The organism is Streptomyces sp. NPDC041796 (assembly GCF_055590785.1).
Genome location: NZ_JBVJAH010000011.1, coordinates 232498 through 289904, shown reverse-complemented (window position 1 = coordinate 289904; position 57407 = coordinate 232498). Strand labels below are relative to the sequence as shown.

At 71.9% G+C, this 57407-nt stretch carries 48 protein-coding genes and 1 tRNA gene (1 of these 49 running past the window's edge); 17 read left to right on the top strand and 32 right to left on the bottom strand.

Annotated features, from left to right (window positions below):
- Nucleotides 1-337: the 3' portion of a hypothetical protein gene (locus ACZ6C1_RS23950; protein ID WP_469243067.1), read on the top strand. The gene continues 188 nt to the left of window position 1, outside the view; the window shows 337 of its 525 coding nt (coding positions 189-525); its start codon lies beyond the left edge, outside the window; its stop codon occupies nucleotides 335-337.
- A 164-nt stretch (nucleotides 338-501) separates the two neighbouring features.
- Nucleotides 502-777, top strand: a complete 276-nt coding sequence (locus tag ACZ6C1_RS23945; protein ID WP_469243068.1) for a chaplin — start codon at nucleotides 502-504, stop codon at nucleotides 775-777.
- A 73-nt stretch (nucleotides 778-850) separates the two neighbouring features.
- Here ACZ6C1_RS23945 and ACZ6C1_RS23940 read toward each other — a convergent pair whose 3' ends face one another.
- Nucleotides 851-1717, bottom strand: a complete 867-nt coding sequence (locus ACZ6C1_RS23940) for a tyrosinase family protein (RefSeq protein WP_469243069.1) — start codon at nucleotides 1715-1717, stop codon at nucleotides 851-853.
- Entirely contained in the window at nucleotides 1701-2096 is a 396-nt protein-coding gene (locus ACZ6C1_RS23935; RefSeq protein ID WP_469243070.1) for a tyrosinase family oxidase copper chaperone, read from the bottom strand. The genes ACZ6C1_RS23940 and ACZ6C1_RS23935 overlap by 17 nt, the downstream gene beginning before the upstream one ends.
- A 241-nt stretch (nucleotides 2097-2337) precedes the next feature.
- Between ACZ6C1_RS23935 and ACZ6C1_RS23930 the strand changes: the two genes are divergently transcribed.
- On the top strand, nucleotides 2338-2850 hold the full coding sequence (locus tag ACZ6C1_RS23930) for a DUF5949 family protein (protein WP_469243071.1): 513 nt from the start codon (nucleotides 2338-2340) through the stop codon (nucleotides 2848-2850).
- Nucleotides 2851-2978: 128 nt separating this feature from the next.
- Nucleotides 2979-3614 (top strand): vitamin K epoxide reductase family protein, encoded by a 636-nt coding sequence (locus ACZ6C1_RS23925; RefSeq protein ID WP_469243197.1) that lies wholly within the window; start codon nucleotides 2979-2981, stop codon nucleotides 3612-3614.
- A gap of 144 nt (nucleotides 3615-3758) precedes the next feature.
- On the opposite strand, the gene ACZ6C1_RS23920 is transcribed toward ACZ6C1_RS23925, so the two are convergent.
- The 11 genes from ACZ6C1_RS23920 to ACZ6C1_RS23870 form a co-directional block, all read right to left on the bottom strand.
- Nucleotides 3759-3832 (bottom strand) — tRNA-Thr (locus tag ACZ6C1_RS23920).
- 74 nt (nucleotides 3833-3906) lie between these two features.
- Nucleotides 3907-5445: an alpha/beta hydrolase gene (locus ACZ6C1_RS23915; RefSeq protein WP_469243072.1), complete on the bottom strand. Its 1539-nt coding sequence runs from the start codon at nucleotides 5443-5445 to the stop codon at nucleotides 3907-3909.
- A gap of 53 nt (nucleotides 5446-5498) precedes the next feature.
- The gene (locus tag ACZ6C1_RS23910; protein ID WP_469243073.1) at nucleotides 5499-6704 is read right to left on the bottom strand and encodes a DNA polymerase III subunit delta'; all 1206 of its coding nucleotides are present in this window, start codon (nucleotides 6702-6704) and stop codon (nucleotides 5499-5501) included.
- Nucleotides 6705-6858: 154 nt separating this feature from the next.
- The gene (gene tmk, locus ACZ6C1_RS23905) at nucleotides 6859-10005 is read right to left on the bottom strand and encodes a dTMP kinase (protein ID WP_469243074.1); all 3147 of its coding nucleotides are present in this window, start codon (nucleotides 10003-10005) and stop codon (nucleotides 6859-6861) included.
- A 119-nt stretch (nucleotides 10006-10124) separates the two neighbouring features.
- The gene (gene topA, locus ACZ6C1_RS23900; RefSeq protein ID WP_469243075.1) at nucleotides 10125-13010 is read right to left on the bottom strand and encodes a type I DNA topoisomerase; all 2886 of its coding nucleotides are present in this window, start codon (nucleotides 13008-13010) and stop codon (nucleotides 10125-10127) included.
- Nucleotides 13011-13286: 276 nt separating this feature from the next.
- Nucleotides 13287-13484 (bottom strand): hypothetical protein, encoded by a 198-nt coding sequence (locus ACZ6C1_RS23895; RefSeq protein WP_469243076.1) that lies wholly within the window; start codon nucleotides 13482-13484, stop codon nucleotides 13287-13289.
- Nucleotides 13485-14296: 812 nt separating this feature from the next.
- The gene (locus tag ACZ6C1_RS23890; RefSeq protein ID WP_469243077.1) at nucleotides 14297-15835 is read right to left on the bottom strand and encodes a DUF7059 domain-containing protein; all 1539 of its coding nucleotides are present in this window, start codon (nucleotides 15833-15835) and stop codon (nucleotides 14297-14299) included.
- 76 nt (nucleotides 15836-15911) lie between these two features.
- Nucleotides 15912-16577 (bottom strand): small secreted protein, encoded by a 666-nt coding sequence (locus ACZ6C1_RS23885; RefSeq protein ID WP_469243078.1) that lies wholly within the window; start codon nucleotides 16575-16577, stop codon nucleotides 15912-15914.
- Nucleotides 16578-16767: 190 nt separating this feature from the next.
- Nucleotides 16768-19158 (bottom strand): sodium-translocating pyrophosphatase, encoded by a 2391-nt coding sequence (locus ACZ6C1_RS23880; protein ID WP_469243079.1) that lies wholly within the window; start codon nucleotides 19156-19158, stop codon nucleotides 16768-16770.
- A 236-nt stretch (nucleotides 19159-19394) separates the two neighbouring features.
- Nucleotides 19395-19853 carry an ATP-binding protein gene (locus ACZ6C1_RS23875; RefSeq protein WP_469243080.1) on the bottom strand — a complete coding sequence of 153 codons (459 nt, stop codon included), beginning with the start codon at nucleotides 19851-19853 and terminating at the stop codon, nucleotides 19395-19397.
- A gap of 551 nt (nucleotides 19854-20404) precedes the next feature.
- Nucleotides 20405-20758: an STAS domain-containing protein gene (locus ACZ6C1_RS23870; protein ID WP_003967428.1), complete on the bottom strand. Its 354-nt coding sequence runs from the start codon at nucleotides 20756-20758 to the stop codon at nucleotides 20405-20407.
- Between the two features lie 79 nt (nucleotides 20759-20837).
- Between ACZ6C1_RS23870 and ACZ6C1_RS23865 the strand changes: the two genes are divergently transcribed.
- A complete protein-coding gene (locus tag ACZ6C1_RS23865; protein ID WP_469243081.1) occupies nucleotides 20838-23315 on the top strand; it encodes a DEAD/DEAH box helicase in 2478 nt (825 codons plus the stop codon).
- On the opposite strand, the gene ACZ6C1_RS23860 is transcribed toward ACZ6C1_RS23865, so the two are convergent.
- The 8 genes from ACZ6C1_RS23860 to ACZ6C1_RS23825 form a co-directional block, all read right to left on the bottom strand.
- The gene (locus ACZ6C1_RS23860; protein WP_469243192.1) at nucleotides 23257-23589 is read right to left on the bottom strand and encodes an Rv3654c family TadE-like protein; all 333 of its coding nucleotides are present in this window, start codon (nucleotides 23587-23589) and stop codon (nucleotides 23257-23259) included. The genes ACZ6C1_RS23865 and ACZ6C1_RS23860 overlap by 59 nt on opposite strands.
- A gap of 194 nt (nucleotides 23590-23783) precedes the next feature.
- Entirely contained in the window at nucleotides 23784-24149 is a 366-nt protein-coding gene (locus ACZ6C1_RS23855) for a TadE family type IV pilus minor pilin (RefSeq protein WP_469243084.1), read from the bottom strand.
- Nucleotides 24136-24342, bottom strand: a complete 207-nt coding sequence (locus ACZ6C1_RS23850) for a DUF4244 domain-containing protein (RefSeq protein WP_469243086.1) — start codon at nucleotides 24340-24342, stop codon at nucleotides 24136-24138. Before ACZ6C1_RS23850 ends, ACZ6C1_RS23855 begins: the two co-directional genes overlap by 14 nt.
- Before the next feature lie 26 nt (nucleotides 24343-24368).
- On the bottom strand, nucleotides 24369-25130 hold the full coding sequence (locus ACZ6C1_RS23845) for a type II secretion system F family protein (protein ID WP_469243087.1): 762 nt from the start codon (nucleotides 25128-25130) through the stop codon (nucleotides 24369-24371).
- Nucleotides 25127-25957: a type II secretion system F family protein gene (locus tag ACZ6C1_RS23840; protein WP_469243198.1), complete on the bottom strand. Its 831-nt coding sequence runs from the start codon at nucleotides 25955-25957 to the stop codon at nucleotides 25127-25129. Before ACZ6C1_RS23840 ends, ACZ6C1_RS23845 begins: the two co-directional genes overlap by 4 nt.
- A gap of 11 nt (nucleotides 25958-25968) precedes the next feature.
- A complete protein-coding gene (locus ACZ6C1_RS23835; protein WP_469243089.1) occupies nucleotides 25969-27120 on the bottom strand; it encodes a TadA family conjugal transfer-associated ATPase in 1152 nt (383 codons plus the stop codon).
- On the bottom strand, nucleotides 27117-28220 hold the full coding sequence (gene ssd / locus ACZ6C1_RS23830) for a septum site-determining protein Ssd (RefSeq protein WP_469243091.1): 1104 nt from the start codon (nucleotides 28218-28220) through the stop codon (nucleotides 27117-27119). Before ssd ends, ACZ6C1_RS23835 begins: the two co-directional genes overlap by 4 nt.
- Before the next feature lie 21 nt (nucleotides 28221-28241).
- Nucleotides 28242-28514, bottom strand: coding sequence for a hypothetical protein (locus ACZ6C1_RS23825; RefSeq protein ID WP_469243092.1), 273 nt, complete (start codon nucleotides 28512-28514; stop codon nucleotides 28242-28244).
- A gap of 344 nt (nucleotides 28515-28858) precedes the next feature.
- Between ACZ6C1_RS23825 and ACZ6C1_RS23820 the strand changes: the two genes are divergently transcribed.
- Nucleotides 28859-29689 carry an HAD family hydrolase gene (locus ACZ6C1_RS23820; RefSeq protein WP_469243093.1) on the top strand — a complete coding sequence of 277 codons (831 nt, stop codon included), beginning with the start codon at nucleotides 28859-28861 and terminating at the stop codon, nucleotides 29687-29689.
- Between the two features lie 453 nt (nucleotides 29690-30142).
- Here ACZ6C1_RS23820 and ACZ6C1_RS23815 read toward each other — a convergent pair whose 3' ends face one another.
- On the bottom strand, nucleotides 30143-31012 hold the full coding sequence (locus ACZ6C1_RS23815) for a Fic family protein (protein ID WP_469243094.1): 870 nt from the start codon (nucleotides 31010-31012) through the stop codon (nucleotides 30143-30145).
- A 112-nt stretch (nucleotides 31013-31124) separates the two neighbouring features.
- On the opposite strand from ACZ6C1_RS23815, the gene ACZ6C1_RS23810 reads away from it, so the two are divergent.
- Entirely contained in the window at nucleotides 31125-32111 is a 987-nt protein-coding gene (locus tag ACZ6C1_RS23810; RefSeq protein WP_469243095.1) for an ATP-binding protein, read from the top strand.
- On the opposite strand, the gene ACZ6C1_RS23805 is transcribed toward ACZ6C1_RS23810, so the two are convergent.
- Nucleotides 32099-33358 carry a polysaccharide deacetylase family protein gene (locus ACZ6C1_RS23805; protein WP_469243199.1) on the bottom strand — a complete coding sequence of 420 codons (1260 nt, stop codon included), beginning with the start codon at nucleotides 33356-33358 and terminating at the stop codon, nucleotides 32099-32101. The two genes, ACZ6C1_RS23810 and ACZ6C1_RS23805, sit on opposite strands and share 13 nt — an antisense overlap.
- Nucleotides 33359-33925: 567 nt before the next feature.
- Here ACZ6C1_RS23805 and ACZ6C1_RS23800 point away from each other — a divergent pair.
- The 6 genes from ACZ6C1_RS23800 to ACZ6C1_RS23775 all read left to right on the top strand — a co-directional run bounded on the left by ACZ6C1_RS23800 (nucleotide 33926) and on the right by ACZ6C1_RS23775 (nucleotide 42562).
- Nucleotides 33926-36508 (top strand): bifunctional SulP family inorganic anion transporter/carbonic anhydrase, encoded by a 2583-nt coding sequence (locus tag ACZ6C1_RS23800; RefSeq protein WP_469243096.1) that lies wholly within the window; start codon nucleotides 33926-33928, stop codon nucleotides 36506-36508.
- Nucleotides 36509-37066: 558 nt separating this feature from the next.
- Entirely contained in the window at nucleotides 37067-39022 is a 1956-nt protein-coding gene (acs, locus tag ACZ6C1_RS23795) for an acetate--CoA ligase (RefSeq protein ID WP_469243097.1), read from the top strand.
- A gap of 212 nt (nucleotides 39023-39234) precedes the next feature.
- Nucleotides 39235-40770: a Na+/H+ antiporter NhaA gene (gene nhaA / locus ACZ6C1_RS23790; protein ID WP_469243098.1), complete on the top strand. Its 1536-nt coding sequence runs from the start codon at nucleotides 39235-39237 to the stop codon at nucleotides 40768-40770.
- Nucleotides 40771-40809: 39 nt separating this feature from the next.
- Nucleotides 40810-41304, top strand: a complete 495-nt coding sequence (locus tag ACZ6C1_RS23785; protein ID WP_469243100.1) for a phage holin family protein — start codon at nucleotides 40810-40812, stop codon at nucleotides 41302-41304.
- The gene (locus ACZ6C1_RS23780; protein WP_469243102.1) at nucleotides 41301-42233 is read left to right on the top strand and encodes an alpha/beta fold hydrolase; all 933 of its coding nucleotides are present in this window, start codon (nucleotides 41301-41303) and stop codon (nucleotides 42231-42233) included. Before ACZ6C1_RS23785 ends, ACZ6C1_RS23780 begins: the two co-directional genes overlap by 4 nt.
- A 149-nt stretch (nucleotides 42234-42382) precedes the next feature.
- Nucleotides 42383-42562 carry a hypothetical protein gene (locus ACZ6C1_RS23775; protein ID WP_469243104.1) on the top strand — a complete coding sequence of 60 codons (180 nt, stop codon included), beginning with the start codon at nucleotides 42383-42385 and terminating at the stop codon, nucleotides 42560-42562.
- A gap of 127 nt (nucleotides 42563-42689) precedes the next feature.
- Here ACZ6C1_RS23775 and ACZ6C1_RS23770 read toward each other — a convergent pair whose 3' ends face one another.
- The 3 genes from ACZ6C1_RS23770 to nth all read right to left on the bottom strand — a co-directional run bounded on the left by ACZ6C1_RS23770 (nucleotide 42690) and on the right by nth (nucleotide 46289).
- A complete protein-coding gene (locus ACZ6C1_RS23770; RefSeq protein ID WP_469243106.1) occupies nucleotides 42690-43889 on the bottom strand; it encodes a MarP family serine protease in 1200 nt (399 codons plus the stop codon).
- Between the two features lie 74 nt (nucleotides 43890-43963).
- Nucleotides 43964-44632: an NUDIX hydrolase gene (locus ACZ6C1_RS23765; RefSeq protein WP_469243200.1), complete on the bottom strand. Its 669-nt coding sequence runs from the start codon at nucleotides 44630-44632 to the stop codon at nucleotides 43964-43966.
- A gap of 325 nt (nucleotides 44633-44957) precedes the next feature.
- A complete protein-coding gene (gene nth, locus ACZ6C1_RS23760) occupies nucleotides 44958-46289 on the bottom strand; it encodes an endonuclease III (RefSeq protein WP_469243108.1) in 1332 nt (443 codons plus the stop codon).
- A gap of 252 nt (nucleotides 46290-46541) precedes the next feature.
- On the opposite strand from nth, the gene ACZ6C1_RS23755 reads away from it, so the two are divergent.
- Nucleotides 46542-47216, top strand: a complete 675-nt coding sequence (locus ACZ6C1_RS23755; protein ID WP_014046869.1) for a Crp/Fnr family transcriptional regulator — start codon at nucleotides 46542-46544, stop codon at nucleotides 47214-47216.
- A gap of 76 nt (nucleotides 47217-47292) precedes the next feature.
- Here the strand turns inward: ACZ6C1_RS23755 and ACZ6C1_RS23750 are convergent, their stop codons facing one another.
- The 5 genes from ACZ6C1_RS23750 to ACZ6C1_RS23730 all read right to left on the bottom strand — a co-directional run bounded on the left by ACZ6C1_RS23750 (nucleotide 47293) and on the right by ACZ6C1_RS23730 (nucleotide 51244).
- Nucleotides 47293-48177 (bottom strand): prohibitin family protein, encoded by an 885-nt coding sequence (locus ACZ6C1_RS23750; RefSeq protein ID WP_469243110.1) that lies wholly within the window; start codon nucleotides 48175-48177, stop codon nucleotides 47293-47295.
- A 165-nt stretch (nucleotides 48178-48342) separates the two neighbouring features.
- Nucleotides 48343-49173, bottom strand: coding sequence for an MBL fold metallo-hydrolase (locus tag ACZ6C1_RS23745; protein ID WP_469243112.1), 831 nt, complete (start codon nucleotides 49171-49173; stop codon nucleotides 48343-48345).
- Nucleotides 49170-50039, bottom strand: coding sequence for an NUDIX hydrolase (locus ACZ6C1_RS23740; RefSeq protein WP_469243114.1), 870 nt, complete (start codon nucleotides 50037-50039; stop codon nucleotides 49170-49172). Before ACZ6C1_RS23740 ends, ACZ6C1_RS23745 begins: the two co-directional genes overlap by 4 nt.
- 579 nt (nucleotides 50040-50618) lie before the next feature.
- On the bottom strand, nucleotides 50619-51089 hold the full coding sequence (locus ACZ6C1_RS23735) for a RidA family protein (protein WP_469243116.1): 471 nt from the start codon (nucleotides 51087-51089) through the stop codon (nucleotides 50619-50621).
- A complete protein-coding gene (locus tag ACZ6C1_RS23730) occupies nucleotides 51086-51244 on the bottom strand; it encodes a DUF4177 domain-containing protein (protein WP_019992579.1) in 159 nt (52 codons plus the stop codon). The genes ACZ6C1_RS23735 and ACZ6C1_RS23730 overlap by 4 nt, the downstream gene beginning before the upstream one ends.
- A 299-nt stretch (nucleotides 51245-51543) precedes the next feature.
- Here ACZ6C1_RS23730 and bagA point away from each other — a divergent pair, with 299 nt between their 5' ends.
- Nucleotides 51544-52506 (top strand): ATPase BagA, encoded by a 963-nt coding sequence (gene bagA / locus ACZ6C1_RS23725; protein ID WP_469243118.1) that lies wholly within the window; start codon nucleotides 51544-51546, stop codon nucleotides 52504-52506.
- Complete coding sequence (gene bagB, locus ACZ6C1_RS23720) at nucleotides 52503-53795, top strand: ATPase BagB (protein ID WP_469243120.1); 1293 nt, start codon at nucleotides 52503-52505, stop codon at nucleotides 53793-53795. The genes bagA and bagB overlap by 4 nt, the downstream gene beginning before the upstream one ends.
- Nucleotides 53796-54122: 327 nt before the next feature.
- Here the strand turns inward: bagB and ACZ6C1_RS23715 are convergent, their stop codons facing one another.
- Nucleotides 54123-54467: a WhiB family transcriptional regulator gene (locus tag ACZ6C1_RS23715; protein WP_058940833.1), complete on the bottom strand. Its 345-nt coding sequence runs from the start codon at nucleotides 54465-54467 to the stop codon at nucleotides 54123-54125.
- A 566-nt stretch (nucleotides 54468-55033) separates the two neighbouring features.
- On the opposite strand from ACZ6C1_RS23715, the gene ACZ6C1_RS23710 reads away from it, so the two are divergent.
- A complete protein-coding gene (locus ACZ6C1_RS23710; RefSeq protein ID WP_469243122.1) occupies nucleotides 55034-57271 on the top strand; it encodes a transglycosylase domain-containing protein in 2238 nt (745 codons plus the stop codon).
- Nucleotides 57272-57407: the final 136 nt, after the last annotated feature.

The following is a 57407-nucleotide window of genomic DNA, read 5'->3' as shown; positions in this document are numbered from 1 at the left end:
GGGCGCGCCCATGGGGCTCACCGGGCACGGGGAGGGCAAGGTGCAGCCGCTGATGCTGCCGCAGCTCCCGGTCACGGCGGGCGTCCCGGAGACGCTGGTCAGCGCCCCGCTGCCGGACGTCGTCGAGGGTGAGCCGTCGGGCCGGGCCCTGGTCGCGGCCCCCGCCTCCGAGGTGCAGGCGACCACCCCGGGCGCGATCCTGGGCTCCCCCGTCACCCTGCCGCGCGCCGAGTCGCTCGGCCTGCCGGGCGTCGAACTGCCGCAGGCCGGTTTCCTGGCACCGACCGTCACCGGAGCGCTCGACTCGTCGCTGGGCCTGGCACAGCCGAAGAACTGACCGCACCCTCGCCCTTCCCCCCGCTCCCCGCGTCCGAATGAGGGAACCCTGTGCCGCGACCGGCTGTTGGAGTGGCGCGGCCGTTACCCGGCCTGACGAGCGGCGTTGTAGGGGAGTGACGACCGCAGGTCCGCGGTCCGATTTCCACGTACAAGGAGATTTTGATGTCTCGCATCGCGAAGGCTGCCGCCGTCATCGTCGGCACGGGCGCTGTCGCCCTCAGCGGAACCGGCCTGGCCGTCGCCGACGCACGGTCCGACGCCGCTGCCGTCGAGTCCCCCGGTGTCATCTCCGGCAACGCGGTCCAGGTCCCGATCCACATCCCGATCAACCTGTGCGGCAACACCATCGACATCATCGGTCTGCTGAACCCCGCGTTCGGCAACCAGTGCGCGAACGTCGACGGCCACAAGAAGGACCACAAGGGCTACGGCCACTGAACCACCGCGCGTACCCCCGCGTCCGGCCCCCCGGCTCACCGCCGGGGGGCCGTTCCGCTTGCCGGGCGCGCCGTTACGCGTAGCGGTAGACGCGGTGGTGGTCGGCTACGTCGGCGGGGGTGACCTCGAACGGCGGCATCGGCTCGTCCCGGGCGACGACCCGCCGGTACTGGGCGGAGCCCGGCGGGGGCGGGGTGGCGGGCAGGTAGGCGGCCCGGGGGTTCTTCCGCTGCCAGCGCGACCAGATCAGGTCGATGAAGGAGTGGTGCAGCCAGAAGACCGGGTCGTTGACCGACGCGCCGCCGAGCATCAGGCCGCCGACCCATCGGTGGACACGGTTGTGGTTGCGCCAGCGGCCGTTGCCGCTCGCACGGGTCCACCCTTCGAGGGCGTTGCGGAAGCCGGTTCGGCTGGTGGAGTCCCAAGGGGCGGAGTCGTAGACGCTTTCCGCGGTCGCGCGGGCGAGCTCCCGCTCGGTCGGCAGGCCGATGGGGTTGGCCGGGTTGCCGAAGTCACGGGTGAGGAAGGGACTTTCGGTCACGCCGACCGTGATCGGCCAGTCCCCCCTGGCGTACGCGAAGGGCCCGGTCATCACCTGGTGGTCGCCGCGCCGGCCGTTGCCGCCCATGAAGTCCTCGCCCCACAGGGACGCGGCCGGGGTGTTGTCTCGGGTCCAGTCCCAGTAGGGGACGGTCACCGTCGGGTCGACGCGCCTGAGGGCACGCTCGAAGTCCAGCAGGTACTGGCGGTGCCACGGCAGGAAGGACGGCGCCATGTGCGCGACCCGCAGGTCGTCCTCGCCGTCCGCGTTGTAGTACTCGATGTGTGTACGGACGAAGTCGTCGTACCGGCCGCTCCTTTTGAGTGCCAGTACCGCGCTGACGAACTTCTTCCGCTCGGCGGAGGTCAGGTCGCGCTGGTTCTTACGGACGTACACCATGGTGTCCTCCTGGGGCCAGTCGGGCGGAGCCCAGCTCGTCCACGGCGGCGCGCGCGGCGGCGAGAGGTGTCGGGTACGACTGGTAGTGGTCGACGGGCGTGAGATAGCCGCCGTCGGCGCACCGCATCAGGTGCAGCGGTCTCCCGTCGATCCGTACGTCGTACCGCGCCCCTGCCACCGGGGGGACGACCCGGATGTGCCGGCCCTTGTACATCTCGTCGGCCCCGTCGGCGTTCTTGTCTCCCGCGCCTTCGGGGCGCGTGGTGGCGACATGGGCGAGCGCGCCGCCGGTGAACGCGGAGACGGTCAGCGTGAACAGCGCCCGCAATACGGCGCGCCGGCGCGGGAGGAGACGGGACAACGACTGTGCGACGCTCATCGATCGGGCTCCCCTGGTCGTCGTGGCTCCCCCGGGCAAACGATCCTGCTCGCGAACCGTTCCGGAGGGTGTGTCCGGGGTGTGTCCGGAGGGTGTGCCCGGGAGGGGTGTATCCGTTGGTGTTCCGGACGGTGTAACCGCATTCCATTACCCGGCCAGGTGAATCACCGCCCGGGCATATCGGCTGAACGGGTGAAAACCAGCCCGAAGGCTCCGTAAGACGGCAGTACCATCCGGCAGCATGACCTCTTCCACGACCGCCGCAACGCCTGGGCAGCAGGAATCCCCTCTGGGCACCCTCACCGTCATCCCCTGGACCAATGAGCCCGAGGCCGACTCCGACTCGCCCGTGACGCCGTTCCTGATGGTGTACTCGCTCGGGGACGGCAGCGACGGTCCCGAGGCCGGGTCGGAGGCACTGCGCGACCAGCTGGAGAAGATCGGCCTGTCGATCGGCGACAAGGTGACGGACCTCTCCCGCGAGACCCGGATCCCGGTCACACTGCTGGTGGAGGCCGAACAGGCGGTGCTCAACCTGCCGTTCATGAGGGTGCAGTGCCCGGTGCCGCCGCAGTGGGAGAAGGCCGCCCACGAGAGCGGCAAGGCCTATCTCATCTGCTCGCTGCGCCCGTGGCCCGAGGCGGTGCAGGGCAAGCCGGTCAGCGAGGAGCAGCTTCGGGCGTTCCTCGCGGACGAGGAGATGGTGGCGCGCAGCGCCCACTGCCTGCTGCCCGTGCGCCGGGTGCGCACCTGACCCATCGACCGAAGGGGCCCCGGCAGCAGGCGTGTTGACCTGGCGCCGGGGCCTTCCCTCGTTTCGGTGGAAGAAAACGGGTAAAACCGCAATGAAAGGATTCCGCGTGTAACGTCGCCGCCATGACGATGACGCGCGTGAAGGACGAGGCTTCCCTCGCCCGGAACGAGGAGCCCGAGCAGGACACGACGGTCGGTGCGGGCCGGGCGTTCGCCTGGACGCTGGTGGTCACGGGCGCGGCGGGACTGCTCGCGGCGTGGGTGATCACGCTCGACAAGTTCAAGCTGCTGGAGGACCCGAACTTCACCCCGGGCTGCAGCCTGAACCCGGTCGTCTCCTGCGGCAACATCATGAAGAGCGACCAGGCCGCCGTCTTCGGCTTCCCCAACCCGATGCTGGGGCTCGTCACCTACGGCATGGTCGTCGCCATCGGCGCCGCGCTTCTGGCGGGGGCGCGGCTGCGGCGCTGGTACTGGCTGGGGCTGAACGCCGGGACGCTGTTCGGGGTCGGCTTCTGCACCTGGCTGATGCACCAGTCGCTCTACGAGATCAACGCGCTCTGCCTGTGGTGCTGTTCCGCATGGATCGCGACGCTGGTCATGTTCTGGTGCGTGACCTCCCACACCGTACGCAACGGCCTCCTGCCGGCCCCGCGCGCGGTGCGCGGCTTCCTGGACGAGTTCGCCTGGGTGCCGCCCGTCCTGCACACCGGGATCATCGGGATGCTGATCCTGACCCGCTGGTGGGACTTCTGGACCGGCTGACCGGCGACACGGGCCGACCGCGACCCGAGCCGGCCACGGGGCTGACCCCGACCGGAGCCGACCGCGGCGCCGCCTCTGCGGCCAGTCGGGAACGGCGCAACAAAAACCCCAGGTCGAGAGTGTCCGACCTGGGGTTTTTCTCTGAGCCGCCTTCGGGATTCGAACCCGAGACCTACGCATTACGAGTGCGTTGCTCTGGCCAACTGAGCTAAGGCGGCATGCCGTGCGATCCCTGTCGGGTGCAGCAGCGGGGACAAGTCTACACAGGTCCGGGGGGTGCTTCGCACACGCGTCAGCGGCAGCGCTTGCCGGGCGGGGGGACCGTGCCGTCGAGGAGGTAGGTGTTGATGGCGGTGTCGATGCAGTCGCTGCCACGGCCGTATGCCGTATGGCCGTCGCCCTCGTAGGTCAGGAGCGTGCCGGAGGAGAGCTGGGCGGCGAGGGACTGGGCCCACTTGTAGGGGGTGGCGGGGTCGCGGGTGGTGCCGACGACGACGATGGGGGCGGCACCGGCGGCCTCGATGCGGTGGGCGGCGCCGGTGGCCTTGGTGGGCCAGTACGCGCAGTTCAGCGATGCCCAGGCCAGTCCCTCGCCGAAGACGGAGGAGGCCTTCTCGAAGGACGGGACGGCGGCGGCGACCTGCTCGGGGCTGGTGAAGGCGGGCGGCTGGTCGAGGCAGTTCACGGCGGCGTTGGCGTACATCAGGTTCGAGTACGTGCCGTCCTCCTCGCGCTCGTAGTAGCTGTCGGCGAGGGCCAGGAGGGCGGATCCCTCGCCGCCCATGGCGCGGGTGAGGGCCTCACGCAGCTGCGGCCAGGCGGACTCGTCGTACATGGCGGCGATCACGCCCGTGGTGGCGAGGGCCTCGCCGAGCTCGCGGCTCTCGCCGGTGGGGATGGGCTGCTCGTCGAGCGCGGCGAAGAACGCCTTGAGGCGGGCGGCCGCGGCGGTGGGCGACCCGGTGCCCAGCGGACAGTCGGACTGCTCGACGCAGTCGGCGGCGAAGGAACGGAAGGCGGTCTCGAAACCGGCCGTCTGGTCGCGGTTGAGCTCGGCGGTCGGCAGGGACGGGTCCATCGCGCCGTCCAGGACGAGCCGCCCGGTGCGGGAGGGGAACAGCTCGGCGTACGTCGCGCCGAGGAACGTGCCGTACGAGGCGCCGACGAAGTTCAGCCGCTTGTCGCCCAGCACCTCGCGGAGGATGTCCATGTCACGGGCGGTCTCGACGGTCGAGACGTGGGGCAGGATCCGGCCGGAGCGCTTCTGGCAGCCGGCCGCGAAGCTCTTGAAGGAGGCGGCGAGGCGTGCGGTCTCGGCCCCGTCGTCCGGGGTCTGGTCCACCTGGGTGTACGCGTCCATCTGCGGGCCGTCGAGGCAGTGGACCGGCTCGCTGCGGGCCACGCCGCGCGGGTCGACGGCGACGATGTCGTAACGGGCCCGGACGGGGGCCGGGTACCCGACGCCCGCGTACCCCTGGAGGTAGCCGACCGCCGAACCGCCCGGGCCGCCCGGGTTGACCAGCAGCGAGCCCAGGCGCTTGCCGGGACCGGTGGCCTTGGCGCGGGACACGGCGAGCTTGATCTGTTCGCCGTCCGGGTCGGCGTAATCGAGCGGGGCCTTCATGGTGGCGCACTCGAAACCGGGGGCGCCGCATGCGTGCCAGGTCAGCCGCTGGCCGTAGTACGCCTTGAGCCGCTCGGCCGAGGCGATCGAGGCCGACGCCTGGGCGGAGGCGGCAGGGGTGGAGCCCCCCTCCGTGCAGCCGGCCAGGAGCAGGCCGAGGAGCGAGGCGGTGACGGCGGACGTGCGGAGCAGACGGCTGGAGTCCATCCCCGGAGAGTATCCGTCTGATCACGCTTTGTGGCCGTGGCCACCCGTACGGGTTACCCCTGGCGGAGGGCCATCGTCATCGCCTCCACCGCGAGCAGGGGAGCCACATTGCGGTCCATGGCCTCGCGGCAGGCGAGGACCGCCTCGATCCGGCGCAGGGTCCGCTCCGGTGTCGACTCGCGGGCGATCCGGTCCAGCGCGTCGCGCACGTCCTCGTTCGCCAGTGCCGTGCCCGCGCCGAGCTGGAGCGCCAGCACGTCACGGTAGAAGCTCGTCAGCTCGCCGAGCGCCAGGTCCAGGCTGTCGCGCTGGGTACGGGTCCGGCGGCGCTTCTGCTTGTCCTCCAGCTCCTTCATCGCACCCGCCGTGCCGCGCGGCATCCGGCCGCCGGGGGTGCCGCCCAGCGCCGCCTTCAGCTCCTCGGTCTCCTTGACGTCGGTTCCCTCGGCGACCTCCTTGGCGTCCTCGGACGCCGCGTCGATCAGCTCCTGGGCCGCCTTGAGGCAGCCGCCGATGTCCGCCACCCGCAGGGGCACCTTGAGGACCGTCGCCCGGCGGGCCCGGGCGCGCTCGTCGGTGGCCAGGCGACGGGCGTGGTCGATGTGGCCCTGGGTGGCGCGGGCGGCGGCGTACGCGGCCTCCGGCTCGATGCCGTCGCGCCGGATCAGGACGTCGGCGACGGCCTCGACCGGCGGCGTGCGCAGGGTGAGGTGACGGCAGCGGGAGCGGATGGTGGGCAGGACGTCCTCGATGGACGGTGCGCACAACAGCCACACCGTGCGCGGAGCCGGCTCCTCCACGGCCTTCAGGACGGCGTTGGCCGACTTCTCGTTCAGCCGCTCGGCGTCCTCGACGAGGATGACCTGCCAGCGCCCGTTCGCGGGTGACGTGAACGACTTGCGGACCGTGTCCCGCATGTCGTCGACCAGGATCTGGGTGCCCACGGCGGCGACCGTCGAGACGTCCGCGTGCGTGCCCACCAGGGCCGTGTGGCAGCCGTCGCAGAACCCGCAGCCCGGTTCGCCGCCGAGCGCCCGGTCGGGGCTGACGCACTGCAGTGCCGCGGCGAAGGCCCGGGCGGCGGTGGTGCGCCCGGAGCCGGGCGGGCCGGTGAACAGCCACGCGTGCGTCATCTTCGACGCGTCGGGCGGTGCGGTGCCGCCCGCGTCGGCGGTGACGAGCGCGTCGGCGTCGCGGGCGGCGGCGCGCAACTGCTCCTGGATCCGGTCCTGGCCGACCAGGTCGTCCCACACGGGCATGGGTCACCGCCTTCCTGCGTACGTGTCTCGGTCCGGCTTCCCGGTGTGGTTCGTGATCCGGCTGCCCGGTGCGGGTTCCATTGTGGGGCAGGGGTCTGACAGCAGAGGTCCGACGGCGGGCGCCGGGCCACCGGGCCGTCAGCACCCGGCTCCGTCAGGACCGGCGGCGGCCGTCCCCGCGTCCGTAGTCCTCGTCGTCGTGCGGGCCGAGCAACTCGTCCGCGAGGGTCGGCAGGTCGTCCAGCGGGGTCTCCTCCGCCCAGTCCGAGCGGCGCCTCGGCCTGCCCTGCTCGTCGACCTGCGGCAGCTCACGGGTCCGCTCGGGGCCCGGCCTGTCGGGCTCCTCGTCCCGGAAGAAGCCCGGCGGCACGCGGTCGGCAGGCCCCCCGTCCCGCACGGGCGGGAGGACGGCCGTCTCCTCGGCGTCCGAGGGCGCGGCCGGGCCGCTGTCGCGCACCGGCCGCAGAACGGTCGTCTCGTCATCGGCCCGCCCGGCGTCCTGGACGTCCCGTACGGGAGGCAGCACGGCCGTCTCGTCGGCGGCAGGGGACGCGGCCTCGTCACGGACGCGCGGGAGGAGGGCCGTCTCGTCGTCGTCCTTGCGCATGTTGACGCGCGGGGCCGGGACTTCCTGGGTCTCCTGGTCCGGGTTCACCACCGGCGTCGGCACCGTGATCTCGGCAGCGGACTCGGTGGCGGACGCGGCAGCCGACGCCGCGGCGGCAGCCTCCGCGAGACGCCGTGCCTCCTCGGCGCGCAGCAGGGCCTCCTCGGCCTTGCGCTGCTTCTCCAGGCGCCGTGCCTCGGCCTCGGCCCGCAGCCGCTCCTGCTCCTCCTTGAGCTTGCGCAACCGCTCCTGCTCCTCGTGGCGGGCCTTCTCCTCGGCCTCGCGGCGCCGCCGCTCCTCCTCGGCGAGACGGCGCGCCTCCTCCGCCCGCCGCCTTGCCTCCTCGGCCTGCCGCTCGGCCTCGCGCTGACGCGCTTCCTCCTCCTCGCGGCGCTTGCGCTCCTCCTCCTCGGCGCGCAGCTTGGCGAGCTGTTCCTGGCGCTCGCGCTCCAGGCGCTCCTCCTCGGCCTTGCGCGCCGCCTCTTCCTCGGCCTTGCGCCGGGCTTCCTCCTCGGCGCGCTTGCGCGCCTCCTCCATGGCCTTCACCTCGGCCTCGGAGAGCGGCAGCATTTGGTCGAGACGGTGGCGTACGACGGTGGTGACCGCCTCCGGCTCCTGGCCGGCGTCCACCACCAGGTACCGGCCCGGGTCCGCCGCCGCGAGGGCGAGGAATCCGGCCCGTACACGCCGGTGGAACTCCGCCGGCTCCGACTCCAGCCGGTCCGGTGCCTCGGTGAACCGCTCCCGCGCGGTCTCCGGCGAGACGTCCAGCAGGACGGTCAGGTGCGGTACGAGACCGCTGGTCGCCCAGCGCGAGATGCGGGCGATCTCGGTCGGCGACAGGTCACGGCCGGCGCCCTGGTAGGCCACGGACGAGTCGATGTACCGGTCGGAGATGACGATCGCGCCGCGCTCCAGGGCCGGGCGGACCAGCGAGTCGACGTGCTCGGCGCGGTCGGCCGCGTACAGCAGGGCCTCCGCGCGGTTGGACAGCCCGGCGCTCGACACATCGAGGAGGATCGAGCGCAGCCGCTTGCCGATCGGTGTGGCGCCCGGCTCGCGCGTGACGACCACCTCGTGGCCCTTGGCCCGGATCCACTCGGCCAGCGCCTCCACCTGCGTGGACTTGCCTGCCCCGTCACCACCCTCCAGTGCGATGAAGAAACCGGTCTTCGACGGGGCCTGCGCCGGGTCCGCGCCGCGCAGCGCGTCGCGCAGGTCGCGGCGCAGCGGCACCCCGGAGCGGTCGTCGGTCTTGGCCAGTACCAGCGCCGCGACGGGCAGCAGCAGGGCGCCGACCAGCATCAGCGTGAAGGCGGCACCGCCGTGGGCGAAGACGAAGTCGCCGCCGGCGAGCCGGTGCGGGCCGATGGCGGCGGCGAGCAGCGGGGCGGCCAGCGCGCCGAGCGCGATGGAGACCCGTACGACGGCGTGGAGGTGCTCGGTGAGACGCGGCCGCCGGTACTCCTCCGTCTCCTGGTCCAGCAGGGTGTGCCCGGTGTTGGCCGCCACACCGGCCGCGAATCCCGCGCCGAGCGCGATGAACAGCACGGTCGCCGTGTCCGGCACCAGGCCCACGGCGAGCAGGGCGACGCCCGTGACGGCGATCGCCAGCGCCAGCAGGCGGCGGCGGGACAGGGCGGGCAGGACGAACGGAGCGCGTCGGATGCCGAGGGCGGTCCCGCCGATCAGCGCCAGCACCAGGAGCGCGAAAGCGACGGGCCCACCGCCGAGGTCGCTGCCGTGCAGCGCCGCGACGGCGGTGGCGGACGCGACGGCTCCGGCGACGGCGGCGCACGCGAGCACCAGCAGCGGTATGGCCCCCGTACGGCCCTTGTCGACGCCGCTTCCGGTCGACGGGCGGCGCAGGCCCTCCAGCGGGGAGCGGGGGCGCGGGGTCTGGGCGTCGGGCAGTTCCAGGAAGTACAGGACGGAGACGGACGCCGCGAACAGGCCGGCCGCGACGTACGAACCGAGGGCCGCCTGGTGGGTGGTGAACCAGTCGATGCCCGTCCCGAGCACATTGCCGACGAGTGTGGCGACGAGGAGCGCGGCCGCCGCGCCGGGGATGGCGGCGAAGCTCGTGCGCAGCGACAGCCGCCGCAGGGCGTCCATGTGGTCCGGCAGCGGCCGTACGGCGGCTCCCTCCGCCGGCGGGGCGGGCAGCAGCGCGGGGGCCGCGCCCTCCTTGGCCACGGTCCAGAAACGCTCGGCGACGCCGGCCAGGAAGGCGGTCCCCAGGAGGAACACGAGGGCCTGGTCGGGCATCCAGTCGATCCACAGCGGCGCGATGACCAGCAGCCCGACGCGTACGCCGTCGGCACCGACCATGGTCCAGCGGCGGTCCAGCGGGCCCTTGGGGGCGGTCAGCGTCGTCAGCGGGCCGAGCAGAACGGCACCGAAGAGGAAGGTGGACAGGATCCGCGCCCCGAACACCGCGGCGACCGCGAAGGCCGCCCCCCGGTACCCGCCGCCGAAGGCTCCCTCGACCACCGCCGCCTGCAGCGCCAGCAGCACCAGCACGAGCAGGGCGAGTGCGTCACCGATCCCGCCGACGAGCTGCGCGCTCCACAACCGCCTCAGCGGCGGGGTGCGCAACAGAGCCCGTACGGCGCGCTCGCGGGAGTCCGCGGCAAGTGCGGCGTCGGAGTCTGAGGTGGGGCTCAAGACCGTTGGCTGCTCGGCTCGCGTCATCCCATCAGCCTATCCGGACGGACCGACACCCAGTCGTCCCCACCCGTACAAACGCCCCGGCCCCGGGAGGGCCGGGGCGCCGTGGCGCGCAGTCGGCGCGCGCCCGGGGCTTCCCGGGATCAGTCGTCCGACGCGGCAGAGGAGGCCGAAGCGGCGGACGAGGCCCTGGACGCCGTGGCCTTTTTCGCCGTTGTCGCCTTCGCCGTCGTCTTCTTCGCCGTCGTCTTCTTCGCCGTGGTCGTCTTCTTCGCGGCCGTCTTCTTGGCCGTCGTCGTCTTCGCTGCGGTCTTCTTCGCCGGGGCCTTCTTGGCCGCCGCCTTCTTGGCGGTCTTCTTCGCCGGGCCCTTCGCCCGCTTCTCCGCCAGCAGCTCGTAACCGCGCTCGGGCGTGATCGTCTCCACGCTGTCGCCGGTCCGCAGCGTCGCGTTCGTCTCGCCGTCCGTGACGTACGGACCGAAGCGGCCGTCCTTCACGACCACCGGGCGCTCGCTGACCGGGTCGGTGCCCAGCTCCTTCAGCGGGGGCTTGGCGGCGGCGCGGCCACGCTGCTTCGGCTGGGCGTAGATCGCCAGGGCCTCGTCCAGCGTGATGCTGAAGAGCTGCTCCTCGTTCTCCAGCGACCGCGAGTCCGTGCCCTTCTTCAGGTACGGGCCGTACCGGCCGTTCTGGGCGGTGATCTCGACGCCCTCCGCGTCGGTGCCCACGACGCGGGGAAGCGACATCAGGCGGAGCGCGTCCTCCAGGGTCACCGTGTCGAGGGTCATCGACTTGAAGAGGGAGGCCGTACGCGGCTTCACCGCGTTCTTGCCGGTCTTCGGGGTGCCCTCGGGAAGGACCTCCGTGACGTACGGGCCGTAACGGCCGTCCTTGGCGACGATCTGGTGCCCGGTCGCCGGGTCCGTACCGAGCTCGAAGTCGCCGCTCGGCTTGGCCAGCAGCTCCTCGGCCAGCTCGACCGACAGCTCGTCGGGCGCCAGGTCCTCCGGCACGTCGGCGCGCTGGTGGCCCTCCGCGTCCTTCTCGCCGCGCTCGATGTACGGGCCGTAGCGGCCGACCCGCAGCACGATGCCGTTGCCGACGGGGAAGGAGGAGATCTCCCGGGCGTCGATCGCGCCCAGGTCGGTGACCAGCTCCTTCAGGCCGCCGAGGTGGTCGCCGTCGCCGTTGCCGGCCTCGGCGGCGCCCCCGGCCGCCGCGCCGTCGCCCTCGCCGAAGTAGAACCGCTTCAGCCACGGCACGGCCTGCGCCTCGCCGCGCGCGATGCGGTCGAGGTCGTCCTCCATCTTCGCGGTGAAGTCGTAGTCGACGAGCCGGCCGAAGTGCTTCTCCAGCAGGTTGACGACGGCGAAGGAGAGGAAGGACGGGACGAGGGCCGTGCCCTTCTTGAAGACGTACCCGCGGTCCAGGATCGTGCCGATGATCGACGCGTACGTCGACGGGCGGCCGATCTCGCGCTCTTCCAGCTCCTTGACCAGCGAGGCCTCGGTGTAGCGGGCCGGCGGCTTGGTGGCGTGGCCGTCCGCCGTGATCTCCTCGGCGGTCAGCGCGTCGCCCCGGGCGACCTGCGGCAGCCGGCGCTCACGGTCGTCGAGCTCGGCGTTCGGGTCGTCGGCGCCTTCGACGTACGCCTTCATGAAGCCGTGGAAGGTGATCGTCTTTCCGGACGCGGAGAACTCGGCGTCCCGGCCGTCGCTCGCCCGGCCGCCGATCTTGACGGTGACGGAGTTTCCGACGGCGTCCTTCATCTGGGAGGCGACCGTCCGCTTCCAGATCAGCTCGTAGAGCTTGAACTGGTCACCGGTCAGGCCGGTCTCCGCGGGCGTGCGGAAACGATCACCCGAAGGGCGAATCGCCTCGTGCGCCTCCTGCGCGTTCTTGACCTTGCCGGCGTACACGCGCGGCGTGTCGGGCAGGTAGTCGGCACCGTACAACTGCGTCACCTGGGCCCGGGCCGCCGCGACGGCGGTCTCGGACAGGGTGGTCGAGTCCGTACGCATGTACGTGATGAAGCCGTTCTCGTACAGCTTCTGCGCGATCTGCATGGTCGCCTTGGCACCGAAGCCGAGCTTGCGGCTGGCCTCCTGCTGGAGGGTGGTGGTGCGGAAGGGCGCGTACGGGGAGCGGCGGTACGGCTTCGACTCGACGGAGCGGACGCTGAACGACGTGTCGGCGAGCGCGGCGGCGAGGGCGCGGGCGTTCGCCTCGTCCAGGTGCAGGACCTGGCCGGAGGACGCCTTCAGCTGTCCGTCGGAGCCGAAGTCGCGGCCCTGCGCGACGCGGCGGCCGTCGACCGTGGCCAGGCGGGCGACGATGTTCGAGGGATCGGACGCGTCACCGGCGCGGCCGGTGGCGAACGTGCCGGTCAGGTCCCAGTACTCGGCGGAGCGGAACGCGATGCGCTCGCGCTCCCGCTCGACGACGAGGCGGGTGGCGACGGACTGCACACGGCCGGCGGACAGCCGGGGCATGACCTTCTTCCACAGGACCGGCGAGACCTCGTAGCCGTAGAGGCGGTCGAGGATACGGCGGGTCTCCTGGGCGTCGACCATGCGCTTGTTCAGCTCGCGCGGGTTGGCGACGGCGGCCTGGATCGCGTCCTTGGTGATCTCGTGGAAGACCATCCGGTGGACCGGGACCTTGGGCTTGAGGACTTCCATGAGGTGCCAGGCGATTGCCTCGCCCTCGCGGTCCTCATCGGTGGCGAGGAAGAGCTCGTCGGACTCGGCCAGCTGCTCCTTGAGCTTCCTGACCTGGGCCTTCTTGTCCGCGTTGACGACGTAGATGGGCTGGAAGTCGTGTTCGACGTCCACGCCCAGACGGCGTACCTCGCCGGTGTACTTCTCGGGCACCTCGGCGGCGCCGTTGGGGAGGTCGCGAATGTGCCCGACGCTCGCCTCGACGACGTAGCCAGGGCCGAGGTAGCCCTTGATCGTCTTCGCCTTGGCAGGCGACTCGACGATGACGAGTCGGCGGCCGCCCTGTGCGGTCTCGCTGGTCGGGGACAACTTCGCTCTTCTCTCCGGTCGACGCTCGGTGGCGCGTGCCGCGCGGTGTGGTCCCACCGCGTGCACTCCTTGCGCACTGCGCACTGCCGTGACGCTGTGCTCTGGCGCTGCTTACGCTGCTGTCGCTGCGGAGTGTGACGGTACAACCCGCCCCCGTGTCAAACGGCAAAAGACCGCAACGGCCACTCGAACGGTAACCCGAGTCCGGGCATTCCTGCCGCCCGGACTCCCTTCAGACCCGTTTCCGGACCCGGAGCCCCCTGTTCCGCCGCACGGTCAGGCGCGGCCGAAACACCACACCCCGAGGATGAGGAAAGCCGCTCCCATCGAGGTCGCGAACGTGATCGCCGCCAGCGGACTTACGCCCAGCGCGACCGGCGCCCGGTGCAGCGCACGTGTCGCGGTCCACAGCAGCAGCCCCGCGCCGAACAGCGTGAACGCCGCGCCGGCGAAGATTGCCGGTCCGCTCTCCATGTCCGTACCCCGTTCCTCGGTGATCCCCTGGTTGCCCCGAGGGGGAGGCTGACACCTCCGGGCATCCTGAGCGCGAATTGCGGGTGAACGGCACGGTGAACGCACCACGCGTTCACCCACGCGGCGCCGCCGCGGGGGGCGGGTCCGGGGCGGGGCGGGTCCGGGGTGGGGCGGGGCGGATCTGGGGGGCGGGTCTGGGGTGGGGCGGGGTGCGTGCGTGGGGGTGTTGCGGGAGCGGGGCGGGCCGGGTGCGGGGCGGGTTCCGGTGGGTGGGCGGTGCGGGACGGGGTCTGGGCGGGTGCGGGACGGGCGGGTGCCGGGGCCGGTACCGGGGGACGCGGTCCGGAGGCGGGGCGGGCACAGGCGCGGGGGGCGGGGCACGGTCCGGGGCGCGGCTCCCGGGCGTACGGGCAGGCGCGGGTTCGGGGCGCCGCTCCCGGGCGTACGGGCGGTCCGGGCAGCGCGCGGTCCGGGGCGGCGCGCGGTCCGGGGCGGATGCGTCTCGGGGTGGGCGCCCGCTCCGGGACCGGGCCGTCCGCGGCAGGCGCCCCCGTGGCCGCCCGCCCCTGGCCGGAAGCGGCCCGGTCGGAGCCGCTCGGGCGCGGCGCTCCGGGCAGGGAGCCGCCCCTCACGCCGCGGCGCGGGGGCCGGGGCGCACGGGTGCGCGGCGTGCGACGGGGCGGTCGCCGTCCCGGTCGGCCACCTCGGAGGGCGGGCGGCCACCGTCGCGGCAGGCCGCCCGGGCGCGAGGCGAAGGTTGGCCGGTTCACGTCCCCTCCCGGGGTCTACCGCGCCGACGGACGTCGCCGTCGTCACATCCCGGTCGCCGGCTCCAGGAACCCTTCCTCCACCAGGAGCCGGATCGCCTGGGGAGTGCGGTCCCGCAGCAGCACCGGGTCCTCGCCCATCAACTGGGCGATGGCGTCCAGGATCCGCCCCGCGCTGAGCGTCCCGTCGCACACACCCGCGAAGCCCGCGCCGACGGCGTCCACCTTGGTGGCGCGGCGCATGCCCCGGTTCTGCCGGAGCACCACGTGCTCCGGATCCTCCGCGCCCGGCAGCCCGACCTGCTCCTGCATCACCTCCGGTACCAGCACGAAGTGGTCGGCGAGCAGATCCGCGTCGTCGCGCGTCCGCAGATAGTCCTGGCGCGCGAAGTGCGCCCGTACCGTCTCACCGAGCGGCTGCTCCACCGGGTGCGGCCACTCCTCGATGACGATGGACGGCTTCTCCGCACCGGACTTGCGGAGCGTGATCCAGCCGAAGCCGATCGCCTTGGTCTTCCGCTGCTCGAACTCGTCCAGCCACGCCTCGTACCGCTCCACGTACCGCTCCGGATCGCCCTGGTGATCCCCCGCGTCCCGCAGCCACAGCTCGGCGTACTGCGTCACGTCCTGCACCTCGCGCTGCACGATCCAGGCGTCGCACCCGCGGGGCACCCAGGAACGCAGCCGCTCCTGCCAGTCCTCGCCCTCCACGTGCTGCCAGTTGGCGAGGAACTGCGCGAACCCCCCTTCGTTCAGCCGCTCTCCCGCCCGCTGGACGAGCGACCGGCACAGATCGTCGCCGCCCATCCCGCCGTCCCGGTAGGTCAGCCGGGCGCCGGTGTCCCCCGTGCCGGAGGCCAGGGGAGAAATGACGAACGGCGGGTTCGACACGATCAGGTCGTACGTCTCCGACGCCACCGGCTCGAACAGCGAACCGGTGCGCAGGTCCGCCTCCGGCGCCCCGGACAGCGCGAGTGTGAGCCGGGCGAACTCCAGCGCCCGCGGGTTCAGGTCCGTCGCCGTCACACGCGTGGCGTGCTGCGCCGCGTGCAGCGCCTGGATGCCCGACCCGGTGCCCAGGTCCAGGGCCGAGGCGACGGGCGTACGGACCGTGATCCCGGCGAGCGTCGTGGACGCGCCGCCCACGCCGAGGACCACGCCCTCGCCCCGGCCGCTCGCACCCGCCGCACCGCCCACGGCGCAGCCCAGGTCGGAGACGATGAACCAGTCCTGTCCCTCCGGCCCGCCGTACGGCCGTACGTCCACCGTGGCGCGGATCCCGCCGTCGTCCTCCACGACCCACCTGTCGGCGAGCGCCTCGTCCAGCGGCAGGACGGCGCCCGCCCGTTCGTGCGGCACGGGCTGCTGGAGGAGGAAGAGCCGGACGAGCGTGGCGAGCGGGCCGTCCGCACGGGTGGCGCGCAGGGCGGGGACCGTCTCGCTGCGGGCGAGCGCGGCGTAGGCGGGTGCGCCGAGCAGCTCGAGCAGGCCGTCGGCGGTGAAGTCGGCGGCGAGCAGGGCGTCGCGGAGGCGGTCGGCGCGGTCGGGCACCGGGAGGCTGGCGGTAAGGCTGGTCGTACTCACCTGCCCATTGTGACCGCCGCCACTGACAATCGACGCGTCGGCCCGGCCCCCGAACACGGGAACCGGGCCGAAGTCCCTACTCGGCGGCGGGGGCGGAGGCGGAGGCCTGGGCCGGCTTGGCGGAGTTGCCCGCCGAAGCGGACGCGGCCGGGCCCGGCTTGGCCGGCGGGATCGTCGGCGAGACCGACGCCTCGGCCTTGCGGCAACCGGGCTGCTTGGCCATCGCCTGGCCGAGCTGGCCGGACTGCAGCTTCGCCAGTGCGTCCTGGTCCATCTTCTCGATCTTCTTCAGGCCCTCGGCGACGCCCTGCAGCCCGTCGGCGAACTTCTGCTGGTTCTTCGGGTCCAGCGCGTCGACCTGCTTCTTGAGGCCCTCGTACGCCGCGGCCGTGGCGTTGAGCTCCTTGACCGCGTCCTGCTGGAGCTTCTCCCCGTTGTCGACGGGCGGTACGCCCGCGTCCTGCACCGCCTTGGCGAGCGCCTTGTCCGCGTCGGCGATGTCCTGGAAGGCCTTCGAGTCGGCGGCCTGGATGTCGGCGGGCTTGCCGTCCGCCGCCGTCGAGATGATGGTCTGCTGGGCGTTGGCCCGCTTCTGGATCTGCGGCTGCGCCTGGTCGCACACCTTCTTGGCCCAGGCGTCCACCTTGTTCTCGCCGTTGCCGCCGTCTTCGTCGCTGCAACCCGACAGTGCGAGCACCATTACCGCACCGCTGGACAGTGCGGCCGCAAGCTTCTTGTTCACCGGTTTGGTCCCTTCCAAGGCTCTCGGCCCCGGAACATACACGCCAAGTGGGGGACATTCGCATGGCGTGCGACCGTTTCGTACGCTTTTACAACCATTTGTATCAAGAGAGAGAAGGCTCACCGCCGGATGAGCCGAACGGGCGGACGGAACGTCACCGCGTTCCGCCCGCCCGCACTCTGACCGGGTGTTACAGAGTCGCCGCCTTGCCGGCCACCCGCCCGGCCGTGCTGTTGTCCTCGTCACCCATGGCGACCGTACGCCGCTTGGACACGTACACCGCGCCGATGATGACGACGATCGCGAACGCCGCCACCACCGCCCGTACGCCCGCGCTGGCGTCGTCGCCGTAGCTGAACTCGACGACCGCGGGCGCGATCAGCAGCGCCACCAGGTTCATCACCTTCAGCAGCGGGTTGATGGCCGGGCCCGCGGTGTCCTTGAAGGGGTCACCGACCGTGTCACCGATCACGGTGGCGGCGTGGGCATCACTGCCCTTGCCTCCGTAGTGGCCGTCCTCGACGAGTTTCTTCGCGTTGTCCCAGGCGCCTCCGGAGTTGGCGAGGAAGACGGCCATCAGGGTGCCGGCGCCGATGGCGCCCGCGAGGAATGACCCGAGGGCACCCACCCCGAACGTGAAGCCGACGGCGATGGGCGCCATGACGGCGAGCAGACCGGGTGTGGCCAGTTCGCGCAGCGCGTCCTTGGTACAGATGTCGACGACACGCCCGTACTCCGGCTTCTCGCTGTAGTCCATGATCCCGGGATGCTCGCGGAACTGCCTGCGCACCTCGTAGACCACCGCTCCGGCCGACCGCGACACCGCGTTGATCGCCAGTCCGGAGAAGAGGAAGACGACCGCGGCGCCGAAAATCAGTCCGACGAGGTTGTTGGGCTGGGAGATGTCCATGGTCAGGTTCATCTCCGTCGCCTTGGCCCCGACGTCGCGCACGGCGGTGGCGATGGCGTCCCGGTACGACCCGAAGAGCGCGGCCGCCGCCAGTACGGCCGTGGCGATGGCGATGCCCTTGGTGATGGCCTTGGTCGTGTTGCCGACGGCGTCGAGGTCGGTGAGGACCTGCGCGCCCTCGCCCTGGACGTCGCCGGACATCTCGGCGATGCCCTGGGCGTTGTCGGATACCGGGCCGAAGGTGTCCATGGCGACGATGACGCCGACCGTGGTGAGCAGTCCGGTGCCGGCCAGGGCGACGGCGAACAGCGCCAGCGTGATCGACGCGCCGCCCAGCAGGAACGCCCCGTACACCGAGAGGCCGATCAGCAGCGCGGTGTAGACGGCGGACTCCAGACCGATGGAGATGCCGGCGAGGACCACGGTCGCCGGGCCGGTCAGGGAGGACTTTCCGATGTCCCTGACCGGGCGGCGGGTGGTCTCGGTGAAATAGCCGGTGAGCTGCTGGATCAGCGCGGCCAGCACGATGCCGATGGCGACCGCCACCAGCGCGAGGATGCGCGGGTCGCCGCCGTGCGCCCTGATGGCGGCCTCGGTGACGCCTTCGAGGGAGGCGTACGAGGACGGGAGGTAGACGTAGACCGCGACGGCCACCAGCGCGAGCGAGATCACGGCGGAGATGAAGAATCCGCGGTTGATCGCGGCCATCCCACTGCGGTCGGCGCGCCGCGGGGCGACCGCGAAGATGCCGATCATCGCGGTGACCACGCCGATCGCCGGCACGATCAGGGGGAAGGCGAGACCGAGGTCTCCGAATGCCGCCTTGCCGAGGATCAACGCGGCGACCAGGGTCACCGCGTACGACTCGAAGAGGTCGGCGGCCATGCCCGCGCAGTCGCCGACGTTGTCCCCGACGTTGTCGGCGATGGTGGCGGCGTTGCGCGGATCGTCCTCGGGGATGCCCTGCTCCACCTTGCCGACGAGGTCGGCGCCGACATCCGCGGCCTTGGTGAAGATGCCGCCGCCGACACGCATGAACATCGCGATGAGCGCGGCGCCCAAGCCGAAACCTTCCAGCACCTTGGGCGCGTCGGCCGCGTAGACGAGAACCACGCAGGAGGCGCCGAGCAGGCCGAGGCCCACCGTGAACATGCCGACCACGCCACCCGTACGGAAAGCGATCTTCATCGCTTTGTGCGAGACGGTCGTCAGGTCCTTTTGCGGCTCTCCGGGGGCGGAAGTCGCCTCACGCGCGGCTGCCGCCACACGCACATTCGCCCGCACGGCAAGACGCATGCCGATGTAACCGGTGGCCGCCGAGAACAGGGCGCCCACCAGGAAGAACAGTGATCGTCCGGCGCGCTGCGACCAGTTGTCCGCGGGCAGCAGCAGGAGCAGGAAGAACACGACAACCGCGAAGATTCCGAGGGTTCGCAGCTGCCGGGCCAGATAGGCGTTCGCGCCTTCCTGGACGGCCGCCGCGATCTTCTTCATGGCGTCGGTGCCCTCACCGGCCGCCAGTACCTGTCGTACGAGCAGCTGGGCGACGATCAGGGCGGCCAGGGCAACCGCCGCGATGACGACCACGATGATCCGGTTTTCATCGGTGAGTACCGCGGCCGCGAGAGAAGTCGGGTGGTCGGACACTTGTGTGGTGAAGAGCCCCGCCATTCGTCCTCCTTGACGTCAGAAGAGCTCAAGACGTGGACGGATTGTAGGGAGCAGAACCTGATCAAAACAGAGCGCCGTAGAACAGAATTGACCTTTGCTTGCCAGTCGGCAAATGCAGGCCGCATGAAATCCACCCGAAAGCAGTAATGACTTTGAACCATTGACGCGGGGCGGAGCGATCTAGAAAAACAAAAAGGCCCTGCTCAGCAGGGCCTTTCATTTCGCCGGGGGCGGGGTCAGGGGAGCACGGCGGCGGGGTTCGTCGGCCAGGTCATCCGGATGACGCCGCCGGCCTCACCGGCCGAAACCTCGACGTCGTCGACGAGCCCGGTGATGACGGCGAGGCCCATCTCGTCCTCGCCCTCCGCGTCGTCGAACTCCTCGACCGGCGCGGCGCTGCGGGAGCCCGGCACCCCGGCGGCATCGGCCGCCGCGACGCCCGCGCCCGGTACCTCGTCCCCGACCTCGATGGAGAACGTCTTCTCCTCCTCGGTCAGCATGACCCGGATCGGGGAGACCACGTGGTTGCTGCGGTGCAGCCCCACGGCGCGGGAGCAGGCCTCACCGACGGCGAGCCTGACCTCGTCCAGCACGGCTTCGTCGACCCCTGCCCGGCGCGCCACGGCGGCCGCCACCAGACGGGCGGTCCTGACGTGCTCGGGCTGGGCACTGAAGCGGAGTTCAACGGTGGCCATGCGATCCCCCTCGACGTGCGGGCGTGCCTCTCAGAGAACCGGGCTGGACGCCCGGCACCCTGCTCTTCCTCCCGGATCCTCCGGCCGGCCGGTCAGCGGTCGGACCTGACGGCCCTGCCGCGCCGACCGGACCTCACCGGCTCGGTCGCCTCCGTTCCGCTCCCGGCCACGTCCCGACCGGATACCCGTCGGCAACAGCCGACCGGTCCGGCGGGCCGTGTCCCGGCCCGGCGATCGTGTCCTGGCCGCCGCGCCGGAAGCCCGGCCGGGGCCGGACCCCACGTACGGGGCCCGCGACCCTGCCCGGGCAACGGCCCGGTCCGACCGGTACGGGCCCGAGCGGACCGATACCGGGTGAACCGGGCCGGTACCGGCGGAGCCGGACCGGAACGGCGACCGGACCAGGGCCGACGGAACCGGAGCCCGGACCGACGGAACCGAACCGGCCGACGGAACCGAGCCGAACCGACGAACCCGGAGTCCGGAGCCCGGCCGACCGGACGGGCCGGTATCGGTCCGGACCCGACCGGCGCGGCGAGCCGACTCAGAACTCAGTCGGTGGCCGCGACGGCCTCGTCCACCGTGGTGTGGATCGGGAACACCTTGGTCAGTCCGGTGATCCGGAAGATCTTGAGAATGCGCTCCTGGTTGCAGACCAGGCGCAGCGATCCTTCATGCGCGCGCACGCGCTTCAGGCCGCCCACCAGCACGCCGAGGCCGGTCGAGTCGAGGAAGTCCACGCCCTCCATGTCGACAACCAGGTGGTAGCTGCCGTCATTCACCAACTCGACCAACTGCTCGCGCAGCTTGGGCGCGGTATACACATCAATCTCGCCACCGACCTCGACGACCGTACGGTCGCCACCAGGGCCGGACACATTGCGAGTCGACAGGGACAGGTCCACGGATCCTCCAGCACCTTGCTATCGAGCGGTCGCCCCTCGGATTCTCCGGACGGAGCCAGGGGACGGATCGCCAGCCGCGATGGCATTCAATCACTTACCAGCAGCCATGCACGACGCCTTGGGAGCATTGTCCGTCACGCCGGTGACACACTCGGTGCCGATGGCCATGAATCACCGCCCCAGTCGCCCACCCGAGATCGGGGACACCCGCCCCTCCCCCGGTACGGTCCTCGACCGGCTCACCGCGGGAGCGAACCGGGCTGCGCGCATCACTCATACGGAGCACCTGCCCCCAAGAGCGGGTCGGCATGCAGTCTGGCCCGATCGCATCCGCCCGGAAGTGATCAACGCCATCCATACGGCGGGCATCGAGCACCCCTGGGCCCACCAGGCGACGGCCGCGGAGCACGCGCTGGACGGCGAGTCGGTCGTCATCGCCACCGGCACCGCGTCCGGCAAGTCCCTCGCCTATCTGGCGCCGGTGCTGTCCACTCTGCTGGACGGCTCCGAGGCGCCCAACGGCCGCGGAGCGACCGCCCTGTACCTCGCTCCCACCAAGGCTCTCGCCGCCGACCAGCGGCGCTCGGTCAAGGCTCTCGCCGCCCCGCTGGGCAACCGGATCCGGCCGGCGGTGTACGACGGGGACACGCCCGTCGAGGAGCGGGAGTGGGTCCGCCAGTACGCCAATTACGTACTGACCAACCCCGACATGCTCCACCGGGGCGTCCTGCCCTCCCATCCGCGCTGGTCCTCCTTCCTGCGCGCGCTGCGCTATGTCGTCGTCGACGAGTGCCACACCTACCGCGGCGTCTTCGGCTCCCACGTCGCCCAGGTGCTGCGCCGCCTGCGCCGCGTCTGCGCCCGCTACGGCTCGTCCCCCGTCTTCCTCCTCGCCTCCGCGACCGCCGCCCAGCCGGCCCAGGCCGCCGGTCGGCTGACGGGCCTGCCGGTGCGCGAGGTCGCCGATGACGCCTCACCACGCGGAGAACTGGTCTTCGCCCTCTGGGAGCCTCCGCTCACCGAACTCCAGGGCGAGCAGGGCGCCCCGGTGCGCCGCACCGCCACCGCCGAGACCGCCGACCTCCTGACGGACCTGACCGTCCAGGGTGTCCGGTCGGTCGCCTTCGTACGCTCCCGGCGTGGCGCCGAGCTGATCTCGGTCATCGCCAAGGAGCGCCTCGCGGAGGTGGACCGCTCGCTGCCCGCCCGGGTCGCCGCCTACCGGGGCGGCTACCTGCCCGAGGAGCGCCGGGCCCTGGAACGCGCCCTCCACTCGGGTGAACTTCTCGGGCTGGCCGCCACCACCGCCCTGGAGCTGGGCATCGACGTGTCGGGCCTGGACGCCGTGGTCATCGCCGGATATCCGGGCACCCGGGCTTCGCTGTGGCAGCAGGCGGGCCGCGCCGGACGCGCCGGGCAGGGTGCGCTCGCGGTGCTCGTGGCCCGCGACGACCCGCTGGACACCTTCCTCGTCCACCACCCGGAGGCGCTGTTCCGCCAACCGGTCGAGTCGACCGTCCTGGACCCCGACAACCCGTACGTCCTCGCCCCCCACCTGTGCGCGGCGGCGGCGGAACTCCCGCTCACGGAATCCGACCTGGCCCTCTTCGGTCCCGCCGTCCCCGAGCTGCTGCCCCAGCTCGAAGCGGCCGGGCTGCTGCGCCGCCGTGCGTCGGGCTGGTACTGGACCCGCCGCGAGCGCGCCGCCGACCTCACCGACATCCGTGGCGAGGGCGGCAGCCCCGTCCAGATCGTCGAGGCCGGCACGGGACGGCTGCTGGGCACGGTCGACGAGTCGGCCGCCCACGCCGCCGTCCACGAAGGCGCCGTCCACCTCCACATGGGCCGCACCTACCTGGTCAAGCGGCTGGACCTGAAGGACTCGGTGGCCCTCGTCGAGGAGGCCAATCCCCCGTACTCGACCACCGCCCGCGACACCACCGCCATCTCCGTGCTGGACACCGACACCGAGATCCCCTGGGGCGACGGGCGCCTGTGCTACGGGTCCGTCGAGGTCACCAACCAGGTCGTCTCCTTCCTCCGCCGCCGCCTGATCACCGGCGAGGTGCTCGGCGAGACGAAACTCGACCTCCCGCCGCGGACCCTGCGCACCCGCGCCGTGTGGTGGACCGTCACCGAGGACCAGCTGGACGCCGCCCGGGTGAATCCGGAGCAGCTGGGCGGCGCCCTGCACGCCGCCGAGCACGCGTCCATCGGCCTGCTGCCGCTCTTCGCCACCTGCGACCGCTGGGACATCGGCGGTGTGTCCGTCCCGCTCCACCCCGACACGCTGCTGCCGACGGTCTTCGTCTATGACGGCCATCCGGGTGGCGCGGGCTTCGCCGAACGCGCCTTCCACACCGCCCGCGCGTGGCTCACCGCGACCCGTGACGCCATCGCCTCCTGCGAGTGCGACGCGGGCTGTCCCTCGTGCATCCAGTCGCCCAAGTGCGGCAACGGCAATGACCCGCTGCACAAGCGGGGCGCCGTCCGCCTCCTCACGGAACTGCTGCGGGGAGCCCCGGAAGAGCCCCGGGAGGGCCCGCCCGCGCCCTGACCCCGGGCGCGTACGGCCCGAACCGGGCGCGAGCCGTCACCTCCGCGATCTCACCGCGCACCGTGCACCGCACCACCTCCGCCCCCTGCGCCCGTGCCACCCGCCCCGCCGCCTCGCAGGCGACGGAAGTCCCCCACAGCGCCCGGTCCGCCGCGGCGAGCGCCGCCAGGTCCGCGGCACCTCCCGCCCGGTGCCGGGCGGCCACCGCCTGCCCCAGCGCGAGGACGGCCGCGAAGACCGCGCACATCACCGTGGCCGCCATCGCCACCCACACCGTCGCCGCCCCCCGATCGCCGGCCGAGCCCCGCCCCGAGCGGCCTCCGGCGTGCGGCAGGGCAGCCGCGCCGGCAACCACCCCGGGCGCGGGCCCGTGAGCCGCACGGGAATCCAGTCCCCGACCCGGGCCATGGCCCACGCCTCGGACGGCGAAGGAACCCGCCGGAGCGCCCGCGGTGGCGGGCGGGCCAGTCATGGCGCGACCCCCACGGTGTCCTCGGCCAGTGCGGCCGCCTCCGCACGGAGCGTCAGGCGCAGCGGGCCGGGGCCCGGAGCCGGGGCCTCCACCCGCACCCGCCACAGATCACCCGTGCGCTCCACCGCCACCCGCGCGCCGCCCGGGGCGGCCGAGCGGGCCGCCGCCACCGCCTCCGCGGGTGGCTCCGAACGGGCCACTGCCCGTGCCCCGGCCCGTGCCGCGTCCACGCACTGGATCTGCGCGGCGGCCGCCACCAGCGCCCACACGAGCGCCATCGTGAACAGCACCAGCGCCGGCAGGACCGTGGCCGCCTCGGCGGTCACCGACCCGCGATCGCCGCCGGTCTCAGAACTGGGCATCGAGCGCCCTCCCGATCAGCGCCTGCAGCCCACCCGACACCACGTCACTCGTCACGATCTTGTAGAGCACGGCCGCGAAGGCGCACGCGGCGAGCGTGCCCATCGCGTACTCGGCCGTGGTCATTCCCGCGTCGCGGCGCGCTCCAGCTCCACGCGCCCGAGCCAGCAGTGCCTTCACCATCCGGTTTCCCATTCCGACCCCCAAGAGATGTCGACCCGTCACATCAGTTCGCTCGCCAGCCCCATGACCACCGGCGCCACCCCGACCGCGAGGAACGCGGGCAGGAAGCAGAGCCCCACCGGGGCGGTGATCAGCACCTGCGCCCGCTGGGCGCGGGCCGTGGCCCGCCGCGCCTGATCCGCCCGCAGTGCGCCGGCCAGCCGGGAGACCGCCTCGGCCGCCGGGGCTCCCGAGGCACTCGCCCGTTCCAGGCAGCGCGCCAGCGGGCGGGCGCCCGGTATGCCACCGAACCGGCCCCACACCTCCCCCGGTTCGCCGCCCAGCCGCAGCTCGGCCGCCGCCCTCGCAAGCCGGTCCCCGACCGGGCCGCCCAGTGACTCCCCGACGGCCTCCGCCGCCTCACGCGGCCCCGCCCCGGCCGACAGGCACGCGGCCAGCAGGTCCGCCGCCAGGGGCAGCCCGCGCTCCACCTCACCGTCCTCGTCCCCCGCCCGGCGCGGGCGCCGCTGCCACTTCCATGCGCCATACGCGGCGGCGGCGCCCACGGCACATCCGGCGATCCCGCCGACCAGCACCCAGCCGCTGATCGCAGCTCCCACCGGCGCCGCCCACCGCCGGACCCACGCCCCGCACCCCGGCCGCCGGGATCGGCGCCGCCCGTACTCCGTCCCGAGCAGCGCGGCGATCCGCCGGCGCACCCGGCCCTCCCGCCGACGCGCCGCCACCGTCCAGGCCAGCCATGCCACACCGGCCGCCACGGCGCCGCCCACCCCCAGGCTGTGGAGGAACTGCCCACTCATGGCCCCTCCCCGGCCCGGACGACCCGGCCGGCCCACCACAGGCCCACGGCCTCCAGCAGCCCACCCACGGCCAGGCAGCCCAGCCCCGCCGGGGTGTGGAACAGCACCCGCAGGGGATCGGCGCCGAGCGCCCAGCCCATCGCGAGCCCCACCACCGGAAGCACCGCCAGCATCCCCACCGTCGCCCAGGCGCCGGCCAGCTGCGCCCTCAGCCGCTCCTGCCGGTCGCGCCCCTCCCGGAGCGCCGCCTCCAGCCGGTCCAGGCCCGCCGCGAGACCGGCACCGCCGTCCACGGCCACCTGCCAGCAGGCCGCCAGACCCAGCAGACCGTCCGCACCGTCCTCCCGCGCGGCGCGCCGCAACGCCTCCGGTACGTCGCCCCCGAACCGCGCCGCCGCCAGGACCGCAGCCTCCTCCCCGCCGAGCCCGCCAGTGGTGCGGGCCGCCCAGAGCAACGCCTGACCGGGCTGCCACCCCGCGCGCAACTCACCCGCCACCGCCCCGCACAGGGCGATCACCGCGTCCGCCCGCCGCTCCCGGTCCCGGGCACGCTCGCGGGCCCGCAACCGCCGTCCCACCAGCGGTACGGCACACGCACCCGCGACCAACGGCAGTACCGACTCAGCCAGCGCCGCCAGAACGCCCGCCACCACCAGGCACAGCCACTCCCGCCGCCCCCGGACCACTGGCGCCCACCGCCTCCAGGACCACGGTCCCGCGACCGGCACGTCACCGCCGCCCGCGAACAGCAACCGCGCCCGCCGCGCCCCCCGCCCCCGGTCCATCACCAGCCAGGCCGCCGCGCCCGCGCACACCGCCGCGTACATCGGCTGTCCCGTCACCACCGCACACCCCCGATCAGCGACCGCAGTCGCTCCCAGCCGCGCTCGTACCGAAAGCCCTCGGCCCCCCACCGCAGTGCGGGAGCCGTGACGACCCATCCCCGCGCGTCCCGTTCCAGCACATGCACCTCTGCGATCCGGCGCTGCCCGGTCCGGTCGCGCGCGAGGTGGACCACGACCGACAACCCGGCCGCCACCTGGCTGTGCAGCGCCGCCCTGTCGAGCCCGGCGGCCGTCCCCAGCGCCTCCAGGCGAGCCGGCACATCAGCGGCGGTGTTGGCGTGCACGGTCCCGCAGCCGCCCTCGTGGCCAGTGTTCAAAGCAGCAAGCAGATCCGTCACTTCGGCGCCCCGCACCTCGCCCACCACCAGCCGGTCGGGCCGCATCCGCAGCGCCTGGCGCACCAGGTCCCGCAGCGTCACCAGGCCCGCGCCCTCCTGATTGGGCGGCCGGGCCTCCAGCCGCACCACATGCGGGTGGTCGGGCCGCAACTCGGCCGAGTCCTCGGCGAGGACGATCCGCTCCCGCTCACCCACCAGCCCCAGCAGCGTGGACAACAGCGTCGTCTTCCCCGACCCCGTACCGCCACTGATCAGATACGACACCCGGGCTTCGACCAGCGCGCGAAGCACCTCGTCCCCACCCGGCGGAACCGTCCCCGCGGCCGTCAGGTCATCCAGGGAGAAGGCCCGGGGCCGCACCACCCGCAGCGACAGGCAGGTCGAACCGACAGCCACCGGTGGCAGCACCGCGTGCAGCCGCGTCCCGTCCGGCAGCCGCGCGTCCACCCACGGCCGGGCGTCGTCCAGCCGCCGTCCCGCCACCGCCGCCAGCCGCTGCGCCAGCCTGCGTACCGCCGCCGCGTCCGGGAAGGCGACGCCCGTCGGCTCCAGTCCCGCACCGCGGTCCACCCACACCCGGTCCGGTGCCGACACCAGCACGTCCGTCACCGCCGGATCGGCGAGCAACGGCTCCAGCGGACCGGTCCCCACCAGTTCGCACCGCAACTCCGCGGCCGCCCCGAGCACTTCCGTGTCGCCCAGCAGCCGCCCTTGCGCACGCAGGGCCGCCGCCACGCCGGCGGGAGTCGGTTCCGTGCCGCTCTCCACGAGCCGCTGCCGGACGGCCTCCAACAGCCCCGCCGTCATGACCCGCTCCCCTCGGCCAGCGCCCGCTCCAGGAACGCCGTACAGAACCGCCCGAGCGGCCCCCGCGCGCTGTCGCCCGGCGGGGCGCCCCCGTCCAGTGCGGCCATCAGGCCCGGCTCCCAGGGCAGTTCCCCCACGAGCGGCAGGCCGAGGACGCCCGCGATCCACTGGTCGTCGACCCCGGCGGCGTACGGGCCGCGCACCACCACCCGCAGGTCGCGGAGCACCGTGCCCACCACGGATGCCACTCGCTTGGCCCCCGCGACGGCCCGCAGTTCGGCGGGCACCACGAGCAGCCCCAGGTCCAGCTGCGCCAACGCCTCCGTGGTGGATGCGTCGGTCCGGCGCGGCAGGTCCACCACCACGACACCGCCGCGTCTGCGCGCCGCCGCCAGCACCGAACGCATCGCCTCCGGGCGGATCTCCACCGCTTCGCCCCGGTCCCAGCTCAGGACCCGGAGCCCGCACAGCGAAGGCAGCGACTCCTCCAGCGCCCCACCGGCGACCCGGCCCTTGGAAGCCGCGAGATCCGGCCACCGCAGCCCCTCGGCCTGCTCACCGCCCAGCAGGACGTCGAGGCCTCCGCCCAGCGCGTCGCCGTCCACGAGGATCGTCCGCCGCCCCTCACGCGCCGCGGTGACGGCCAGCGCGCAGGCCAGGGTCGACGCCCCGGCACCACCCCGCCCGCCGATCACCCCGACGGTCAGCGCCCGCCGCCCCGCGCCCTCGACGACGTCGGCGATGCGGTCGACGAGCCAGCTCTCGGCGTCGGGGAGCCGCAGCACACAGTCCGCGCCGATCTCCACCGCGCGGCGCCACACCCCGGGATCGTCCTGGTCCCGGCCCACGAGCAGCACGTCACGTCTACGTGTCGCACCCCGGCACCGAGCCGCCGCGTCGTCGCCCACCAGGACCAGCGGCGCCGCGTCCCAGCCCGATCCGCGCTCGGGCACCGAGTGGTACACCTCCGGGTGCGCGCCCGCCGCGGCACACAGCCGCAGCAGATCGTCGAGCAGCTCCGCGTCCTCGGTCACGATCAGCGGGCCGGCCCGCTGCCCCTCGACGGTCGGTGCCCGGTCGGACGTGATCGATCCGGCCATGATTCCGCCCCCTCCCTTGTCTCACCGGGAATCGCCTCGCTCGCCTGGGATCGCCTCGATCGCCTGAGGCGCCTCAATCGCCTCAATCACCTGCGATCGGCGGTGATCGACGGTGATCAGCGCGGCGGTGATCGGCGCGACCGTCGGCTCGTCCCGCCGTGGTCCGCGCGAGGTACCCGCCCCGCCCTCATCGGCCGTTAGATCCGCGATTCCTTCAACCGCGGACTTCGCGGCCGGAATCACGGTGTACGACTTCCGGAAAAAAAGTGGATCTTGCTCTAAAACTGTGGACAACTCACCGGTTGTGAATATCCCCGTAGCCCTAACCAGCGACTTCCACAGAGCAGCAGATCCGCTACGCTGAGTGATGGTGAGGGGTGTGGCGGGCAGCCGGCCCGGCGCGACACAAGGGGGGCGGAATGATCGGTCAGAGCCGCCAGGAACGGGCGAAAACGCATCCGGACATGCGACGACCCCCGCCGGGGGGGAGAGCGGGGGTCGTCTCTCCGGCCGACTCGGGGGGGGAGGAGCCGGACCGGGTTAGCACGGTCGCGAACGATCCGTGACTTCCATGGTGTACCCGAGAGCCTTCTCAGGCAAACCCACACGCGCCAGCGTACGCCGAATGGCGGGCACCTATGCTCGGGCTCGTGGAAAACCACTCCTTGCCGCGCACAGCAGCCTTCTTTGACCTGGACAAGACGGTCATTGCGAAGTCATCGACCCTGACCTTCAGCAAGTCCTTCTACCAAGGCGGCCTGATCAACCGCCGCGCCGTACTGCGGACTGCCTACATCCAGTTCGTCTTCCTGGCCGGCGGCGCCGACCACGAGCAGATGGAGCGGATGCGGGAGTACCTCTCCGCACTCTGCAAGGGCTGGAACGTCCAGCAGGTCAAGGAGCTGGTCGCGGAGACGCTGCACGACCTGATCGACCCGATCATCTACGACGAGGCGGCGTCCCTCATCGAGGAGCACCACGCCGCCGGCCGGGACGTGGTGATCGTCTCCACCTCCGGCGCCGAGGTCGTCGAACCCATCGGCGAGCTGCTCGGGGCCGACCGGGTCGTGGCGACGCGAATGATCGTCGGCGACGACGGCTGCTTCACCGGGGAGGTGGACTACTACGCCTACGGGCCCACCAAGGCCGAGGCGATTCGCGAACTGGCCGAAACAGAGGGGTACGACCTGTCCCGCTGTTACGCGTACAGCGATTCGGCCACCGACCTGCCCATGCTGGAGGCCGTGGGTCACCCGTACGCGGTGAACCCGGACCGCGCGCTGCGCCGCGAGGCCGCCGCGCGCGACTGGCCTGTCCTCGTCTTCAACCGCCCGGTCCGGCTGAAGCAGCGCCTGCCCGCCTTCCGGATGCCGCCACGCCCCGCGCTCGTGGCGGCCGCGGCGGTGGGTGCGGCGGCGGCCACCGCCGGCCTGGTCTGGTACGCCAACCGGCGTCGGCAGTCGGCGTGACCCCGCTCCACGAAGCCGCAGGCAGAAGCACTTAACGGGCATTCCGCCCTTGGAGGAAAAAGTGGAGTCAGGGCTTTCGCATCACCCCGGACGGTAGTACAAAGGACTTAACGGCCCGCGAGACCGAGGACATCCGAAAGGATTACCTGTTGAGCAAGAAGGCCCCACGGACCGAACAGCACGAAAGCTGAGCACCCACGCGACGTCGACCCGTCGATTACGGGCCAGCCGCACCAGGCGTCGGGCAAAGTTCCCCGCCTGATGGGCACATATCGAGGACGCATGGTAACTCGGCGGACGTGCCAGCGGCGGTACCGCCCAGCGGTACCGCCGCAACCCTGTCCGGACCCCGGGCCTTTCAGCCCGCCGCACCCCCGTCCGGACACCTCGCCTTTCAGCCCGGCCACGGTGGCCCGCCGGCCCGGCCTCCCGTAATCCTTCCTCAGTCGGCTTTTACGCCGCTCCGCGCTGGAGCGCCTCGCACACCGCAGTCGACTCCCGGACGCCGAACTCGACGGCCCGACCGCAATGCGCGATCCACGCCGCCATGCCTTCCGGGGTGCCGGACAGATAACCCTCGAACGCCGCGACATACGCCGCGCGTCCCTGCTCGGCGTGGCCGACCTCGGCCGGGCAGATCGCCTTGGGGTCCAGCCCGCTGCCGATCAGCACGATGCGCTCCGCCGCCCGTGCCACCAGTCCGCTGTACGAGGTGAAGGGCCGCAGCGCCAGCAGTTCACCGTGCACCACCGCCGCCATCACCAGCGCCGGAGCCGAGCTGCCCGCCACGATCAGCTGCGCCAGCCCCTCCAGTCGGCCCGCGACCTCGGTGGCATCCGGCAGCGGGGCCTCGATCAGCGGCTCGTCGACGGGCTCCCCGTCCCGCCGCGGCCGGCCCATCGAGTCCACCATCGAGTCCGCCACCGCTTCCGGCGCCGCCTCGGTACCCGGCCGCCGCCCCGGATCACCCGCCGCGACCAGATGGAGCCGGGCCAGCACCCGCATCGGCGACTGTCGCCAGATCGACAGCAACTGCCCCGCCTCGGCACCCAGGCGCAGCGCGGCACCGACCGTCCGCGCCTCCTCGTCACCACCGAAGTCGGTGCGCCGGCGCACCTCCTCCAGCGCCCAGTCGGCACCCGACAGAGCCGCCGACGCGCGGGCCCCGCGCAGGGCCGCCTCGGAGGTCACCTCATTGCTGCGGCGCCGCATCACGCGGTGCCCGTAGACCCGGTCGACGGCCTTGCGAACGGAGTCCACGGCATCGGGCACTCCGGGCAGCGCCCCCAGCGCGACCAGGGGGTCAGCGGGATTCGTACTCATAGGTAGCGAGGCTACGCGCCCGACGCCGAGGCCCCACCTTGGAGTGGCCTTCGTCATACATCTCGGCAACTTGACGCAAGGGCGCCACTACGCACCGCTACGCTTCCTGAATATGAAGATCGCTTTCGTAGGGAAGGGCGGCAGCGGCAAGACGACGCTGTCCTCGCTCTTCATCCGCCACCTCGTCGCCAACGAGGCCCCCGTCCTCGCGGTGGACGCCGACATCAACCAGCATCTCGGAGCCGCACTGGGGCTGGACGAGACAGAGGCAGCCGCGCTGCCGGCGATGGGCGCCCACCTGCCGCTGATCAAGGAGTACCTGCGCGGCACCAACCCACGGATCCCGTCCGCCGAGACGATGATCAAGACGACGCCGCCGGGCGAGGGCTCGCGGCTGCTGCGCGTGGACGAGGACAACCCGATCTACGAGGCGTGCGCCCGGCCCGTGCGCCTGGACGACGGCGACATCCGGCTGATGGCGACCGGGCCGTTCACCGAGTCCGACCTGGGCGTGGCCTGCTACCACTCGAAGGTCGGCGCGGTGGAACTGTGCCTGAACCATCTGGTCGACGGGCCCGACGAATACGTGGTCGTCGACATGACGGCCGGCTCGGACTCGTTCGCGTCCGGGATGTTCACCCGCTTCGACATGACGTTCCTGGTGGCCGAGCCGACCCGTAAGGGCGTCTCCGTCTACCGCCAGTACAAGGAGTACGCGCGGGACTTCGGCGTCGAGCTGCGGGTCGTCGGCAACAAGGTGCAGGGCATGGAGGACGTGGACTTCCTGCGCGAGGAGATCGGGGACGACCTGCTCGTCACGGTCGGCCACTCGGACTGGGTCCGTTCGATGGAGAAGGGCCGTCCGGCGCGCTTCGAGCTGCTGGAGGCGGAGAACCGGATGGCGCTGCAGTCGCTGCAGAACGCCGCGGACGACTCGTACCGGCACCGGGACTGGGAGCGCTACACACGCCAGATGGTGCACTTCCACCTGAAGAACGCGGAGAGCTGGGGCAACGCGAAGACGGGTGCCGACCTGGCGGCGCAGGTCGACCCCGGCTTCGTACTGGGTGAGGGGCTCGGCGCCGTTCAGCCCGCCTGACGGGGGGCGGCGGGCGGCGCGGCCGCGCCTGCCGCCGGGGCCGCGGAAGGCTGGGCGGCGAGGAAGGCCGTCCAGCCGTCCTTCGGGGCCTCGCCGACCTTCAGGGTCCGCAGCTTGGCCAGGACGGCGGGGTCCTGCGCGTCCAGCCAGTCGGCGAGCTGCCGGAACGACACGCACCGCACCTCGCTGCGGACACAGACGTTGGCGATGGTCTCCTCGATGGCGCGCATGTACGTGCCGCCGTTCCAGGACTCGAAGTGGTTGCCGATGATCAGGGGGGCGCGGTTGCCGTTGTACGCGCGCTCGAAGGCCTGGAGCATCCCGTCACGGAACTGGTTGCCCCAGTACTGGTGCATGGACGGCGCGCCCTTGGTCGTCCCGGACTGGTTGACCAGGAAGTTGTAGTCCATGGACAGCGTCTCGAAGGCCCGTCCCGGAACGGGGATCATCTGGAGGGAGAGGTCCCACAGGCCCCTGTCCTTCCCCGGCCACACCTGGTTGTTGATACCACTGGTGTCGTAGCGCCAGCCCAACTCACTGGCCGCGCGCACGAAGTTCTCCCGGCCCTCCAGGCAGGGGGTGCGGGCGCCGATGAGTTCCGTGTCGTAGTCGAAGGGCAGCGGCTTCTCGGACGTCAGCCCGGAGTTCGTCTTCCAGTTCTTCACGAAGGACTTGGCCTGGGAGATCTCGCTCTTCCAGTCCTCGACCGACCAGGTTCCGACACCACTCTCCGGGCCGCAGAAGTGGCCGTTGAAGTGGGTGCCGATCTCGTTGCCCTCCTGCCACGCGCCGCGCAGTTCGCGCACGGTGTCGCGGATGCCCTCGGTGTCGTTGAAGCCGATGTCGGAGCGGCCGGGGGCGTGGCCGGGCGGAACGTACAGTGTCGACTTCTGCTCGGGCAGCAGATAGACGCCGCTGAGGAAGTACGTCATCGTCGCGCCGTACTTCTTGCCGACTTCGCGGAAGTGCGAGAAGAGTTTCTGGCTGTCCTCGCCGGCGCCGTCCCACGAGAAGACCACGAACTGCGGGGGCCTCTCACCGGGCTTGAGGGGTTCCTGCTTGCGCAGTCCGGGCTGGGCGCCGGTGTAGGCGGTCGACCCGTCGCCGATGAGCCGGACCGCGCTCTTGGGTGCTCCGACCCGTTTGGGGCCGGCCGCGCCCTCGGCGGCGTCATCCGAGCCGCTGCACCCGGCCAGCCCGGCCACCAGCGCCGCCGTGACCCCGGCCGCGACGGCGACCGAGCGCATCGGCCGCCGCCCGCCCGGGGCGGTCGCGCCCAGGGTGATCCTGCGCGGGGCGAGCCTGCCCGGGGCGGTCGTGCCCAGGACGGTCCGGGCCGGTGCGGTCGCACCCAGGGCGGTCCGGGCCGGTGCGGTCGCACCCAGGGCGGTCCGGGCCGGTGCGGTGCTCAGGGTGAGAGGCCCGTGCGCGGTGCTCTGCTGGGGGGCGCCGGCGCGGGCGGGGGTCCGCCGGGCGGGGCGCCCGTGCCTGCCGGTCTTCTTCGTGGCGGCCATCTTCCGCCCACCCTTCTCGTGGTCCACGGAGGTCTCTGCTGAGAGCGCCGTCAACGTCGCACCACGGAAGGCGGTATAAAGATACGACAAGCCGCACTAGAACGACTAATCACTGAATGAGGTGAAACATTGCCCTATTTGCATCGAAAATAATGCCGGAGTCTTTACTCTGCATTACGATCTGTTTACAGAGAGTTGGCACACTCCCGCCGCTGCACGCCGTGACCCACGGCCGCGACCCCACGTTCGTTCGACCCGCACGTAACCGCGACCGCGCCGCCCCGGAGGAGACGGGAAATCATGACTGCCTGCATCCCGGCCCGCACGAACCGCCCCGGCCGTACGTTCCGCGCCGCCGCGAGGCCACGATTCAAGCGGCCGCACAGCCCGCCGTCGTCCGGGGGCGGGCGCCGGTTCCCCGTCGCGGGTGCCGACGTCTCCGCCTCCCTCGCGGTCTTCCTCATCGCCCTACCGCTCTCGCTCGGCATCGCCCTCGCCACCGGCGCGCCCCTCCAGGCCGGCCTGGTGGCCGCCGCGGTCGGGGGTATCGTCGCCGGCCGGCTCGGCGGCTCACCGCTGCAGGTCAGCGGCCCGGCCGCCGGGCTGACGCTGGTCACCGCCGAGCTGATCCAGAAGTACGGCTGGCGCACCACCTGCGCGATCACCGTCATGGCCGGGCTCGCCCAACTCGCCCTGTCGGCGCTGCGGGTGGCCCGCTCGGCGCTCGTGGTGTCGCCGGCGATCGTGCACGGCATGGTGGCCGGCATCGGTGTCACCATCGCCCTCGCCCAGCTCCACGTGGTCCTCGGCGGTACGCCGCAGAGTTCCGCCGTGGACAACGTCCTCGGGCTGCCGGCCCAGTTGGCCGGCCTGCACACGGCCGCGGTCTCTGTGAGCGTGGCGACGGTCGTCGTCCTGCTGGTGTGGCCGCGCCTCCCCGGACGACTGGGCGGTGGCCTTCGGAAGGTGCCCGCAGCCCTCGCGGCCGTGGCCGCCGCGACCGTGCTGGCCGTCGCCGCCGGAATCGGCGTACCCCGCGTCGACCTGCCCTCCTGGAGCAGTCACGCGCTTCCCGGGCTGCCGGAGGGGCCCGTCCTGGGCATCGCCGTGGGCGTCCTGACCATCACGCTGGTCACCAGCGTCCAGTCCCTGCTGTCGGCCGTGGCCGTCGACAAGCTGGTGGCCGCCCGCAAGGACACCACGGTCCATGTGCCGCGTTCCGACCTCGACCGGGAGCTGAGGGGGCAGGGGGCCGCGAACATCGTCTCCGGCGCGCTCGGCGGCCTGCCGGTCGCGGGCGTCGCCGTGCGCAGCGTGGCGAATGTGTCGGCGGGCGCGGTCAGCCGGCACTCCACGATGCTGCACGGCCTGTGGGTGGTGCTGGCCGCCCTCGTCCTCGTACCGGTGATCGACCTGATCCCGCTGCCCGCGCTCGCCGCCCTCGTCATGGCCATCGGCATCCAGATGGTCAGCATCACCCACATCCGCAGCGTCACCCGCCACCGGGAGGTGCTGGTCTACGCCGTGACGGTGTCCGGGGTCGTCCTCATCGGGATCCTGGAGGGCGTGGCGCTCGGCATCGTCGTGGCCAGCGGTGTCGCCATGCACCGGCTCACCAGGACACGGATCACCAAGGAGACCAAGGGGGACGTGGAACACGTCAAGGTCCGAGGGCAGCTCACCTTCCTGGCCGTGCCCCGGCTGAGCCGGGCGCTGCACCAGATTCCCCAGGGGGCGAGCGCCGTCGTCGAGCTGGACGGTTCGTTCATGGACCACGCGGCCTACGAGACCCTCCAGGACTGGCAGATGTCCCATGTGGCCCGGGGCGGGCAGGTCGAGATGACCGGCCGCACCGGAGTACGGATCGCGGAGCCCGGCGCGGGCACCCACGCCTGCTGCCGCCCATGGACGCCCTGGCGCAACCACCACTGCGGGGAACACACCGCGGCCGAGCCCAAGCTGCACATGAAGGGGCATCAACTGGCGAGCGGGCTCAGCTCCTTCCAGCGCAACACGGCCCCGCTGGTGCGTGAAGAGCTGGCCAGGCTCGCGAGGGAGGGCCAGCGGCCGTCGCAGCTGTTCCTGACGTGCGCCGACTCCCGGCTCGTCACCAGCATGATCACGGCGAGCGGTCCGGGCGACCTGTTCACCGTGCGCAATGTGGGCAATCTGGTGCCGATGCCGGGCGCGGAGAGCGGGGACGACTCCGTGGCGGCCGCCATCGAGTACGCGGTGGAGGTCCTGCGCGTGCAGTCCATCACCGTGTGCGGGCACTCCGACTGCGGGGCGATGCAGACCCTGCTGAGCTGCGACCCGGACGCGCCCCGCACGGCGCCCCAGACACCGCTGCGGCGCTGGCTCCGGCACGGGATGCCGAGCCTGGAGCGGATGAAGAGCACGCACCGCACCTGGGCCCGGCTGTCCGGCGGCCCGTCCGGCGACAGCACGGGCAGACTGCCCGCCGACGCGGCCGAGCAACTGTGCCTGACCAACGTGGTCCAGCAACTGGAGCATCTGAAGGCGTACGAGGCCGTGGCGCGGCGCCTCGCGGAGGGGACGCTGGAGCTGCACGGGATGTATTTCCACGTGGGTGAGGCGCAGGCGTACCTGCTGTCGGACCCCGATACGCGTACGAGCGGTGGCACACGGGCGGACGGCATGCCGGCGGACACCGCTCGGGCTGACGGCACGCGTACGGGCGGGGAGAGCTCCGTCTTCCACTGGGTCGCCCCGACGGCCCTCGCGAAGCCGAGCCGTTCCTTCCTCTGCACCGCCGACACGGCCGTCACCCCCTTCCCCACGTCCCCCGTGCCTCCCTCCTCTTCCCACTCGCCGAACCGGCCGCCGTCCCGGCCCTCGTCGAAGGAGGGAGCACCCGCCTGACCGCCGCCGCGCCGGGACCTGCCGATCGGCCACCCGCCCGCGCCGGGACCCGCAGATCGGCCACCCGGCCGTCGGCCTGGCCGTCGGCCCCGACCATCGACCCCGCCCGCCGACCGCCGGCTGTCGGCCACCCGAGCCAACCGGTGCCCGACCGATCACTCGACCGACCGAGCACCCGGCCAACCGAATCACTCGGCCAAGCGGCCAAGCGGCCAAGCGGCCGAACAGCCGAGGGACGGACTGGCCGAGGGGCCGACCGCCCGACCGATCACTCGACCGACCGAGCACCCGGCCAAGCCGCCAACCGGCCGCATGTCGTCGGCACCGTGAACCTCCGGCGGGCCGCATCCGTGGGAGTGGTCGGTGGCCCCTTCTCCCCACCGCCCGGGGAGGAGGGGCCACTTGACCACCTGGTCCCGTTCACCCCGTCAGCCGGTACCCGTACGAGCCACCCGCCAACAGGTCTAAACCAATCGGCTGGAAGCTCTTGTCACCCGGGCATCTGGCTGATGAGCTATGGGCTGGGACACATCGGACGCCCCGGGAATGGGAGATGTCGTGAGCAACGAGAGCCTGGCCAACCTTCTGAAGGAGGAGCGGCGGTTCGCACCGCCCGCCGAGCTGGCTGCGAACGCCAATGTGACGGCGGACGCGTACGAGCAGGCCGAGGCGGACAGGCTTGGCTTCTGGGCCGAGCAGGCACGGCGCCTCAGCTGGGCCACCGAGCCGACCGAGACCCTCGACTGGTCGAACCCGCCCTTCGCGAAGTGGTTCGCCGACGGCACGCTCAACGTCGCGTACAACTGCGTCGACCGGCACGTCGAGGCCGGGCACGGCGACCGGGTCGCCATCCACTTCGAGGGCGAGCCGGGCGACAGCCGCGCCATCACCTACGCCGAGCTCAAGGACGAGGTCTCGAAGGCGGCCAACGCGCTGACCGAGCTCGGCGTCCGCAAGGGCGACCGGGTCGCGGTGTACATGCCGATGATCCCCGAGGCCGCCGTCGCCATGCTGGCCTGTGCCCGCATCGGTGCCGCGCACTCGGTCGTCTTCGGCGGGTTCTCGGCCGATGCCGTCGCCTCACGCATCCAGGACGCCGACGCCAAGCTGGTCATCACTGCCGACGGCGGCTACCGGCGCGGCAAGCCGTCCGCGCTCAAGCCGGCCATCGACGAGGCCGTCGCCAAGTGCCCGCAGGTCGAGCACGTCCTGGTGGTGCGCCGCACCGGCCAGGACACCGCGTTCACCGAGGGCCGTGACGTGTGGTGGGACGACATCGTCCCCCGCCAGTCGGCCGAGCACACCCCCGAGGCGTTCGACGCGGAGCACCCGCTCTTCATCCTCTACACGTCCGGTACGACGGGTAAGCCTAAGGGCATCCTGCACACCTCGGGCGGCTACCTCACCCAGGCGGCGTACACACACCACGCGGTCTTCGACCTCAAGCCGGAGACCGACGTCTACTGGTGCACCGCCGACATCGGCTGGGTGACCGGCCACTCGTACATCGTGTACGGGCCACTGGCCAACGGCGCGACGCAGGTGATGTACGAGGGCACCCCGGACACCCCGCACCAGGGCCGGTTCTGGGAGATCGTGCAGAAGTACGGCGTCACGATCCTCTACACGGCTCCCACCGCCATCCGTACGTTCATGAAGTGGGGAGACGACATCCCCGCCAAGTTCGACCTGTCGAGCCTCCGGGTCCTGGGGTCGGTCGGCGAGCCGATCAACCCCGAGGCGTGGATCTGGTACCGGGAGAACATCGGCGGCGGCAGGACCCCGGTCGTGGACACCTGGTGGCAGACCGAGACCGGCGCGATGATGATCTCGCCGCTGCCGGGCGTCACCGAGACCAAGCCGGGCTCCGCCCAGCGCCCGCTCCCGGGCATCTCGGCCACCGTCGTCGACGACGAGGCGAACGAGGTCCCCGACGGCGGGGGCGGATACCTGGTCCTCACCGAGCCGTGGCCGTCGATGCTGCGCACCATCTGGGGCGACGACCAGCGGTTCATCGACACCTACTGGTCCCGCTTCGAGGGCAAGTACTTCGCCGGTGACGGCGCCAAGAAGGACGACGACGGCGACATCTGGCTGCTCGGCCGGGTCGACGACGTCATGCTCGTCTCCGGCCACAACATCTCCACGACCGAGGTGGAGTCGGCTCTCGTGTCGCACCCGAAGGTCGCCGAGGCGGCGGTCGTGGGCGCGGCGGACGAGACGACCGGTCAGGCCATCGTGGCGTTCGTGATCCTGCGCGGCACGGCCAGCGAGGACGACGCGCTCGTGGGCGACCTGCGCAACCACGTCGGCGCGACGCTCGGCCCGATCGCCAAGCCCAAGCGCATCCTGCCGGTGGCCGAGCTGCCCAAGACGCGCTCCGGCAAGATCATGCGCCGACTGCTGCGGGACGTGGCGGAGAACCGGCAGCTCGGTGACGTCACCACGCTGACGGACTCGTCCGTCATGGACCTGATCCAGTCCAAACTGCCGACGGCCTCCAGCGAGGACTGACCCGGCTCGGCCCCACAGGAGAGGGCATCCGTCGACGACGCGCCGGATGCCCTCTTCACACATAAAGTGGCTTTCACCGGATATGCCCTCGCGTACACCGGGTACGGTAAGAGCCGCGTCAACACGATGAACACGAGTCTCAAGGTGCGCCGGGAAGTCTGGTCGGCAATGCGTTTCGTCATGCCCGCCGAACCGACCGGAGGTCCGCCACCGTGGCCGCGCCGAACTCCAGCCCCCCGCGCACGTTCCTCGCCCGTCTCTCGCTCCCCGAGCGGACGTACATTGCGAACGCGCTGCGGGCGGAGACGGTGGGCGGTGTCCTGCTCCTCCTCGCCGCCGTCGCCGCCCTCGTCTGGGCGAACACCCCGATCAGCGGCAGTTACGAGTCCGTACGCGACTTCCACATGGGCCCGGCCGCCCTCGGCCTGGACCTGTCCCTCCAGCACTGGGCGGCGGACGGGCTGCTGGCCGTGTTCTTCTTCGTCGCCGGCATCGAACTCAAGCGCGAGCTCGTCGCGGGCGAACTGCGCGACCCGAAGGCGGCCGCGCTCCCGGTGATCGCCGCGCTCTGCGGAATGATCGCCCCGGCGCTCGTCTACACGCTCGTCAGCGTCGGCGGAGGCGGCTCGACGGCCGGGTGGGCGGTCCCGACCGCCACCGACATCGCCTTCGCGCTCGCCGTCCTCGCCGTGATCGGCACCTCACTGCCGTCCGCGCTGCGCGCGTTCCTCCTCACCCTGGCCGTCGTCGACGACCTGTTCGCGATCCTGATCATCGCGATCTTCTTCACCAACGACTTGAACTTCGCGGCGCTCGCGGGCGCCTTCGCCGGCCTGGTCGTCTTCTGGGTGCTGCTGCGCACCGGTATACGCGGCTGGTACGTGTACATCCCGCTCGCCCTGGTGATCTGGGGCCTGATGTACAACAGCGGCGTCCACGCCACCATCGCCGGCGTCGCCATGGGCCTGATGCTCCGCTGCACGCGCCGCGAGGGCGAGGAACAATCCCCGGGCGAGCACATCGAGCATCTGGTGCGGCCCCTGTCGGCCGGTTTCGCGGTGCCGCTGTTCGCACTGTTCTCAGCGGGCGTCTCCGTCTCCGGCGGCGCACTGGCCGACGTCTTCACCAAGCCGGAGACCCTCGGTGTGGTGCTGGGCCTGGTGGTGGGCAAGGCCTTCGGGATCTTCGGGGGTACGTGGCTGGCGGCCCGCTTCACCCGGGCGTCGCTCAACCAGGACCTCACCTGGGCGGACCTCTTCGCGGTCGCCACCCTCGCGGGCATCGGCTTCACCGTCTCGCTGCTCATCGGGGAGCTGGCCTTCGCCGGGAACGCCGGGCTGACCGACCAGGTCAAGGCGGCGGTCCTGATGGGCTCGCTCATCGCCGCCGTCCTCGCCGCGATCCTGCTGAAGCTGCGGGTGCGCAAGTACCGGGCGCTCCTCGAGGAGGAGGAGCGGGACGAAGACATGGACGGCATTCCGGACATCTACGAGCAGCACGACCCCGCGTACCACCTGCGGATGGCGGAGATCCACGAGTACAAGGCCGCCGAGCACCGGCGACTCGCCGAGGAGGCCGCCGCGAAGACGGCTGTGGAGAGGGGGACGGCCGACGGAACGGACCCGGAAACGGCTGCCGAAACGGGCGGGGAGACGGACGCGGAGGCGGACACGGAGACGGACGCGGAGACGGCCGGGCGGGCCGATGTGGCAGGGGGATCGCGCACAGACCGCGACCGTCCGGCATGATCTGAGGTCGGACCGTAGGAGAGAAGAGGGAGCGAGACGATGAGCTACCCCGCCGACAATGGTGGACCTGGTGCGGAGCGCAGTCTCGGCCAGCTGGTCGCCTCGGCGACCGCCGAGATGTCCGCACTGGTGCACGACGAGATCGCGCTGGCCAAGGCCGAACTGCGACAGGACGTCAAGCGCGGCGTGATGGGCGGTGCGGCCCTCAGCGTCGCGGGCGTCTTCGCGCTCTTCTCGCTTCCCGTGCTGAGCTTCGCCGCGGCGTACGGCATCCACAACCTGGGACTCGGGCTCGCCTGGTCCTTCCTGATCGTCGGCGGCGCGTACCTGGTGCTGGCCGGGCTGCTGGCGCTGCTCGCGGTGACCAAGTTCAAGAAGGTCAAGCCGCCGGAGCGGTCCATGGCCTCGGCCAAGCGGACCGCCGCCGTGTTCGGAAACGCCAAGCCGCACCCGCGTGAGGCCGCCGGGCGTCCGATTCGTCCCGCCCTTCCGGTCAAGGACGAGGCCGAGGTTGTGGCACGCTCGTCTGCATGACCGTCCCTGAGAGCAATTCCGGCAGTCCCGTACGTATCGATGGTCCCTGGACACATCGCGACGTGGCGGCCAATGGGGCGCGCTTCCATATCGCCGAGATGGGCGACGGCCCGCTGGTGTTGCTGCTGCACGGATTCCCGCAGTTCTGGTGGACGTGGCGGCACCAGCTGCCCGCGCTCGCCGACGCGGGGTTCCGGGCGGTCGCGATGGACCTGCGCGGCGTGGGCGGCAGTGACCGTACGCCTCGGGGATACGACCCGGCGAACCTGGCGCTCGACATCACGGGCGTGGTGCGGTCGCTCGGCGAACCGGACGCGGCGCTGGTCGGGCACGACCTGGGCGGGTACCTGGCGTGGACGGCGGCGGTGATGCGGCCGAAGCTGGTGCGCCGGCTGGCCGTTTCGTCGATGCCGCACCCGCGACGGTGGCGTTCGGCGATGCTGGCGGACTTCTCGCAGTCGCGCGCCGGCTCGTACGTATGGGGCTTCCAGCGGCCGTGGCTGCCTGAGCGTCAGCTCGTGGCCGATGACGCGGCGTTGGTCGGGCGGCTGATCCGCGACTGGTCGGGGCCGGGCCAGGAGCTGGGTGAGGAGACGATCGACGTGTACCGGCGGGCGATGGCCATCCCGTCGACCGCGCACTGCTCGATCGAGCCGTACCGGTGGATGGTGCGGTCCCTCGCCCGTCCTGACGGGATCCAGTTCAACCGCCGTATGAAGCGCCCGGTGCGGGTTCCCACACTGCACCTGCACGGCTCCCTGGACCCGGCGATGCGTACGCGCAGCGCGGCGGGTTCCGGCGAGTACGTGGAAGCTCCGTACCGGTGGCGGCTGTTCGACGGGCTGGGCCATTTCCCCCATGAGGAGGACCCGGTGGCGTTCTCCACCGAGCTCATCAACTGGCTCAAGGACCCCGAGCCGGACCGGTAGTCGCCCGCCGTGCCCGTCCCCGCGCCTGGGGGGGCACACAGCCGCACGACGAACAGCTCGTATGACGAACAGCCAATTGCCCGGCGCATAGGCCAATTGGCGGCCCCTGGGGCGGTTACCGACCTTGGGGCCCGGGCAGACGTCGGGGTATGGGCTGGACGCACGACTACGCTGACTCAGCACGGAACCGCCGCTCGGCCTCTGCGCCGATTCCCCCGAGGAGCGGTCCACCGACCGGTCAGGGGCCGGATCCCCGACTCGGGATCTCCCGCATCCTCCGCCGCCGAGCCCGCTGGGTCTCGGCCCGCCTCCGGCATACACGCGACTGAACGCGCCTCCGGCGCACGCGCGGCTCGACGCTGCTCCGGCGTACGCGCCGCTGGGCGCTGATCGGGCGTCGCCGTTCCGGCAAGTCCCCGGATCACCGATGCCGGGGCCCTGCCGGGCGGCGGCCGGTCAGAGGGCGCAGCCCTGGCTGTCGACCTGCTGGTTGGCGGTCCGGCCGAGCTCGATGTCCTGGCGGATCTCGTCCGCCGTCAGGGCGTAGCCGGTGTTCGGGTCGTCCAGGGACCTCGCGAAGATCACCCCGTACACCCTGCCGTCCGCGGTGAGCAGCGGGCCGCCGGAGTTGCCCTGGCGGACCGTCGCGAACAGCGAGTACACATCGCGGCGCACCTCGCCTCGGTGGTAGATGTCCGGGCCGTTGGCGTTGATCCGGCCGCGCACGCGCGCCGAGCGGACGTCGTACGCGCCGTTCTCCGGGAAGCCGGCGACGATCGCGTTGTCGCCGCTGCGCGCGTCCGCGTCCGTGAACCGGAGCGGCTTCGCCTCCAGGTCCGGTACGTCCAGTACGGCGATGTCGCGCTGCCAGTCGTACAGCACGACCTTCGCGTCGTACCGCCTGCCCTCGCCCCCTATCTGGACGGTCGGCTCGTCGACTCCACCGACGACGTGGGCGTTGGTCATCACGCGGCGCTCGGCGAAGACGAAACCGGTGCCTTCGAGGACCTTGCCGCAGCTCGGCGCCGTGCCGACGACCTTGACGATGGAGCTCTTGGCGCGGGCGGCCACCGGGCTGCCCGCGAGCGCCGGGTCGGGGGCCCGGACCTCGGTGATCGGCTCGTTGGCGAACGGGCTGAAGACCTGCGGGAAGCCGTTCTGCGCCAGTACGGAGGAGAAGTCGGCGAACCAGGTGGAGGCCTGGGCGGGCATCACCCGCGAGACGCCGAGCAGCACCTTGGAATTCCGGACCTCCTTGCCGAGCGTCGGCAGGGACGTACCGGCCAGGGCGGAGCCGATCAGCCAGGCGACGAGCAGCATGGCCACCACGTTGACGAGGGCGCCGCCGGTGGCGTCCAGCGCGCGGGCGGGTGACCAAGTGATGTGACGGCGCAGCTTGTTGCCGAGGTGGGTGGTGAAGGCCTGGCCCACGGAGGCGCAGACGATCACGATGACGACCGCGATGATCGCGGCGGTCGTCGACACCTTGGCGCCGTCCGTCAGCGGCCCCCAGACGAGCGGGAGGAGATAGACCGCGACGAGGCCGCCGCCGAGGAAGCCGATCACCGACAGGATGCCGACGACAAAACCTTGGCGGTACCCGACGATCGCGAACCACACGGCGGCGACCAGCAGCAGAATGTCCAGCACGTTCACCGTCATTAGCCTCGCAGATTCGTCTCCGGTCGCCCCAGTCGCCCCGTTCGGCTGCGGAGCACAGCGTCAGCCTGTCATGAGCGCCAGTCGAGCGGGACCTGCTTCTCCCGGTCCCAGGGGCGCTCCCAGCCTGCGAAGTGGAGGATCCGGTCGATCACTCCGGCGGTGAAACCCCAGACCAGAGCCGATTCGACCAGAAATGCCGGGCCGCGGTGTCCACTGGGGTGGACGGTGGTGGCGCGGTTGGCCGGGTCCGTGAGATCCGCCACGGGCACGGTGAAGACCCGGGCGGTCTCCGCCGGGTCGACGGCACGGAACGGGCTCGGGGAACGCCACCAGCCGAGGACCGGCGCCACGACGAAGCCGCTGACGGGGATGTACAGCCGCGGCAGCACGCCGAAGATCTGTACGCCGGCGGGGTCGAGGCCCGTCTCCTCCTCCGCCTCACGCAGCGCGGCGCGCAGCAGCCCGTCGGCGTCGGGGTCTCCGTCCTCGGGGTCGAGGGCGCCCCCGGGGAAGGACAGCTGCCCGGCGTGCGAGCGGAGGCTGCCGGCGCGCTCCATGAGCAGCAGCTCGGGGCCGTGGTCGCCCTCGCCGAAGAGGATGAGCACGGCGGACTGGCGGCCGCCGCGCTCGGGCGGCAGGAACCGGCTGAGCTGCTCGGGCGCCACGGTCCGCGCCGCCCGCGCGACCGGCTCCAGCCACTCGGGCAGCCCCTCCTCGGTCACGGTGACCGATGCCAGCCCGTCCCGGCCGCGGGCGGGCGGCTGCGGGCGGGAAGCGGTGGCGGCGGAGGCAGCGGAGGCGGTGGAGGCCCGTGCGGCGGTGGCGGTCGCGGGGGTGGTCGTCGGGGCGGTGCCCCGGGGGTGCGTGGGGACGGGGCGCTCCGGGTGGGCGGGGCCGCGGTGGGGGGTGCGGGGGGCGGTGGGTTCGATGCCGGGTGGCGGGGTCGGCCGGGCACCGGCCGGCGGTGCCGGGCGGTTGGTCCCGCGGTTGTGCGTGTGTTCTTCAGCGCGCGTCATAGGCACCCCCGGCTTCACAACGCGTTTCAGCCACTGATTCGTTCCGTCATTCGTCACCGGCCCCCAGGGGCGCCGCCGGGCGGCCCGGGTAGTCCGGGGGCGGGGCCAGTCGCTGGCCCGGGTAGCCGCCCTTCTCGTACTTCAGGAGCTTCTTCGCCTTCTCCGGGTCCGTCTCGCCCTCCCCGTACGCCGGGCACAGCGGCGCGATCGGGCAGGCGCCGCAGGCGGGCTTCCGGGAGTGGCAGATGCGCCGGCCGTGGAACACCACCCGGTGCGAGAGCATCGTCCACTCGGACTTGGGGAAGATCTCGCAGATCTCCGCCTCGACCTTCTCCGGATCCTCCTGCTCGGTCAGCTTCCACCGCCGGACCAGCCGGCCGAAGTGCGTGTCCACGGTGATGCCCGGTACGCCGAAGGCGTTGCCCAGGACCACGTTCGCCGTCTTGCGGCCCACGCCCGGCAGGCTCACCAGGTCCTCCAGGCGGCCGGGGACCTGACCGCCGAAGTTGTCCCGCAGGGCGGCGGACAGGCCCAGCAGGGACCTGGCCTTGGCGCGGAAGAAGCCGGTGGGCCGGATGATCTCCTCCAGCTCCTCCGGAACCGCCGCCGCCATGTCCTCCGGTGTCGGGTACTTCGCGAACAGCGCGGGGGTCGTCTGGTTGACCCGCAGGTCGGTCGTCTGGGCCGACAGGACGGTCGCGACGAGCAACTCGAAGGGGTTGCGGAAGTCGAGCTCGGGATGGGCGTACGGATACACATCGGCCAGCTCGCGGTTGATCTTGCGAGCTCGGCGCACCATCGCCAGGTGCGATTCCGCCTTCCAGGCCCGCGGCGCCTTCTGCGGCGCACTGCCGGGCGGGGTGGTCGCGGCCGGCTTGGCGGTCTTCGCTGATTTGGCGGTCTTGGCGGTCTCGGTCGCCGTGGCGGCCTTGGCGGTTTTGGTCGCCGTGGCGGTCTTGGCTGCCTTGGTGGTCGTGGGTGGCTTGGCGACCTTTGTCGACTTGGTCGCCGTGGTCGGCCCGGCCGCCTTGGCGGTCGCAGGCGTCCCGGTCGTCCCGGTCGCTCTGGCTGCCCTCGCGGACTTGGTCGCCTTCGCTGCCTTGGCCGCCTCGGCAACCTTTGTCGACTTGGCGGTCGCAGGCGTCCTGGTCGCCCTGGCCGGCTTGGCGGTCTCGGCCGGCTCAGCCTGCCCGGCAGGGGCCGCAGCCGGCTCGGCGGCCCCGGGGGTCCCTGGCGTCGGGACGGGCTCGGGCGGCGCGGCCGCATCGGCCGACCGGGTCGGTTTGGGCGGCTTGGTCGCCTTGACCGCCTTGGTCCCCTTCGTCGGTTTGCCCGCTTTTGCGGCATTCGTCGACACGGGCGACACGTGTTCGCCCACAGCGGAATTCTGTTCCCCGGACACTCTCCCGGCCCCCTCGGCCTGCGCTCTCACCGGCGAATTGGACACCCGGCCAGCCTAAGCGCCACCGCCGACATCCGCCCCGACCATGGTCGATCACGACCCAATCGGGGCCCTGCCGTACGGACACGCGTGCCAGTGCGTCAAACTTGTTGTGATTGATCGCACTGTTTTACCGTCCGGCATCATGGGACCCAACGTCCCTGAGCAGGTCGACATAGGAGAGAACTCGTGGACGACGTTCTGCGGCGCGCCCCGCTCTTCGCGGCGCTCGATGACGAGCAGGCCGCGGAGCTCCGCGCCTCGATGAGTGAAGTGACGCTCGCCCGTGGCGACGCGCTCTTCCACGAGGGCGACCCGGGCGACCGGCTCTACGTGGTCACCGAGGGCAAGGTGAAGCTCCACCGCACGTCCCCCGACGGGCGCGAGAACATGCTCGCCGTCCTCGGTCCCGGCGAGCTGATCGGCGAGCTGTCCCTCTTCGACCCGGGCCCGCGTACCGCCACCGCGACCGCCCTGACCGAGGTCAAGCTGCTCGGCCTCGGCCACGGTGACCTCCAGCCCTGGCTGAACGCCCGCCCCGAGGTCGCCACGGCCCTGCTGCGCGCTGTCGCCCGCCGCCTGCGCAAGACCAACGACCAGATGTCCGACCTGGTCTTCTCCGACGTACCGGGTCGAGTCGCCCGTGCGCTCCTGGACCTGTCGCGCCGCTTCGGCGTGCAGTCCGAGGAGGGCATCCACGTCGTGCACGACCTCACCCAGGAGGAGCTGGCCCAGCTCGTCGGCGCCTCCCGCGAGACGGTCAACAAGGCGCTCGCCGACTTCGCGGGCCGCGGCTGGCTGCGCCTGGAGGCGCGCGCCGTGATCCTGCTGGACGTCGAGCGGCTCGCCAAGCGCTCGCGCTAGTACGCGCACCGCACACGCGGAAGGGCCGCCCCGGGGGAACCGGGGCGGCCCTTCGTCGTACGCGTACCCGCCCGGGTCAGTTCTTCGTGCCGTCCACGATCAGCGGGTTGCCGTTGCCGCCGCCACAGGGGACCGCGTACACCGGGTTCTTGGCGGACGCCTCCTTGTAGGCGTCGATGCACTGGTTCAGCAGGACCTTGTCGGTCAGGGAGTCGTTGAGGATCTTGTTGGCCCGCGCGATGCCCTCCGCCTCGATCCGGCGCCGCTCCGCCTCCGCCTTCGCCGTACGCGCGGCCTCGGTCGCCCGTTCGGTGGCCTGCTGCTGCTGGATCTTGCGGTCGATCTGGCTCTGGAGCTGGTCCGACGGCTTCACGTTGCGCAGATTCACGGTCGTCACGTCGATGCCGCGCGGAGCCAGCCGCTCCTTGATCAGATCGCCGATCTCGGTGTTGATCTGCTCACGGGCGGAGGCGTAGCCCTCCTCGCTCGTGTGGCGGGCGAAGACGTTACGGATGATCTCGCGGCTGTCCGGGAAGACCAGGCGCTGCTGGATGGCCTCCTCGCTCCCGGCCAGCTTGTACAGCTCGACCGCCTTGGCCGGGGTGACCGCCCACTTCACGGTCACCTCCGCGTACATCACGCCGCCCTGCGACGAACGGACCTCCACGACGTCCTTGTCGGACAGGTTCAGGTCGACCGGGCGCGTGGAGAAGGTGGTGACGTTGGTGAACGGCGACGTGAGGTTCATGCCCGACGTCATGGGCGCGCCCACCTTGCCGAACGTGACGGGGACGCCGACCTCGTACGCGCTGATCACATGTACGCAGCTGGTCACGGCGGCGAACAGGCCCGCGATCAGCGCACCGGCGGCGCCGAGCCTCAGACCGCGGCGTTCGGTGCCGCGCGCGACGAAGAACAGCACCACGGCGGCGATGAGCAACAGGATGGACAGGACGAACACGGAAGATCCCCCCAGGGACGGAGCACAGAAGTAAGCGGAGCGTAAAGCATGGGCCATCGCCGCCCCGGACCCAGACCGCGCCCCCCAGGTCGGGCTGTGTTGCCCCGCGGTTCGGTGCCGTCCCCTCAGGTCGGTGCCGCCCCGCAGCTCGGGCCGTGCGGCTCCTCAGATCAGGCCGTGCTCCGTCAGGTACTCAAGCTGCGCCCGCACCGACAGCTCGGCCGCCGGCCACAGGGACCGGTCCACGTCCGCGTACACGTGCGCGACGACCTCGGCGGCCGTCCGGTACCCGTTCTCGACGGCCGTCTCGACCTGGGCGAGCCGGGTGGCACGGTGGGCCAGGTAGTACTCGACCGCCCCCTGGGCGTCCTCCAGGACCGGACCGTGGCCCGGCAGCACGGTGTGGACGCCGTCGTCGACCGTCAGCGAGCGCAGCCGCCGCAGGGAGTCCAGGTAGTCCCCGAGCCGCCCGTCGGGGTGCGCCACCATCGTCGTACCGCGCCCGAGGATGGTGTCGCCCGTCAGCACCGCCCCGTCGGCGGGCAGATGGAAGCTGAGCGAGTCGGCGGTGTGCCCCGGCGTCGGAACGACGCGCAGCTCGAGGCCGCCGACCTCGACGGCCTTCCCGGCGGTCAGCCCCTCGTCACCGAGCCGCAGCGCCGGGTCCAGCGCGCGTACGGCCGTTCCCGTCAGCTCGGCGAACCGCCCCGCGCCCTCGGCGTGGTCCGGGTGCCCGTGCGTGAGGAGCGTCAGCGCGACGCGCTTGCCCAGCTGTTCGGCCGTGTCGATCACCCGCCGCAGGTGCGTCTCGTCCAGCGGGCCCGGGTCGACCACGACGGCGAGCGGCGAGTCCGGCTCGGAGAGGATCCAGGTGTTGGTGCCGTCGAGCGTCATCGCGGACGGGTTGGGCGCGAGGACGTTGACGGCGCGTTCGGTCGCCGGGCCGGAGACCACGGCGCCACGCGGCTGCCCGGGCAGGGAAGCTGCGTCGGTCATGCGTCCCCACCTCCCGTGGCGACCCGCTTGGTGAACTCCTCGTGCCCCGGCCAGCTCAGCACCACCTGGTCACCCTCCAGACGCGCCTGAGCCAGTACGGGGGTGAGGTCCTGGTCCCGGGCCCCCGCCAGTGCCTCGGCGGACGTCCCGTACCCCTCCAGGGCCCTCAGCGTGGCGATCGTCGGCGGCATCATCAGCAGCTCGCCGCGGTCGTACCCCGCCGCGGCCTCCGCCGGGCGGATCCAGACGGTACGGTCGGCCTCCGTCGAGGCGTTGGAGGCCCGCTGGCCGGCCGGGAGGGCGGCCACGAAGAACCACGTGTCGTAGCGGCGGGGCTCGAACTCGGGGGTGATCCAGCGCGCCCAGGCGCCCAGCAGGTCGGAGCGGAGCACCAGGCCCCGCCGGTCCAGGAAGTCCGCGAACGCCAGCTCACGGGCCACCAGAGCGGCCCTGTCGGCCTCCCAGTCGTCGCCTCTCGTGTCGGCGACGACGGAGTCGGCGGTCGGGCCCGCGAGCAGGACGCCGGACTCCTCGTACGTCTCACGCACCGCCGCGCACACGATGGCCTGCGCCTCGGCCGGCTCGTCGACGCCGAGCCGGGCCGCCCACTCGGCGGGCGCCGGACCCGCCCACCGCACGGGATTCTCGTCGCGCGGGTCGACGCCGCCACCCGGATAGGCGTACGCGCCGCCCGCGAAGGCCATCGACGTACGCCGGCGCAACATGTGCACCTCGGGCCCACCGGCGCCGTCGCGCAGCAGCAGGACGGTCGCGGCCCGTCGCGGGGTCACGGCCGTGAGCGTGCCGCCGGCGAGCGCGCGGATGCGGTCGGGCCACTCCGGGGGGTACCACTGACCATTGGGCATGGCCGGATGCTATGCGCATCCGCCGAGATGTTCGAGAGGAAAGGTGGCTACGGCAACGGCCCCGCGCCCAGCCGTGGGCACGGGACCGGAAGCGGCCGGCCCGCGCCCCCGCGACGCGGCGCCGATGCGGGTACGGCCGGACCACGAGCCACGGGCCCACGGACTACGGCCCCGCGGCCCCGGACCGCAGCGCACCACCGGCCGACACACGGAGCAGCAGGCGCACCCGCCCCACACGCGGAACGGAACCGACCCACGCGACGGGCCTAGCGGCCGACGCACGGACCGGCAGAACCGACGTACCCGGCCGTCGCACTGGTCGGAGCACGCGCCGGGAGTACTGGCCCACACACGGAACCGACCCACACGCCGGACGTACCGGCCGTCGCACCGTACCGACGTACCGGCCCGGCACCAGGCGGCGCACCGGACCGACGTACCCGGCCCGGCACCAGGCGACGCACCGGACCGACGTACCCAGCCCGGCGCCAGGCGACACACCGGCCGTCGCACGCGCCGAGGAGGGCCGGGGCCCACCGGGCGCGCCCGGCCGACGCACGGGCCGGCGGAACAGGCCGCTCAGTCCTCGACCAGCTCCACCTGGATCTCGACCTCGACCGGCGCGTCCAGCGGGAGCACCGCGACGCCCACGGCGCTGCGCGCGTGGACGCCCTTGTCGCCCAGGACCTCGCCCAGCAGCTCGCTGGCGCCGTTGAGGACGGCCGGCTGGCCGGTGAAGTCCGACGCCGAGGCGACGAACCCGACGACCTTCACGACCCGGGCGATCCGGTCCAGGTCACCCGCGACCGACTTCACGGCGGCCAGTGCGTTGAGCGCGCAGATCCGCGCGAGCTTCTTGGCCTCCTCCGGGGTGACCTCGCCGCCCACCTTGCCGGTGACCGGAAGCTTGCCGTCCACCATCGGAAGCTGGCCCGCCGTGTACACGTACACGCCCGACCGGACCGCCGGCTGGTACGACGCCAGCGGCGGCACCACGTCCGGCAGGGTCAGGCCGAGTTCGGCGAGCGTCGCCTCCACGCGGCCGGTCACGGCTTCTCCCGCTTCAGGTACGCCACGAGCTGCTCGGGGTTGTTCGGCCCGGGAACGACCTGGACGAGCTCCCAGCCGTCCTCGCCCCAGGTGTCCAGAATCTGCTTGGTCGCGTGCACGAGAAGGGGCACGGTCGCGTATTCCCACTTGGTCATGGAGCCGACTGTAGCCGCTGCCAAAGGCAGCCTCCTGCTCAGGCACCCCAGCCCGAGCGGGGCGGCGGCAGCGCCTCCCGATGCCGCCCCCCGCATGCGCCGCACGTGCCGTCTGCGCCGCACGTGCCGTCTGCGCCCCATGCGCCGTCTGCGCCGCCGTCAGCCGCCCGCGTTCCGCGCCGGAGTCGGTTCTCGCCTCTCCCCCGGCGCCCTTCGGGCACGAGAGGCTCCCGGCCTTGACCCGCCCAAACCGACCCGGGGGCGACTGGCCCACAGCACTACTGGTTAGGCTCGAATACGTGAGCAGGCTCCAGGTCGTCAGCGGCAAGGGCGGTACCGGTAAGACGACGGTCGCCGCCGCCCTCGCGCTCGCCCTCGCGACCGAGGGCAAGCGGACCCTCCTCGTCGAGGTCGAGGGCAGACAGGGCATCGCACAACTCTTCGAGACGGAGGCGCTCCCGTACGAGGAGCGGAAGATCGCCGTCGCGCCGGGCGGCGGCGAGGTGTACGCGCTGGCCATCGACGCCGAGCGCGCACTCCTCGACTACCTCCAGATGTTCTACAAACTCGGCTCGGCGGGCCGCGCCCTCAAGAAGCTCGGCGCCATCGACTTCGCCACCACCATCGCGCCGGGCGTACGGGACGTCCTGTTGACCGGCAAGGCGTGCGAGGCGGTACGCCGCCGGGAGAAACACGGGGGGTTCGTGTACGACTACGTCGTCATGGACGCCCCGCCCACCGGCCGGATCACCCGCTTCCTGAACGTCAACGACGAGGTGGCGGGCCTCGCCAAGATCGGCCCGATACACAATCAGGCCCAGGCGGTCATGCGGGTGCTGAAGTCGCCGGAGACGGCCGTCCACCTGGTGACCCTCCTGGAGGAGATGCCGGTCCAGGAGACCGCCGACGGCATCGCCGAGCTGCGTGAGGCGGACCTGCCGGTGGGTGGCGTCGTGGTCAACATGGTCCGCCCGCACGTACTGGACGAGGACGCGGTACGGGCCGCCGCCGGCGACCACCGCAAGGACATCACCAAGGCGCTCGCCGCGGCGGGCCTCAGCGGTTCGGCCCGGCTGGTCGGCCCGCTCCTCGACCAGGCCGTCGAGCACGCCCAGCGGGTGGAGCTGGAGCGGGAGCAGCGGGAGGCGCTGGCGAAGCTTCAGGTCCCGACGTACGAACTGCCCTTCCTCGGAGAAGGGGCGGACATCGCCGGTCTCTACCGGCTGGCCAAGGAACTCAGGAAGCTCGGGGTGGGTGCATGACTCTCGAAGGGGCTCCCGGCCTGGAGGTCGATCCGCTGCTGGACGACCCGGCGACGCGCATCATCGTGTGCTGCGGCGCGGGCGGTGTCGGCAAGACGACGACGGCGGCCGCCCTGGGCGTACGGGCGGCAGAGCGCGGGCGGAAGGTCGTCGTCCTGACGATCGACCCGGCCCGCCGGCTCGCCCAGTCGATGGGCATCGACCAGCTCGACAACGTTCCGCGCCGGGTCGACGGCATCAAGGGCGGCGGCGAACTGCACGCCATGATGCTCGACATGAAGCGCACCTTCGACGAGATCGTCGAGGGACACGCGGAGCCCGCGCGGGCGGCGGCCATCCTCGGCAACCCCTTCTACCAGTCCCTGTCGGCCGGTTTCGCGGGCACGCAGGAGTACATGGCGATGGAGAAGCTGGGACAGCTACGGGCGCGCGAGGAGTGGGACCTGATCATCGTCGACACCCCGCCGTCCCGATCCGCGCTGGACTTCCTGGACGCGCCGAAGCGGCTGGGGTCGTTCCTGGACGGGAAGTTCATCAAGCTGCTGATGGCGCCGGCGAAGGTGGGCGGCCGGGCGGGAATGAAGTTCCTGAATGTCGGCATGTCGATGATGACGGGCACCCTGGGCAAGCTGTTGGGAGGTCAGCTGCTGCGGGACGTACAGACGTTCGTGGCCGCGATGGACACCATGTTCGGCGGCTTCCGTACGCGGGCGGACGCCACGTACCGGCTCCTCCAGGCCCCGGGCACGGCCTTTCTCGTGGTGGCCGCGCCGGAGCGGGACGCGCTGCGGGAGGCGGCGTACTTCGTGGAGCGGCTGGCGGCGGAGCGGATGCCGCTGGCCGGGCTGGTGCTCAACCGCGTACACGGCAGCGGGGCCGTCCGGTTGTCCGCCGAGCGGGCGCTGGCCGCCGCGGAAAATCTTGAAGAGGGCCGCATTGTGGATCAGGCGGCCGGGAAGACTGGTGTTCGTGGCCCCGAGACCACCTCTCCCGAGCCCGAGGCCCCCGAAACCACAGCAGCAAGCACGGACGTCACGACCGGCGTCGCCACCGCCACCGTCGGCTCCGCCGACACCACGTCGCCCGCCGTCGCGGAACTGACAGCGGGTCTACTTCGCCTGCACGCCGAACGGATGCAGGTGCTCGCGCGGGAAAAGCGCACGCGCGACCGCTTCACCGCGCTCCACCCCGAGGTGGCCGTCACGGAAGTACCGGCGCTCCCCGGCGACGTGCACGACCTGTCGGGCCTCCGCGCCATCGGCGACCGACTCGCGGAAGGGCACGGCTGACCGCGCACGGCACACCGCTGAGGCACCGGGCCCGCTGAACCAGGCAGTGCGCTGTTGACCGCGCACCGCTGACTGGGCAAGCACTGTTGACGGTGCAGGGCACTGTTGACGGCGCAAGGCACCGCTGCCGCGCAAAGCACAGCTACTGAGCAAGACGCCCTGACCGCGCAGCGCGGGCAGCGGCTGAACCGGGCAGCGCACCGCTGACTGGGCAGCACACGGCACGGCTGGCCGTGCAAGACGCCGCCGACTGCGCGGGGCGCCGCTGACCTGCGGGGAACGACTCGTGCCTGTCCCCCTGCTGCTGCTACCTCGTCCGTCCCACGGCTATCCCACTGCCGCGTACGTCTCGTACGTCTCGTCGTCGTCCAGCGCGACGGGCAGGATGCCCGCGCTCCGCTCGTACTCGGTACGCGCGGTCTCCAGCAGCCGACGCCACGACGTGACGGTCGGCCGCCGGCGCAGCAGTGCGCGGCGTTCGCGCTCCGTCATGCCGCCCCACACGCCGAACTCGACGCGGTTGTCCAGCGCGTCGGCCAGGCACTCCGTCCGCACCGGGCATCCGGTACACACGGCCTTGGCCCTGTTCTGCGCCGCTCCTTGTACGAACAGTTCATCCGGATCGGTAGTGCGGCAGGCGGCCTGCGCACTCCAGTCAGCTACCCAGCCCATACCGGCGCCGTCCTCTCCCGAATCGAGGCTCCCCCACGGCGGCAGCGGCATATTCACCGCCACCAGTTGAGGACGTTACGGAAGGTGGGCACAGCGCAACACCCCCTTCGGGCCCAATCTTGAATGGTCCGAACGGACTATGCGTACGCGGCAGATCACCCAGGGGAGTGAGCGCTGGACATGCGTAATAAATGACGCAGTGCGGTGCGTTCTGGGTGAGCCACAAAGGGCACGTGCTGACGCATGAGGGGGAAACGGACATGGTCCCGCGCGGCTCGGGAACGCGCGGGTCATACCGGGGGGCGCGACTGCTGTGACAGGTGTGACCAGCTTAGGCCAAGGCCTGTACGTGTGTCCGGAAAACGAGGAGGGAGCCCCTTCGAAGGCCCCGGAGCCCCGGAGCCGCGGAGCCCCGGAGCCGCGGAGGAGTCCCCGAGGAGGCCCCGAGGCGCCCTCGGGCTCCCGGACCGCTCCGGTCGTGCGCCCATGTCACAACCTGGTACGCGAACATCCCGTAACCCACCCGCTCCCTCGGAACGCCACTACCGACGGATTAGGCTTGCCCCATGCCAAAGAAGCGCTCGGGCGGTGGCCTGACCGGGGCCCAGCAGGCCGCCAAGTTCGTCGGTGTCAGCGTGCTCGCCGGAGCCGTACTGGCCGGCATCGCCCTGCCCGCCGCGGGAGCGCTGGGGCTGGCGGCGAAGGGCACGGTCCAGGGGTTCGACGAGATCCCGGCCAACCTCAAGCGCCCCCCGCTCAGCCAGCGCACCACGATCCTGGACTCGCAGGGCGGGCAGATCGCCACGGTGTACTCCCGTGACCGCACGGTCGTGGACCTCAAGGACATCTCCCCGTACATGCAGAAGGCGATCGTCGCGATCGAGGACTCGCGCTTCTACGAGCACGGCGCCATCGACCTCAAGGGCGTATTGCGCGCGCTCAACCGGAACGCCCAGTCGGGCGGGGTCGCCCAGGGCGCCTCGACGCTGACCCAGCAGTACGTGAAGAACGTCTTCGTGGAGGAGGCCGGCGACGACCCCGACAAAGTCGCCCAGGCCACCCAGCAGACCCTCGGCCGCAAGATCCAGGAGCTGAAGTACGCGATCCAGGTCGAGGAGGAGCTCGGGAAGAAGAAGATCCTCGAGAACTACCTCAACATCACCTTCTTCGGGCAGCAGGCGTACGGCATCGAGGCCGCGGCCCAGCGGTACTTCTCCAAGCCGGCCAAGAACCTGACCCTGGAGGAGTCGGCGATGCTGGCCGGCATCGTCCAGTCGCCGAGCCGCTACGACCCGGTCAACGACGTGCAGGAGGCCACCAAGCGCCGCAACGTCGTCCTGTCGCGCATGGCCGCCGTCGGTGACATCGGCGAGGCGGAGGCCGAGCGGGCCAAGGCCATCCCGATCAAGCTGAAGGTCAGCAAGCCGAAGAACGGCTGCATCACGGCCGTCGACGGTGCCGGCTTCTTCTGCGACTACGTACGCGAGGTCTTCCTTTCCGACCCGGTCTTCGGGAAGAACCGCGAGGAACGCAGCAAGGTCTGGAACCGCGGCGGTCTGACGATCAAGACCACGCTCGACCCGCAGGCGCAGAAGTCGGCGCAGGAGTCGATCAGCAACCACGTCTACCAGACGGACAAGGTCGCCACCGCGGTGACGATGGTTCAGCCCGGCACCGGCAAGATCATGGCGATGGCTCAGTCGAGGCCGTACGGCTTCGGGAAGAACGAGACCCAGATCAACTACTCGGTCAACAAGCGCATGGGCGGTTCGAACTTCGGCTTCCCGGTCGGCTCGACGTTCAAGCCCTTCGTGGCGGCCGCCGCCCTGGAGCAGGGCAAGCCGCCGACCCAGGTGTACTCGTCGCCGTACCAGATGCCCTACCCGTCGTCCGTGTCGACGTGCAGCGGAAAGCCCTGGGTGAACCAGGGGGACAACGTCGAGAACGAGAACGAGTCGGAGGTCGGCCCGTACGCGCTCAAGGACGCGATGGCCAAGTCGGTCAACACCTACTTCGTCCAGATGATCGCCGAGATCGGGATGTGCCCGGTCGTGGAGATGACCAACAAGCTGGGCGTGGTGCAGGGCAACGACGAGAAGCTGCCCGAGGTGCCCGCCATCTCGCTCGGCTCGAAGGGCATCTCGCCGCTGAACATGGCGAACGCGTACGCCACGTTCGCCAACCGCGGCACGTACTGCACCCCGACCGCCATCGAGTCGATCAAGACGGCGGACGGCAAGAGCCTCGAGGTCCCGAAGACGAGCTGTACCAAGGCGATGTCGGAGCGGACGGCCGACACCATCAACTCGCTGCTGCGCGATGTGGTCGACTCCGGTACGGGTGAGAAGGCCGGCCTGACCAGCCGCGACAACGCGGGCAAGACGGGTACGACGGACGCCCGCAAGAACGCCTGGTTCGTCGGCTACACCCCGAACCTGTCCGGCGCCGTATGGGTGGGCAGCCCGAGCCAGGACGTGGAGATGTTCTCCATCAGGATCGGTGGCCGGTACCACGGTGCCGTCTTCGGTGGTGAGGTACCCGGCCCGATCTGGCGGGACGCCATGACCGGCGCGCTCGACGGCCGGGAGGCGCCGCCCTTCGCCGAGGTCCACATTCCCGATGCCCCGAAGGACGGCAAGGGCAAGGGCAAGCCCGGCGACAACAAGCCGGGCGGCGGTGACGGTGACGACGGCGGTGACGACGACAAGCCGGGCGGCGACGATCCCTGGGACGGCATCACCATCCCGCCGGACCTGATCGGCGGCGGCAACCAGCGCGGCGGCGGCAACGGCGGCTGGCGCTGACGCAGACGCAGACGCTGATGACACGCTCACCAGAAAGAGGGGCGGGGGGGGGGGGGGGGGGGGGGGGGGGGGGGGGGGGGGGGGGGGGGGGGGGGGGGAGGGGGGGGGGGGGGGGGGGGGGGGGGGGGGGGGGGGG

Coding starts and splice junctions, on each gene's coding strand:
- ACZ6C1_RS23745 (WP_469243112.1), bottom strand. CDS start 49,173: ATGACCGACGCAGCTTCCCTGCCCGGGCAGCCGCGTGGCGCCGTGGTC.
- ACZ6C1_RS23835 (WP_469243089.1), bottom strand. CDS start 27,120: ATGACGGCGGGGCTGTTGGAGGCCGTCCGGCAGCGGCTCGTGGAGAGC.
- ACZ6C1_RS23880 (WP_469243079.1), bottom strand. CDS start 19,158: ATGGCGGGGCTCTTCACCACACAAGTGTCCGACCACCCGACTTCTCTC.
- ACZ6C1_RS23780 (WP_469243102.1), top strand. CDS start 41,301: ATGACCGTCCCTGAGAGCAATTCCGGCAGTCCCGTACGTATCGATGGT.
- ssd (WP_469243091.1), bottom strand. CDS start 28,220: ATGGCCGGATCGATCACGTCCGACCGGGCACCGACCGTCGAGGGGCAG.
- ACZ6C1_RS23865 (WP_469243081.1), top strand. CDS start 20,838: ATGGCATTCAATCACTTACCAGCAGCCATGCACGACGCCTTGGGAGCA.
- ACZ6C1_RS23875 (WP_469243080.1), bottom strand. CDS start 19,853: ATGGCCACCGTTGAACTCCGCTTCAGTGCCCAGCCCGAGCACGTCAGG.
- ACZ6C1_RS23715 (WP_058940833.1), bottom strand. CDS start 54,467: ATGGGCTGGGTAGCTGACTGGAGTGCGCAGGCCGCCTGCCGCACTACC.
- ACZ6C1_RS23945 (WP_469243068.1), top strand. CDS start 502: ATGTCTCGCATCGCGAAGGCTGCCGCCGTCATCGTCGGCACGGGCGCT.
- bagB (WP_469243120.1), top strand. CDS start 52,503: ATGACTCTCGAAGGGGCTCCCGGCCTGGAGGTCGATCCGCTGCTGGAC.
- ACZ6C1_RS23895 (WP_469243076.1), bottom strand. CDS start 13,484: ATGGAGAGCGGACCGGCAATCTTCGCCGGCGCGGCGTTCACGCTGTTC.
- ACZ6C1_RS23710 (WP_469243122.1), top strand. CDS start 55,034: ATGCCAAAGAAGCGCTCGGGCGGTGGCCTGACCGGGGCCCAGCAGGCC.
- ACZ6C1_RS23820 (WP_469243093.1), top strand. CDS start 28,859: ATGCTCGGGCTCGTGGAAAACCACTCCTTGCCGCGCACAGCAGCCTTC.
- ACZ6C1_RS23915 (WP_469243072.1), bottom strand. CDS start 5,445: ATGGACTCCAGCCGTCTGCTCCGCACGTCCGCCGTCACCGCCTCGCTC.
- tmk (WP_469243074.1), bottom strand. CDS start 10,005: ATGACGCGAGCCGAGCAGCCAACGGTCTTGAGCCCCACCTCAGACTCC.
- ACZ6C1_RS23730 (WP_019992579.1), bottom strand. CDS start 51,244: ATGACCAAGTGGGAATACGCGACCGTGCCCCTTCTCGTGCACGCGACC.
- ACZ6C1_RS23815 (WP_469243094.1), bottom strand. CDS start 31,012: ATGAGTACGAATCCCGCTGACCCCCTGGTCGCGCTGGGGGCGCTGCCC.
- ACZ6C1_RS23845 (WP_469243087.1), bottom strand. CDS start 25,130: ATGAGTGGGCAGTTCCTCCACAGCCTGGGGGTGGGCGGCGCCGTGGCG.
- ACZ6C1_RS23930 (WP_469243071.1), top strand. CDS start 2,338: ATGACCTCTTCCACGACCGCCGCAACGCCTGGGCAGCAGGAATCCCCT.
- ACZ6C1_RS23910 (WP_469243073.1), bottom strand. CDS start 6,704: ATGCCCGTGTGGGACGACCTGGTCGGCCAGGACCGGATCCAGGAGCAG.
- ACZ6C1_RS23740 (WP_469243114.1), bottom strand. CDS start 50,039: ATGCCCAATGGTCAGTGGTACCCCCCGGAGTGGCCCGACCGCATCCGC.
- ACZ6C1_RS23805 (WP_469243199.1), bottom strand. CDS start 33,358: ATGCGCTCGGTCGCCGTCGCGGCCGGGGTCACGGCGGCGCTGGTGGCC.
- ACZ6C1_RS23785 (WP_469243100.1), top strand. CDS start 40,810: ATGAGCTACCCCGCCGACAATGGTGGACCTGGTGCGGAGCGCAGTCTC.
- ACZ6C1_RS23800 (WP_469243096.1), top strand. CDS start 33,926: ATGACTGCCTGCATCCCGGCCCGCACGAACCGCCCCGGCCGTACGTTC.
- ACZ6C1_RS23810 (WP_469243095.1), top strand. CDS start 31,125: ATGAAGATCGCTTTCGTAGGGAAGGGCGGCAGCGGCAAGACGACGCTG.
- ACZ6C1_RS23775 (WP_469243104.1), top strand. CDS start 42,383: ATGGGCTGGACGCACGACTACGCTGACTCAGCACGGAACCGCCGCTCG.
- ACZ6C1_RS23840 (WP_469243198.1), bottom strand. CDS start 25,957: ATGTACGCGGCGGTGTGCGCGGGCGCGGCGGCCTGGCTGGTGATGGAC.
- ACZ6C1_RS23850 (WP_469243086.1), bottom strand. CDS start 24,342: ATGGGAAACCGGATGGTGAAGGCACTGCTGGCTCGGGCGCGTGGAGCT.
- ACZ6C1_RS23940 (WP_469243069.1), bottom strand. CDS start 1,717: ATGGTGTACGTCCGTAAGAACCAGCGCGACCTGACCTCCGCCGAGCGG.
- ACZ6C1_RS23925 (WP_469243197.1), top strand. CDS start 2,979: ATGACGCGCGTGAAGGACGAGGCTTCCCTCGCCCGGAACGAGGAGCCC.
- ACZ6C1_RS23855 (WP_469243084.1), bottom strand. CDS start 24,149: ATGCCCAGTTCTGAGACCGGCGGCGATCGCGGGTCGGTGACCGCCGAG.
- ACZ6C1_RS23935 (WP_469243070.1), bottom strand. CDS start 2,096: ATGAGCGTCGCACAGTCGTTGTCCCGTCTCCTCCCGCGCCGGCGCGCC.